The following is a 47,564-nucleotide window of genomic DNA, read 5'->3' as shown; positions in this document are numbered from 1 at the left end:
CCAGACTCGCCGGGGCCTGAAGCGGCTTCTAGCGGAGGAAACGCGCAAGTTTTACAGCGTCAGGGGGCGGGTGGGGGGGCCCCTGTCTCCAGGTCATAGTAGTGATGGACGGCATATTCGTTGATCACTGCCTTGGTACCGTAGTATTGAGCCATGGCTTGGCCGTCAAAGTGCATATCGAAGTGATCCCGCGAACGTAAAGTGGGTAGGAAAAAATACTTCGGCAGCTTGACGTGATGCTGCTGATGCTCTTGGGCATCAGCCAAGAGAGCGCGCCGTACTTTATCTTGTTCCCAAGTGCCGTGATAACTGCGCAACATCAATCCGCTGGACACCAGCCATAGTGTGAAGCAGGATCCTAATGTCACTAAAAAGCTGCGCTGTATGGCTAGGGTGCGTTGCCCTTGGGCCAATAAATCATGTCCATAAATAGCCAGGGCCACCAGCAGATACATCAAGCCGCCATTCAGGGCTCGCTTAGGGATATTGGGCGCCAGAACCAGTATGGCATTGGCCAAGAGAGACGCTCCAATGAGCAGCCACATCGCCCGGCGTGCTGGCAGCGAGGGCACTGGCCCGGCGGTAAAGCGCCAAAACAACATCACCAGAATCACCCCCCAGTATCGCAACATGGCATCGGGGAAACGGCGGCTGAAATGGTCCCAGACTCGCCATAAAAAGGGTTGATCGTACCAATGAGCAAAGCCCTGAGCCCGTACCTGATTACCCGGTGCCAACACCAGTATGGCAATGCCCAGCCCCATACACAGCAACCACACCAGATGCCATTTGTTTAGCGAGCCTGTGCGCTGAAAGTGCCGTAGGCTCAGATAAGCCAACAAACACCAACTAATGATGCCCGTGTTTTCATTGGAACTTCCCGCCAGTACGGCTAGCAGGCAGACCGCGATGGCAGCCCCAATAGATGGTTGGCCCTTTTTCAAATACCAGACAAAGGCCAATACAAAACCGAAGTTGAATAGATTGGGCCATAGATAATTTGCCGCTCCTACCAACCAGAAGGTGGTTTGCCCTAGATCTGGGTTGACTAACCAATACAGGGTGAAAAGCAGTAACAGAAGCGAAGGCCGGAAGCGGCGGTCGGCCAATTGGGCCCCAAGCGCGGTCAGTATCGCGATCAGACTGAACAGGGCGGCTGTATTTAGTATGGCTTGCAACCATCTGGGGGCCAGGTTGAGCATCCCGCTAGAGAGGGTGTCTGAAACAAGTCGACCGCTCCAGTTCAAGTAGTGAAACTTGATGGCCGCCCAAGAGATGCCTTTATTGGCATAGCTGAAGTCGTCCGAAATCATGGGAGTGAGCCCGTAAAGGACCCACGTCACGATTAGCGTCAATGAAAACACAAACGTAAAAGCCCAGGCACCAGAACGATGGCCGAGCAAAGGTGTGCTGGATCGAGATTCAGCAACAGAGAGAGTGGTACTCATTGTAGAGGGGAGGTTTGTGGGCAGGCCCACGACGACGGTATTACACATCGTTCGCTGCCCTGGATGTTGATGCCACGGTGATATCAGTTATTTACCGAGCTTGAAAGGGTAGAGATTATCTCAGAGTCGCGTTGAGGCAGAGCGTTTAACGCGATGTACGCCCTCATCCTTTAAATCTAAACCAAATCGGGGTTTTCCCTGCTTTTGCGGCTTCTTGCGCTTATTGGCTAGGCGCTGCGCAAAGTGGATATACCGACAAAAAGAGCACTTCTACCATTGGCTCCATCGTCATACCTAAAAAACAAAAGGAGAAGGACGTGGGGGACATCAATAAAAAAATAGCAGCCGTTGTACTGGGGGCAGGCGCTTTGGGCGCCGGTCCGGCCTGTGCCATTGAAGGCAACGGCCTGCCTATTTATCCCGATGGTTTGGAAAACTTCATGAGTGGTGCCCTGCCGCCACCCGGAGTGCACTTGCTGATGTACGGCGGTGCCATGCGTTACGACTCGGTGCGTGACAAGAACGGCGACAAGTTGCCTATTCCTGACTTCCAGGTGGATGTGGCAATGGTTGCGCCTCGTCTGGTCTGGGTGACGGATCAGCAGGTGTTTGGCGGTCAATTGGCGTTCCACGCTCTGGCCCCGCTGCTGACCGTCAAGGCACAAGCCGCCGGTCAGTCGCAGCGCCGCAGTGGTCTGGGCGATGTGGTGTTCGGTCCCGCCCTGGGCTTTCACCCCAGCGAAAAAATGCACTACGTGCTGGGTGTGGACTTTGTGGCCCCTACCGGCCGCTACAAGGTGACCGACAGCGCCAATCTGGGCCGTAACTACTGGGCCATCCAGCCTGCCGCAGCATTTAGCTACGTGCAGCCCAGCGGCATCAACCTGGATTTGAAGATGATGGTGGACTTCAACTTCCGCAACAGTGATACCGAAACCCGCACGGGTAAGGCCATTCACGCCGACTACGCCGTGGGTTGGGGTTTCGGTAATGGCCTGGTGCTGGGGGTGGGTGGTTACGCCTATCAACAGATTGAAAGCGATCGTGGCCCGGCAGCCGGTGACAGCAAGGCGCGTTCCTTCGCGATTGGCCCGAGCCTGCGTTACGCCAACGATAAAGGTCTGCTGATTACGGCCAAGTACCAGCAGGATCTGGGCGTGCGTGGCCGTCCTGAAGGAAAACAATTTTTTGTAAAAGTAGCGGTTCCGTTCTAAGGGCCCGCGGCAGGAGAGCGAGATGAAAGGACTGAAAGACAAGGTAGTCATCGTTACCGGCGGCGCAACGCGCGTTGGCGCAGGCGTGGTCGAGGTGCTGATGGGCTATGGCGCACGTGTGGCCGTGTTTGATATTGATGCCGCAGGTGGTCAGAAAGCCGTAGGCAACGATGCCGCCAAAGCCAAATTCTGGGAAGTGGACATCACCAGCGATCAAAGCCTGAATGCGGCCATCGAGCAGGTCAAGGCGCACTTTGGCCGTGTGGATGGCCTGGTCAATCTGGCCTGTTCCTATCTGGATGAGGGTATGGCCTCCAGCCGTGAAGACTGGCTCAAGGCCTTGGACATCAACCTGGTCAGCGCCGTGCAAGCAGCCAAGGCCGTGCGTCCCTTGTTGCTGCGTGGCGGCTCCATCGTCAACTTCACGTCCATTTCATCGTCGATCGCACAAACCGGGCGCTGGTTGTACCCGGTCTCCAAGGCCGCCTTGTTGCAACTGACGCGCAGCATGGCGCTGGACTTTGCTCCAGACGGTATCCGCGTGAACTCGGTCTCGCCCGGCTGGATCTGGTCGCGGGTGATGGACGAGCTGACGGGCGGCGATCGCGCCAAAACCGATCGCGTGGCCTCGGCATTTCACATGCTGGGCCGCGTGGGCGATCCCCAGGAAGTGGGCGAAGTCGTCTCCTTCCTGCTCTCGGATTCCGCCAGTTTCGTGACCGGTGCCGATTACGCCGTGGATGGCGGCTACTCGGCCATGGGTCCCGAGCAAGGTGTACCGGCCATTCCCAAATTGGCTGAATAAGAAAAACCGGGACGCCGCTGGGGTGGCGTCCTTAGCTCCCTCAGAAGGAAAAAAATCATGCGTAAAGTTGCTATTGTGGGCGCTGGCCAAGCTGGCATGCCCGTTGCATTCGGCCTCTTGGCCCAAGGCTACGACGTAGCCGTTTTCACCAACCGCAGCCCTGACGATGTTCGTGGTGGCCGTGTCATGTCCAGCCAGTGCATGTTTGCCGAGGCGCTGGATGTAGAGCGTCGCCTGGGTCTGAACTTCTGGGACGACGAATGCCCACCCGTACAAGGTATCGGTTTTGCCCTGCCCAACCCCGATCAGCCTGACACCAAGGCCGTGGACTGGAGTGGCCGTCTGGACCGCGAAGCCCAAGCCACCGACCAGCGCGTAAAAATGCCTTACTGGCTGGAACTGTTCGAGCAGCGCGGCGGCAAGCTGATCATGGAAGACGTGGGCGTGGCCGAACTGGAGCGCATCACCCAGGAATACGACCTGACCATGCTGGCTGCCGGTAAAGGCGAAGTGGTCAAACTGTTCGAACGTGATGATCAGCGTTCCATGTACGACAAGCCCCAGCGCGCTCTGGCCCTGACCTATGTGCACGGTCTGGAACCTACACCTGAATACTCGCGCGTGTCCTTCAACTTCATCCCCGGTGTGGGCGAATACTTTGTGTTCCCATCGCTGACCCTGTCCGGTCCTTGCGACATCATGGTGTTTGAAGGCGTGCCCGGTGGCCCATTGGATCGCTTCCGCGATGCCAAGACGCCTGAAGCGCACCTGGAACAAAGCGTGTCCTTCCTGCGCGAATTCCTGCCTTGGGAAGCCGACCGTGCCCGCAATGTGGAACTGACTGACGCCCAGGGTTACCTGTCCGGCGCATTCCCTCCCACGGTGCGCAAACCTGTGCTGACCCTGCCTTCGGGCCGCATGGTGCTGGGTCTGGGCGATGCCGTGGTCGTGAACGACCCCATTACCGGCCAAGGTTCCAACAACGCTGCTAAAGCCGCCCAGGTGTATCTGGACAGCATCTTGCAGCGTGGCGAAGGCGCGTTTGACCGTAACTGGATGCAGGAAACGTTCGAGCGTTACTGGGATTACGCCAATCTGGTGGTGCGCTGGACCAACTCCATGTTGAAGCCGCCAACCGACTCCTCTTTCGCCTTGTTGACCTCGGCTCAGCAATCGCCTGCTCTGGCTCATTTCCTGGCCAACAGTTTCAACCACCCACCGGTTCTGTTCCCGGCCTGGGAAGATCTGAGTGCCGCCCAAGCATTGATCGAGAAGACTCGCAGCCAATCTGTGGCTGCCTGATAGATAGTATTCAAGGAGACGTATCATGACCCCCACCGCAACGCTGCAAGACTCCTCGTCCCAAACCGCTGCCCAGCGGCAGGCCGTGTCTGCCCAAGCGTTGGCAGCCGCTGACGCCAAACCCACACCGTCCAATCTGAATGTGGTCGATAGCCGTGCGTTTCGCCAGGCACTGGGCCATTTTCCAACGGGTGTGGCCATTGTCACCACTCGTTGTCCCGATGGCCGGGCGGTGGGTCTGACCATCAACTCCTTTACCTCCCTGTCGCTGGAGCCGCCTCTGGTGATGTGGAGCCTGGTGAATCATTCGCCCAGCCTGGAGATCTTTGAAAAATGCAGCCACTTTGCCATCAATGTGATTAGCCAGGAGCAAGTGCCCGTGGCCCTGGGTTTTGCCAATTCCCAGGTCAAGGACAAGTTCTCGCTGGTCTCGCATGTGGATGGTGAAGAAGGCGTGCCATTGCTGGACGATTGCGTAGCGACCTTTGTGTGCGAGAACTACCGTCAGCACGAAGGCGGCGACCACACCTTGTTTATTGGCCGTGTGGTGCGCCACACCACCCTGACTGAACACGAACCTGCGGTGTTTCACCGTGGCCGTTTCGCCAACCTGACCACGCCTAGCGGAGACCGTTGAAATGAGTGACGCGCACAGCGCTGATGTAGTCATTGTCGGCAGCGGGATGAACTCCCTGACCTGCGCCGCCTTGTTGGCCCAACGGGGCTTGTCGGTGACAGTGCTGGAGCGCAATGCGGTTGCCGGGGGCTGTATCCGTACCCAGGAGCTGTTCCCCGGTTTCACCCATGATGTTCTGTCCAGCTGGTATCCCCTGTTCATGGGCGGCGCGTCGTATGCCGCTCTGGCCGAACCCTTGGCCAAAGCCGGTCTGGAGTTTGCCAAAGGCGAGTACAGCACGGGTCTGGCCATTCCCGGTGGCCCGTCGCTGGCCTTGCGTCAGGATATGGACGACACGGTGCGTCGTTTCAATGACCTGATGCCCGGTGAAGGCGATGCCTTGGGTGCCATGGCGGCACGCATGTTTGGCCCGGATGCCGGTCTGGTATTTGGCCTGCTGGGTGGGGAGCCCTACCGCTGGCCCATGGCCAAACTGGCTTTTGGTGCCTGGCGCGAACGGGGGCTGGACGGCTTGATGTCTTTTGGCTCGCAAGCGCTGGAAAGCTTCCGGCGCTGGGCCATGCGCGATCTGCGCAGCGATCTGGCCCGCGCCATGATTGCTCCCTGGGTGCTGCATAGCGGTTTGGGCCCGGATGAGGCCAGCTCGGCCCTGATCGGCAAGCTGACTTTCAGCGCCGTAGTCAGCGGTGGCATGCCGGTGGTCAAAGGCGGCAGTTACCAGATTGTGAAAGCCTTTACCCGCATTATTGAAGAAGCAGGTGGGGCGGTACTGACCAATTCCCATGTGGATCGCGTGCTGGTGGAAGGCAATAAAGCCACCGGCGTGTGTGTGGGTACGCAGCGCTATCTGGCCCGCCGTGCCGTGGTCTGCAATGTGACGCCCGGTCAGCTGTACGGCGACTTGTTGCCGGAAGTAGAACCCGAGTTGTTGAAGTCCGCCCAGGATTATCACTATGGTCGCGGTGGCATGCAGATTCACTTTGCCTTGAATTCCCCGCCCGACTGGCTTGACCCGGAGCTGCGCCATGTCCCTATGGTGCATGTGACGGAAAGCATGGAGCAGGTGTGCTCTTCGGTGGTGACGGCCAGCAATGGCTATCTGCCTGCCAAACCGACCCTGGCCGTGGGCCAGCCGGTGGCAGTGGATGTGACTCGCGCACCGGAGGGGCACTGGATTTTATGGGTACAAATGCAGGAACTGCCGCGCCACATCAAAGGCGATGAGGCGGGCGAGATTCCTGTGCCGGCCGATGGTCGCTGGAACGAAGCCGTGCGCGAGGCCATGGCCGACCGTGTGCAGGCCCGTCTGGAAACCGTCATGCCTGGCTTGGCCGCCAAGATTATCGGGCGTCGTAGCGTCAGCCCAGCGGATCTGGAAGCCTTGAACATGAATCTGGTGGGGGGCGATCCGTATAGCGGGGTGTGCTCACCGGATCAGTTCTTTTTCATGCGTCCTTTTGCAGGACACAAGAATGCGCGCAGTGGCACGACGCCCTGGCGTAATCTGCATCAAATTGGTGCGTCGGTGCATCCGGGCCCTGGCCTGGGTGGTCAATCCGGCTATCTGGCCGCCCAGCGTATTTTGAAGGGGTGAGAGGACGGGTGAGGCGGTCAGCTTAGTGCTGACCGCCACGCACCCGTTGCAGGGTCTCGCCAGGCGTTTCGCCAAAGCGGCTGCGATATTCGGCGCTGAAACGGCCCTGGTGTGCAAAGCCCCAGCGCATGGCCAGATCGGCCAGCGTCAGATGAGGTTCGTTGGAATGGATCAGTTCGTGGCGCAGACGGTCCAGGCGCACCTGGCGCAGGTACTGCATGGGGCTGACGCCATAGTGCTCCTTGAAGGCTTGCTGCAAGGTGCGCGAGCTGACGCCTGCGATAGCGCTAAGCTCGTCCACCGTGACGGGCAAATGGGCCTGCTCATGCAAATGGCTGGCTACTTTCTTCAAGTGGCGCGGCAAGATGCGGGCGGGGTTCAGGGCCTGAATCTGAGCCGGTGGGTGCAGATCCAGCAAGGTTGTCACCGCCAACTGCTCCAGCTGGTTGATAATCAACGGCGAGCGCCGGATGTCTTCGTAGTTGCGTGCACAGTCCAGCACATAGCGCAGCATGATTTGCCAGGACGGCTGGGTATGCGCCTCCAGGCGTACCGGAAACAGCAAACCTTGCGGGCCTACGTCCAGACCCATGCCACGGGCAGCCTGTTCCACCAGGTTGCGGTCTATCTTGAGCATTAATTGCTCATTATTGGCGTGCCAGACCATATCCACGTCCTCGTTGGGATTGAGGATCGTGGCGGCGTAGGGGCTGGAGTCCACGGTTTGGCCACCGCAGCGAATCTTGGCGGTGCCATATTGAGGCATCTGGACCAGGTAAAAACCGGCCAGGTGATCAGGTTGGATATGTACGTCGGCGCCATAGCCCAGGCGGCTCAAGGCGACCTGACCAAACTGGGCGTGTCGCAGCCGGGTTTGCAGGGTCTGGTCGGCACGTAGCTGCTTGAGCTGGTGCGACTTGAACATGTCGCTGACAGATTTGCGCACGTGTTCCAGGTCAGCAGAAGCTACACGTGCCCAGTGATCGGGCTTATTTTCCATGTTTCATGTGCCTAGATGGTTCTGAAAGGCAGGAAGGATACGTAAAACCTTGAGTTTCAACGGTTTGCAGCGGCTTTATTTTAGTTGTAAAGTATATCAGTGGGCCACCGGGATTTCCCGCAGTCCTGTTTAGTTTGTTGTGTTTATTAACAGAGAGAACCGTGCAGAAAGACTTTCACTTCTACGAACCCACACAAGGCCATGGACTGCGCCACGACCCGATCAGTTCTATTGTGGGCCCTCGTGTAATTGGCTGGATCGGTACCAAAAGCACGGAAGGCGTGCTGAACCTGGCTCCGTACAGTTTCTGCAACGTGTTCAACTACCGCCCGCCTGTCATCGCTTTTTCCAGCGTGGGCTACAAAGACAGCGTGCGTAACGCGATTGAAACCGGCGTCTTTACCTGGAACCTGGCAACGCGTGATCTGGCCGAGCCCATGAACATGACCAGTCTGGAGCAAGATGTGCGCGAGTTTGAAGTCGCGGGCCTGACGCCTGTGGATTCTCGCCTGATTGATGCCCCCCGCGTGGGCGAGAGTCATGCCTCGTTGGAGTGCAAGGTGACAACGCACTTTCAGTTGAAAGACTCGGAAGGCAAGGACCTGAACACCTGGATGGTGCTGGGCGAAGTGGTGGGTGTGCATGTGTCGCCCAATAGCATCGTGGACGGCATTTACCGCACCGCGATCCCACGTCCGATCCTGCGTGGAGGTGGCCCTGGCGATTACTTTGAAATTACGGACCTGGCCTTGTTTGATATGCCACGTCCCAAGTCCTGATAGCAGGGCTACGTAGTCTGGGGGCGGTGATTGGTGGCCCCTGTGAGTTGTTTTGAGGTGACTACGCATTAGCTGGACATGAAAACGGCGCTGAAAGGCGCCGTTTGCTTTATGTCTGCTCAGAGTGTGGCCGAAGTCTTTGGGCTGTTTTGCCTTTTAGCCCTTGGACGAACCGCCCGCTGCCAGAAATTGCGCCAAACGAGGGCTGCGTGGCGACACCAGGACTTCTTCCGGTGGGCCCTCTTCCTCGATCAAGCCTTCGTGCAGGTACACCACTTTGCTGGACACATTGCGCGCAAAGCTCATTTCGTGCGTAACGACCACCATCGTGCGCCCTTCTTCGGCCAAATTTTGCATAACCCGCAAAACTTCACCCACTCGCTCCGGGTCCAGCGCCGAGGTTGGCTCGTCAAACAGCATCACTTCAGGTTCCAGCGCCAGCGCACGGGCAATCGCCACACGTTGCTGCTGGCCGCCCGACAGGAAGGCCGGATATTGCTTGGCCAGATCGCGCGACAGGCCCACCTTGTCCAGATACAGTTCCGCCTTGGCAATCGCCTGAGCCTTGTCCATGCCCTGGACATGAATAGGGGTGGCGGTAATATTTTCCAGCACCGTCATGTGAGACCACAAGTTGAAGTGCTGAAACACCATCGCCAGACTGGTACGCAGGCGCTTGAGCTGTTGTTTATCTACCGCAACCAGTTCGTCCGTTTTGGGATCCAGACGGGTTTTCAGTTCCTCGCCCTTGATGACGATACGGCCGGAATTGGGCGTTTCCAGAAAGTTGATGCAACGCAGAAACGTACTTTTGCCCGAACCACTGGAACCGATCAGGCTGATGACATCGCCCGGCTCTGCGCTGAGAGAGACTCCCTTGAGGACCTCCAGGGAGCCATAGCGTTTGTGAATATTCTCGATGAGCAGGTTGGGCATGGAAAACGGTATCGTATTGAAAATAAAAAAGACCGGCGCGACGCGGCAGAGGGGATTACAGCACAGACTGGCCGTCAGGCAAATCATTGAGCCTGTGGTTTTCCCGTACAAATCTGTGGGTCTAAACGGATTTGCGCGCATTTCTGGGTTTATGATGCAGTCTTTCCCGCAGCCCTGATCGGGCTAAGGGCGCAGCGCAAGCCGCGTTTTAGCCAAGCTTAGGTGTCCGTTTTAGGGGACCTGTTTCTAGAGAGTGTTGTCATGAAAAAAGTGGTCCGTGCCAAGCTGCATGGTATCAAGGTGACCGGTGCCGACTTGAACTATCACGGGTCGATCACCCTGGATCCGGAAATCTGCGAACAAGCGGGCATTTTACCCATGGAGTTTGTGGAAATCTGGAATAAGGACAGTGGTGCCCGTATTTCTACCTACGTAATCTTCGGTGAACCCGGTTCGCGTTGCGTGGTTCTGAACGGTGCGGCCGCTCGTACCTGTCAAAAGGGCGACACCGTCATCATTTGCGCAACCGAATACGTGATGAATTCCGAAGACCTGTATTCCCTGCGCCCTACCGTGCTGACCTTCACGCCTGAAAACGAAGTGGATGAAGTCATGCACTACGAAGTGGCCAAGACCGCCCAGCGCGATTATGACTTCCGCGTGGTGCGCGACGACCGCCCTCGTGGTGCCGAGCGTCCATTGGCCCGTGTTGACGTGGACGCCCTGTCCGCCGACCTGCGCTCCCGTGGTCTGGATGATCGCGCCATTGCCGATATCCTGTCCTGCCACCTGGCCGATTTCGCGCCTGCGAACCAGAACTGATTGTTCTTCACCGGGCCGCAACAGGCCCGATGATGGTTGTATTAAAAAACGCTGTGTTCACTGCCTCAGGCGGCAAACACAGCTTTTTTTTATTCAGTCAGTTTGTGGCCGAATTACATCTGGTACACAGGGCGCCGTCAGACTACAAGGTACTCAGAGCACTGCAATCAGAGCGCTTGAGCACCTTGTTCACGTTCAGCCTCAATACTGGGCGCGCAGCGTCAGCATGACGTTGCGTGGATCGCCGTAGTAGTTGTAGGCACGTTCGTGGGCAATGTAACGGTAGTAGTGCTTGTCGAACACGTTGTTCACGTTCAAGGTGGCTGAAACCTTGGGCGTGAAGTCGTAGCGCACCATCAGATCGGCCACAGCGTAAGGATTCTGCTCGATACGGATCGTGCCGGCCGTGTTCTCGTACAGGAACTTGGTCTGCCATGTGAAGCCGCCACCCACCGTCCACTGGCGCAACGAGCCGGGCAGGCGGTAAGAGGTAAAGAGCTTGAACATATGTTCTGGCGTGCGCGTGTTGAAGGGCTTGCCCTGGTTGGCCGCATCCTTCACGTACTTGGTGGTGTTGTAGGTATAGCCAGCCGTCAGATTCCAGCCTGGGGCCAGTTCACCTGTTAACTCCGCCTCAATCCCTTCGCTGCGCACTTTGCCTGCGGCAATCGAGCAGTAGTCGCTGGTGGTATAGGGGCACGGTTTGGGGCCGTCCAGGTCGGTCTGGGCGCGGTTGGTTTCTTCGATACGGAAGGCCGCCAGCGAAGCCTGCACGCGGCCGTCCTGGAATTCACCCTTGATACCCGCCTCGTAGTTGGCGCCCACGATGGGCTTGAGCAAGGAGCCATTGCGGTCGATGGCGTTTTGCGGACGGAATACGTCGGTATAGCTGGCGTACAGCGAGTAGTTGTCGTTCAGATCGAATATCAGACCGGCGTACGGTGTGAACTCGCCACTGACCTTGTAGCTCGAGGAGGCCGTGTTGGCGCCCGTGAGCAGATTGGTGCTGTCGCTGCTGTAGTCCCACCAGCTCCAACGACCACCCACGATCAACGTGAGTGGATCGGCAAGGCTTAGACGAGCAGCGGTATAGATACCCGACTGCTTGGTGGTGGTGGCAGTGCGCGATTCATAGGGCCCAATATTGGGCGGGGGCAGCGAGGTGGGGTCCCAGTTAAAGACATCGGGCCGGATGCTGGCGTATTCACGCAAAGGCACCTGATCGGTTTCGGTAGGGTTGCGGCGCATGTTTGCACCCACCACCAGCTCATGCTTGCGGCCCAGCAAGGAGAATGGGCCCGAGGCGTATAGATCCACGCTGGTCTGGGTGCGGTTCAGGCTGCTGGCTTTGGCGTAGTTCAGGAGTGGGCCCAGATGGGTGTTGCGGTCTACGCCCGCGCCCGAGGCGGACAGAAACACCGTGTCTACGTCGTAGTGCTGGCGGTTGGCCGACAGCTTGGTCTGCCAGCCGTTGTCCATCTCCCAGGTCAGATCGCCGAACACGGTGGTGCTGCGGGTGGCGCGGTGGTTCCAGTCGGCGCCCAGGTAAGTGCTGCGTGGCAGTTCGAGATCGCCGCCGTCGTCAAAGAAGACGACGCCAGTGCCGTTGGGCGTACCCTTGGTGCTTTGATGATCCACCCCCAAGGTGGCTGTGATCGAGGGAGTAAAGTCGTATTGCAAGACGCCATACAGCACTTCCTTGCGTTCCTTGACGTGATCCACGAAGGAGTCGCGGTCGTCGTGCACGGCCACCACCCGTCCGCGCAGATCACCGCTGTGGTTGAGCGGGCTGGAGACGTCGGCTTCCACACGATAGCTGTTCCACGATCCCACCATTGCGCTGCCGCTGGCGGCAAATTCGCGGGTGGGTTGCTTGCGCACCAGATTGAGCGTGCCGCCCGGGTTGCCGGCCCCCTGCAACAGACCCGCCGCGCCGCGTACCACCTCCACACGGTCGTAGATGGCCATGTCGGCGGCCGCTTCCGAGCCGCCTGCACCTAGTGAAACAGGCACGCCGTCAAGCTGGGCCGTATCCAGCGAGAAGCCGCGGATCTGATAGGTTGTGCCCAGCACTTCGCCTTCCTGCACCTTCACGCCGGTGGCCTGCTTGAGTGCGTCGTTAAGCGTGAGCAAACCCTGGTCGTCAAGCCGTTGGCGCGTGATCACGCTGACCGATTGTGGGGTTTCACGTGCGGACAGGTTCATGCGCGTGGCCGAGCTTGCCGATGCGTTGGTGTAGCTGCCTGTGCCTTCGGTCCTGGGATCGAGTTGTCCACGTACGGTTACGGTGCTCAACTGGGTGCCGTCACCGGCAGGCGCCTCTGGGACCTGGCGCAGATGGTAGCTGCCATCCGAGCTGGCCACAGCAGTCAGGCCAGTACCGGCCAACAGTGCATCCAGCGCGGCCTGGGGCGATAAGGTGCCGGAGACGCCAGGGCTGTTTCGATCCTTGGCCAGCTCACCGGCGCCGGCTACCAGCACGCCGGACGCGCTTGCAAAGCGAGCCAGCGCTGTGCTCAAGGGGCCCGCAGGAATGCGGTAGCTTTGTTGTTGGGCTGACGCACGGTTGATGGTTTGAGCGTGGGCTTGAGGATGCCAGCTTGCCAGGCTTAATGCGCCACTGGCCAGGGCGAGCTGCAGTACGCAAGCCAAGGGGTGTAGTTTGAAGCCAGGTCGGAAAAAGTGCATGGCACCAGAAGAGGCCGCCCGACGGGCGACAGGCTGGGAATAGCCGGACATGATGAATTCTGCTCCTTGGAAGCGGTGTAGTCGGCGAGAGCGAGCCGATTTGCGTGTGTCCTGGCCAGTGTCTGTTCTGAGGCCAGAAGACGGAGTAAAACGATGCCCTCTTTAGGTATATCGAACACGCCAAGGAAAAGCGGAACTCGAAAAAGTGGAAATAGCCGGTTTCAGGTTTTGGGCCGATTGATTAGGCCCGTAAACTGGCTTGTCATGCACGGCTGTCCATGTTGTGAACGTGCGCTTGAATCAAGGCCGGTGCTCGGCAAGTTCAATGCTGACCCACCAGGGCAGGGTCCGTTTGATGCGAATGGGGAGCACTCCTTCCAGCATTTTCAAGGCCCGGTCCGGGTCGGTGGAGGGATAGCTGCCAATCACAGGAAGCTGGGCAGCCTCGGGTGAGACGCCAAGGTGGCCACCGCGATAGCGTTGCAATTCACGCACGACCTCAATCAAGGGTGTGTTGTCGGTGACGAGGATGCCTTTGGTCCAGCTTTGCCGTTCGGGAAGAACCGGAACGGTGTCCGCAATTTGGGCACGCGAGAGCTGCGTCTGCTGACCGGCATAGACAATGCGCTGCTTGCCATTGCTGACCGTGTCCACTTGCACCGCACCTTGATACACCGCCAGAAAAGTCTCCTGGCCGTCCAGTCGTACCGTAAAGCGTGTCCCCAAGGCACGCAGCAGGCCCTGGCGCGTCTTGACCAGAAAGGGCCGCCCAGGATCGGCCGCGGTATCGATCAGAATTTCACCCTGGACCAGTGAGAGCAGGCGTTGATCGCCTCGGTAATCATGGTTCAGTGCGGTGTCGGAACTGAGCCAGACACTGGAGCCGTCGGGCAAGCTGAGCTGGCGAACTTCGCCACGGGCAGTGCGATGCTCGGCTGACCAGGCCATTACTGTGCCGGGCAAGGATGTATGCTGCCAGGCCAGCCAACTGCCCAATCCGCTGCCTGCCAGCGTGCCCAGGCCCAGCAACAATTGGCGGCGTCGCCCCATGCGCCGATTGGCCATGCAATAGCTTTGGACGGCAGCCTGGCGGCTGTCGCTGCTTTGTATCGGCTCAAAGCGGCCACTGATGCGTTCCACGTACTGCCAGGCCTTGCGATGCTCGGCCTGAGCGGCCAGCCAGCCTTGCCAGCGTTGCTGGTCCTGGGCCGAGGCCTCATCCGAGCGCAACAGGGCAAACCATTCGGCGGCCTGTTCCAGCGCGTCAAACGAGGGCTCCAGCATATCGTCGGGATGCAGTTCGGAAGTGCTCATAGGGGGGCGTACAGGCAATCAGCGTGGCTCGGGCAGGCTGGACGCCTGATGCACGGGCATGTCAGCGGCGGTATGGCGGGCTTCCAGTTTCAGGCAGCACAGCATGGCCTGGCTAAGGTATCGGTGCACCATGCGTGTGGACACGCCTAGCGCCTCTGCAATTTCCCGGTTGCTCATGCCGTCGGCCATCGCCATGAAAAAGGCATTACCCACTTTGGCAGGCAGGGTGCGCAACATGCTGTCTATTTCGTGCAGGGCTTCCAGCACCAGGGCCTGGTGTTCGGCAGACGGAACCAGAGCGGCCGGGCGGTTAGCCAGCTCTTCCAGCCAGGCTTGTTCAATTTGGCGGCGTCGCCACAAGTCCACGCACATGCCGTTGGCCATGAGTCGCAAATACACACGTGCTTCGGGCTCGCTGCCGAATTGACGGGGTTTTTGCAGCAATCGGACAAAAACGTCTTGGGCCAGATCGGCTGCGTCAAAGGAATTGCCTAGCCTTCGTCGCAGCCAGCTATGCAACCAGCCATGGTAATTCCGGTACAGCGATTCCGTGTCGGGTGAGAAGGCGGCATTGTGCATGATGCGTTCCAGTGGTGCCTGCTCGACCAGAAAACGGTAGAGATTCGGGCAATGAGAACTGAGAATAATTCTCAATTATCAGAAAAAACCGCCCATTCGGCAAGTTGCCGTGGGCGGTTTTACTGTTGGCATCGCAAGCGATCAGGCCTGATCGCGCCCTTCTTCTACGGCATGGCAAGCCACTTCGTGCTGCCCGGTTTGCAGCAAAGCCGGGGCTTCGCGGCGGCAGCGATCATTGGCCAGCGGGCAGCGTGGATGGAAGGTACAGCCTGATGGCGGGTTCAGCGGGTTGGGCACTTCCCCCGCTACCGGAATGCGACTTTTGCCCGCCCCGCTCATGTCGGGAATGGCTCCCAGCAGCATCCGGGTGTAGGGATGGCGAGGCTGTGCAAATAGATCATCGCGTGGCGCAATTTCCACAATTCGACCCAAATACATGACGCCAACTCGGTCGGCCACGTGATGCACCACGGCCAGATTGTGCGAGATGAACAGATAGGTCAGCCCCAGCTCGCGCTGCAAATCCTTCATCAGGTTCAGGACCTGGGCCTGCACCGACACGTCCAGCGCCGAGGTCGGCTCGTCACAGACGATGAATTCAGGTTGCAGGGCCAGAGCACGGGCAATGGAAATACGCTGGCGCTGGCCGCCGGAGAACTGGTGCGGGTAGCGCTGGGCGTCGCTGGGGTTCAGCCCTACTTGCGTCAGCAGCTCGGCCACTTTGGCCTCTTGCTGGGCGCTGCTCATGTCCGTGTGAGTGACCAGTGGTTCGGCAATGATGCGGCCCACGCGCCAGCGAGGATTCAGGCTGGCATAGGGGTCCTGGAAAATCATCTGACGGCGTTTGCGCATGGCCTTCTGGCTGGCCTTGTCCATGGTTTGCAGGGACTGGCCATCAAACAGAATCTCGCCACGTGTCAGCGAATACAGGCCGGTCAGCAAACGGGCCACGGTGGATTTGCCACAGCCGGACTCACCCACCAGCGCCAGGGTTTCACCCTTGTTCAAGGTGAAGCTGACGCCATCGACCGCACGCAGGTTTACTTTGGGTTTGCGGTAGACCAGACGCTCCAGCAAGGGCGGGGACACATCAAACCAACAGGCAGCGTCCTTGACCTGGACCAGGGCTTGTTTAGGGGCGCTCATGCGGACTCCTGTGCATGCAGCCAACAGGCCGCCTGTGTTTGTGGGGGAACAGGCATCAGCTCGGGGCGTTCGACCAGGCAGCGATCAAAACGACGATCACAACGCGGATTGAAGGCACAGCCGGGCGGGATGGCGTTCAGGCGCGGCATGCTGCCGGGGATTTGTTCCAGACGCTTCAGCCCCGCGTGCAGATTGGGGATGGAACGCATCAAACCACGGGTATAGGGGTGGCTGGGTTTCTGGATCACGTCCTGTACCGGGCCGATTTCGATGATGCGACCGGCGTACATCACCGCCACGCGGTCGGCGGTTTCGGCAATCACCCCCATATCGTGGGTAATCAGCATGACCGAGGTGCCTTGCGAGCGACAGAGTTTTTTCAGCAGGTCGATAATCTGCGCCTGAATGGACACGTCCAGCGCGGTGGTGGGTTCATCCGCCACGATCAGCTTGGGCTCGGCCGCCAGGGCCAGCGCAATCACCACCCGTTGGCGCATGCCGCCCGAGAACTGATGTGGATAGTGGTCGATACGCTCGCGCGCGGCGGGAATGCCGGTGGCTTCCAGCAACTCGATGGCGCGTTCCCGTGCCTGTTTCCAGGACAGGGGCAGGTGCGTCACGATGGTTTCAGCCAACTGATGGCCCACGGTGTAGAGCGGGTTCAGCGAGGTCAGCGGGTCCTGGAAGATCGCGCCAATCTTGCGGCCACGAATCTTGCGCATCTGGTCCTGGTTCAGATTGTCGATGCGCTCGCCTTCCAGCAGGATCTGGCCGCCGCTGATGCGACCGGGGGCATCGAGCAAACCAATAATGGAGGAACCCGTCAGGGACTTGCCGGCGCCTGACTCACCCACCACACCCAGCACTTCACCGGGGGCGATGGAAAAGGACACATGATCCAGGGCTTGGAGCACACCACGCCGGGTCGGGAATTCGACACACAGGTCTTGGACAGTTAAGAGTGCAGTCATGGCTTAGCTCAATTTGGGGTTCAGGGCGTCACGCAACCAGTCGCCCAGGAGATTGACCGACAGCACCAGCAGCACCAGCATCAGGCCAGGGAAAATCGTGATCCACCATTCGCCCGAGAACAGGAAGTCGTTACCGATCCGGATCAGGGTGCCCAGAGACGGCGAGGTGGCCGGAACGCCGACGCCCAAAAAGGACAGCGTGGCTTCGGTAATGATGGCGGTGGCCAGATGCACGGTGGCCAGCACCAGCACGGGGCCCATCACATTGGGCAGAACATGGCTGAACATGATGCGTGGCGAGGACACGCCAATGACGCGGGCAGCCTGTACGTATTCACGGTTTTTCTCTACCAGCGTGGAGCCGCGCACGGTACGGGCATATTGTGGCCAACCGGCCAGCGCAATCGCCCCGATCAGCACCGGGAAGGCGACCACATCGTGCATGTTCAAGGGGAAGACGGCACGGGCTACCCCGTCGATCAGCAAGGCAATCAGAATGGCCGGGAAGGACAGCTGCACATCGGCCACACGCATGATGAAGGCATCCACACGGCCACCGGAGTAGCCGGCCAGCAGGCCCAGCACAATGCCGACCACCATGGACAAGGCCACCGAGGCCAGACCAATCAGCAGGGAGGTGCGTGTCCCGTACAACAGGGCCGAATACAGATCACGTCCTTGGCTGTCTGTTCCCAACCAGTACTGGGGCGAACCGTTCTCCGACCAGGCCGGGGCCAGCAAGGCATCCATCAGGTCGATGGAGGTCAGATCGAAGGGGTCATAAGGCGCCACCCAGCGGGCACCCAGCGCGCCGATAAATAGCAGCAAGGCCATGATGGTGGCCGCAATGGCCACGGGGGAATGACGCCAGGACCAGACCAGATCGCTATCCCAGGCGGTTTTCAATTTAGCGAACATATTAGTGCCCCTTGGCGCCCGACAATTGGGTGCGCAGACGTGGATCGACCAGGAAGTACAGCAGGTCTACCAGCAGGTTGATCACAACAAATACCAGGGCAATCAGACAGAGGTAGGCCGCCATCACGGGGATGTCGGCAAATTGCACGGCCTGGATAAACAGCAGACCCATGCCCGGCCATTGGAAAACGGTTTCCGTCACGATGGCAAAGGCGATGATGCCGCCCAGTTGCAGACCCGTGATGGTGATAACCGGCACCATGGTGTTTTTCAGGGCGTGGCCAAAGTGGATGGCGCGTTGCGACAAGCCACGGGCACGAGCAAATTTGATGTAGTCGGCGCGCAGCACTTCCAGCATCTCCGAGCGCACCAGACGCAGAATCAAGGTGAGCTGGAACAAACAGAGCGTGATGGCAGGCAGGATCAGGTGCTTGAGCCCGTCCCAGCTAAGCAGGCCGGTGCTCCACCAGCCAAACTTCAGGACTTCTCCCCGGCCATAGCTGGGCAGCCAGCCCAATTGCACGGAGAAGATCAGGATCAGCAAGATACCGATCAGGAAGGTGGGCAGCGAGATCCCCAGCAGGGAAAAGGCCAGAATGCTTTGCGCCATAAAGCCATTGCGCTTCAAGGCGGTGTACACCCCTAGCGGCAGGCCTATCAGCAAGGCCAATATGGCGGCCACCACGGATAGCTCGACGGTGGCAGGCAGGCGATCTTTGAGCAGGGTGGAAACAGGTTGGGCTTGCCGCAGGGACAGGCCAAATTCGCCTTGTACGGCCTGGGATACAAAGCGCCCGAATTGCACGGGGGCGGGTTGATCCAGCCCCAGGCTGGCACGCAGTTCCACGCGATCTTGTTCGGTGGCGTCCTGTCCCAGCATGATGGTGACCGGGTCACCAATGTAGCGGAACAGCACAAAGGCCAGAAGGCTGACCGTCAGCATCACCAGAACAGCCTGGATCAGACGGCGAATAATAAATACCAGCATAGGCGGTCTCCTGGTAGAGCGCGAGGATCACTCGCGACCAGTGTCGTCCTTAATGTGTAGAAAGGGCCCGGCAAGGGGGCTGGTGTAGAAACGGATGACTACAGCGTAAGGGGAACCAGCCCCGCACGACGGCGGGGCTGGGGTGGGAAAACAACTTAGTCGATGGTGGTCCATTGGGCCAGCATGCGGTTGTCCGCACGATGTATCACGTTGACCTTCTTGGCCATGGCCCAAGGAATGATCTGGTCATGCAGAGGGATATGACCCACTTCCTTGGCATGAATTTCCAGAACCTTGTGGATTGCGGCATCGCGCTTTGCGGTGTCGGTTTCGGTCTTGATCTGGTCGATCAAGGCGTCCACTTCGGGGTTCTCGTAGCCACCAAAGTTAAAGGAGCCGTCAGCGCCCTCGCCCTTGCTGTGCATCAGGCTTTGCAGGGTGTACAGCGCATCAAAGGTGGGCACGCCCCAGCCAAACATGTAGGCGCTGGAGTCAAAGCTTTGTACTTTGGGGAAGTAGGTGGCGCGTGGCATGGCGTTCAGGTTGGCTTTCACGCCGACCTTGGCCCACATGCCCACGATGGCCTGGCAGATGGCTTCATCGTTGATGTAGCGATCGTTCGGGCAATCCAGGGTGAAGGTCAGGGAATTGTCGTAACCGGCTTCTTTCAGCAGTTCCTTGGCGCGATCCTGGCTGTAAGGCAGGCGCTGGGCCAGTTCCTTGGTGTAGCCGTGAACCTGAGGGGCCACCATGGTGCCGGTGGGGGCGGAGGAACCGCGCATCACGGCTTTCTTGATGGCTTCAATGTCGATGGCCACATACAGGGCTTCACGCACACGTTGGTCAGCAAAGGGGTTCTTGCCCTTGATGCTGCTGTATTTCAGCTCTGGATTCTTCTGGTCCAGACCCAGGTAGATGGTGCGGTACTCGTTGCCTTCCACAATCTTGGTTTGCTGGCGCAGACGCTGCAAATCCTGAGCAGGCGGGTCCAGAACCAGGTCCACTTCGCCAGACAGCAAGGCAGCGGTACGGGTGGCGTTCTGCTTGATAGGTACGTAGATCACTTCGGTGACGTTACCCACCTTGTTGCCCTTGTTCCACCATTCTTCGTTTTCCACAAAGACGGTGCGCACGTCCACTTCACGCGACTTCAGCTTGTAAGGGCCGGTGCCGTTGGTGTTGCGAGCCGAGAAGGTTTCTTCGTTCTTGTTGAAGTCCTGGGGCTGGGTGACATTGTTCTTTTCCGACCAGGCCTTGTTCATCATGAACACGCTGGTCAGCTGGCGCAGCAGGACCGGGTTGGGGGCGGACGTAATGATGTCCACCGTCTTGTCGTCAATTTTTTCTGCCTTGACGATGCCGTTCACGTAGGCCTTGAAGTTGGACGTCGGGGCCATGGCGCGCTCGATGGAGAACACCACGTCATCAGCGGTAAAGGGAGCGCCATCGTGGAATTTCACCCCTTCGCGCAGCGTAAAGCGCCAGACAGTAGGTTCACGCTGTTCCCAGGCTGTGGCCAGGCTGGGCACAATCTGGAAATCCTTGTCGTAGTCCACCAGCGCCTCATAGACATACATGCTGCCTGTGATCGTGAGGTTTTCGTTCTGTGCGTGTGGATCCAGGGTCATGAAGTCGCCCTGGCTGGACCAAGTAAGCGTTTTGCTGTGGCCCACCAAGGGCAGGGCGACCAGAGCTGCCAGCGCAGCAGCCAATACTGTTTTTTTCATGAAAACCTCCTGTTGGGGTGCTTGGTGTCGCTGATAGAGAGGCTGCATAGTAACCGGGCGCTTGCTGCCGATTCAATACGTAGTTTCAGCCTGCTGTCAGCTTAATGATGTTTAGTGATTTATATCATCCCGGCGCTTATTCAGTGGCTCCCGGTTCAAAGCCGACTTGTCGCTATAATGATGTACATATATACAGTTAACAGGCTGATCACGGTGGCGGCACACGAAGAAAACCCCCTGGAGCGGCGTATCGCTCATGTGGATATGGATGCGTTTTATGCCTCGGTAGAGCTGCTGCGCTACCCGCATTTGCGCGGCCGCCCCGTGGTGATTGGCGGGCGAAGTGCCGATACCCCGCGTCAATTGCCCGATGGCAGTTGGCAACATGCCCGTCTGGCCGATTACGTGGGGCGCGGGGTGGCCACGACTTCTACCTACGAAGCCCGTCAGTTGGGCGTGTTCTCGGCCATGGGTTTAATGAAGGCGGCTCAACTGGCTCCCGATGCCATCTTGCTGCCTGCCGATTTTCAAGCCTACCGCCATTATTCGCGCTTGTTCAAACAGGCCGTAGCCACGGTCTCGGACCATATCGAGGATCGGGGTATCGACGAGATCTATGTAGACCTTAGCCATAAAACCGAAGACAGCCACGAACTGGCCGAGCAGATTCGACAAGCCGTGAACCAGGCCACGGGCCTGACCTGTTCGGTAGGCATCACACCCAACAAACTGCTCTCCAAAATTGCCTCGGAACTGAACAAGCCCAATGGGGCCTGTGTGCTGACCATGGACGATGTGCCTACCCGCATCTGGCCGCTGGCCGTGGGCAAGATCAATGGCATTGGCCCCAAGTCGGTCGTGAAGCTGACGGAAATGGGCATAGAGAAGATCGGGGAACTGGCCGCCACGCCTGCAGAGAAATTGCAGGAACACTTCGGCCTGCGCTACGCGCAATGGCTGATGGCCGTGGCCCAAGGCCAGGACGAGCGCCCTTTGTCCACCGACCGCACGCCTAAATCCATCAGCCGTGAAACCACCTTCGAGCGTGATCTGCACGTGCGCATGGATCGCTCCCGCCTGTCTGCCGTGCTGGAGTCCTTGTGTGAAAAGCTGGAACAGGATTTACGCAAATCCGCCATGTGCGCCCAAACCATAGGCATCAAGCTGAAGTTCGAGGACTTCAAAACCGTGACGCGCGACCTGTCCCTGCCCGCGCCGGTGCTGGCGGCAGATGCCATTCTGGCCGCCGCCCGCCAGAATCTGAAACGCGCCGTGCTGGACAGACGCTTGCGCTTGCTGGGCGTGAAAGCCAGCGCCTTGCTACCCATCAGTGAAATGCCGCAGGAGCAGCCCCGGCAGCTGGATCTAGACGGCTTGTTTTAGGCGGGCAGATCATCAGAAGCTTGCGTTTTCCATGACAGGTTTTATATAGATGCGGCCCCCCAATACCCTGAAAGATTTTAGGCTTAAAACGCTTTGGCGCCTGCCAGGGTGCGGATGTGTACCAGAAAAGGGACAATCCACGGCCAGATGGCCATTGTCCCAGGCATAAGCGTCCTGCCGGGGGTGTGCTGCGTTAGAATTAATTGTCCAGCCGCCGGGCTGGTTTATTTTTTCTTCTTTCATTTTCATCAAGGTTTGCCGTTATGGAATTCGATCGGGCCGGTGTACGTGCATTAATGGAAATTACCCAGCGTCCGGAGTTGGTCTTTGTGCGAGGAGAAGGTTCCTGGCTGCAAGATCACAACGGCAAGCGATACCTGGACACTGTCCAGGGCTGGGCCGTGAACGCGCTGGGCCACAGCCCTGCCAACGTGATCAAGGCGATCACCGAACAAGCGTCCAAATTGATCAACCCCTCGCCTGCGTTCTACAACGAGCCCTCTATCGAGCTGGCCAAGCGCATCGTGGAACACTCCTGCTTTGATCGCGTGTTCTTTGCCAACAGTGGTGGCGAAGCCAACGAAGGCGCCATCAAGCTGGCGCGCAAATGGGGTCAGATCAACAAGAACAACGCTTACAAGATCATTTCTTTTGAGCACTCTTTCCATGGCCGTACTCTGGCCACTATGTCCCTGTCCGGCAAACCCGGCTGGGATCGCATGTTTGCTCCACAGGTCGACGGCTTTCCGAAAGCCAAGCTGAACGATCTGGAGTCCGTGCGTGCGCTGATCGACGATCAAACCGTGGGCATCATGCTCGAACCCGTACAGGGCGAAGCCGGTGTTATTCCCGCTACCGTGGAATTCATGAAGGGCCTGCGCGCTCTGGCTGACGAGCACAAGCTGTTGCTGATCGTGGACGAAGTGCAAACCGGCATGGGCCGTACCGGCACCATGTTTGCCTACGAGCACTCGGGCATCCGTCCTGACATCATGACCCTGGGTAAAGGCATTGGTGGTGGCGTGCCTCTGTCGGCACTGTGCGCCCGCGAAGAAGTGTCCTGCTTCCAGCCTGGTGACCAGGGCGGTACCTACAACGGTAACCCTCTGATGACCGCTGCTGGCGTAGCCGTGTTCGACGAACTGGCTGCTCCTGGCTTCCTGGAGTCGGTCAATGCCCGTGCCAAGCAACTGTCCGAAGGCCTGCTGGCCATCAGCGCCAAGTGGGGCATGAACGGTGAGCGTGGCGAAGGTCTGTTGCGTGCCCTGATCCTGGATCAGGACGACGGCCCGGAAATCGTGGCTGCTGCCCGCGACCGCGCTCCAGAAGGCATGCTGCTGAACTCGCCACGTCCTAACCTGCTGCGTTTCATGCCAGCCCTGAACATCACGGCCGACGAAATCGACCTGATGCTGGCCTGGCTGGACGAAATCCTGGTCAAGGTTCGCGGCTAAGTGGCCAGCTTGCTGTAAAGAAATCCGCCTTCGGGCGGATTTTTTTTGGTCTGTGGGTTTTTGTAGCTGCGCGGGTATGGCAGCTTGGCGAAAGCCCTCCAGGCTACTTTTTCGTAGCTACTTCGTGTATCTACGAGGCGATTCAGCCAACGCGCGGAGGCATGTTCTGGCGAGCCAGGTTCGGCCCCGAAGAATTTGTGCAGAAAGGCAGGTCGGCAGCGCAGATCCATTATTTTTTGGCCCATGATGCAGAAGAAAGTTGCTGGTTTTGAACACCGCGCGCGTCAAAGGCGCCGCCGGTCTGGGCGCGATCACTGACGGTGACGGCACGTTTGCCTAGAAGGGGAAATACCAGCTCGGCAAAGCGTATGGATTCTTCCAGATGCGGATAGCCCGAGAGCACAAAGGAGTCCGCGCCCAGGTCTATGTATTCCTGCAAGCGCTGGGCCACCGTGTGGGCATCGCCCACCAGGGCGGTGCCTGCTCCGCCTCGTACCAGCCCCACGCCTGCCCACAGATTAGGCGAGACTTCCAGCTGATCGCGACGGCCACCATGCAAGGCGGCCATGCGTTTCTGGCCTACCGAGTCCATGCTGGCGTAATTGGCCTGCGCCTTGGCAATGTCCTCGTCCGTCAATTTGCTGTTCAAGCGATCCGCCTCGGCCCAGGCTTCCTCATTGGTTTCGCGCACGATCACGTGCAGGCGTACACCCAGCCTTAATTTGCGGCCACGGGCGGCGGCACGGCGGCGGATGTCCTCAAACTTCTTGCCTACCGCAGCTGGTGGTTCGCCCCAGGTCAGGTAGGCATCGACATGCTCGGCAGCCAGCTCGTGTGCGGCGTCCGAGGAGCCACCAAAGTACAAGGGCGGATAGGGTTTTTGCACAGGCGGGAAGAAGTTGCGGCCATTCTCCACCTTGAAATGCTTGCCTTGAAAATTCACGGTGTCGCCAGAGAGCAATTGACGCCAGATCGTCAGATACTCATTGGCGTATTCGTAGCGGGAGTCATGGTCTAGAAATACGCCTTCGGCAGCCAGTTCGGTGGCATCGCCGCCAGGCACTACATTCAGCAGCAAACGGCCATGCAGGGCCTGGTCCAAGGACGCTGCCTGACGTGCGCTTGCGACTGGCGCGCCCAAAGAGGTACGTAGTGCCACCAGCAGCTTGATGCGCTGGGTAACAGGAACCAGGCTGGCCGCCACTACCCAGGGGTCCAGGCAGGAGGCGCCGGTGGGAATCAGCAAGCCGTCATAACCCAGGTTCTCGCTGGTGACGGCAATGCTGCGCAGATACTCGTTGGTGGGCGCGCGGCCAAAGTCGGATTTGCCCAGATAACGGGTGTCGCCCGAAGTGGGCAGGAACCAGAAAATATCGGGTGTGGTAGAGGTGATTTGGCTCATGCTGCCTGGGCCTCCAGAGCGGTGTTTTGCAGCGGCAAACGCGCTTGAATGCTGTGTAGCACAGGCACGGCCAGATCGAACAGGTGCTTGAGCAGGCCCGGAATGCCTGCGCGAAAGATGGGCGAGCCCACGATCAGAAAGTCGGCCTGTTCAATGGCCTGGATGGCCTGATGCGCATGGGTGGGCAAGGTGTCGGTGGACAGGGCCGCGCCCAGTTCGGGCAGCAGGCTGACCAGCTCGATGTTTTGCACGTCCAGTGCCAGTTGATCGTTCAGTGTGTCGCGCAGCGCGTCCAGCCGTACTTGGGTGCCGGAGGGACGGTGCAAGCTTCCATTCACAATAACGGTTTTCAGAGGGCGGCTCATGGCAATTCCTTGCAGTGAAATCAGGACAAGATACCGCCAGAAAACGGGGGCACCTGTGCGAGTCAATGCCTTGTATTACATGCCTGATCGCCGCCCTCACGAAAGATAATTCGCTCATGTGTTTATGGCCGATAAGTGTCCTTACTCTTTTGATTTGCTTATGAAAATCAGGATTGTTGAATGTGAAAAAATGAGCTGCCAAATGGCATGAATATGAAGAGTGTCAGGAGTAATACCAAGAATCTGCCGCCCATGTTTTTCGGGGGCAAAAAAGCTGATCGGAACAGGAGTGCCAGAACTGGATAATGCGCCGCTGTGTTGTGCCAGAGCTGGATAGTTTGATGACAAACGCGTTCATAGAATGAAAACAAACCAATCCGGGGGGATTGGCATCCGACTGTGTCACATACGCAGCGGTTTTTATTTCTATGAGAGAGACAAGTCATGACCCAAAACAGCACCCCACCCTACATCGAGATCGAAAAGCGCATCGACAAGGTACGCGACGAGTACGCTCTGGTTGAAGGCCACTTCGATACGTCTGAAGAAACCTCCCCCTGGATTCCTTTCGGCCCCAATATCTGGCTGCGTCACCTGAGCTTTGATATTCGCAACAACACCTCGGTGCACATCATGCGTGCCGACAAGGGTGGCTCCCTGGGTCGTCACCGTCACCGCGCTGTGGTGACCGGCTACATCCTGTCCGGCAGCCTGCGTTACGAGGAATACGATTGGGTGGCTCGCGCTGGCCATTACATCCACGAAAGCCCCGGCCGCACGCACACGCTAGTGTCCGATGAAGGCATGGAAACCCTGTTCCACCTGGGTACACCCATCGAGTTCCTGGATGAGAACGACAACATCCTGGAAATCATTGATGTGTTCTGGATGATCGACCACTACACCAGCTACTGTAAGAAGCACAATCTGCCCATCAACCAGTCCATGTTCATCTAAGACTGTTTGAGGCTTGTGTGCCGTGTCTGCCCCGTTTGATGGGGCAGTTCCTTGAAGCGTTGCTGATAGTAGGCAGAAAACCGCCCCAAATGCCCAAAGCCATGCGCCAGTGCCACATCGGTGACGTTGGGGCGGGGTCGGCTTTGCAATACCTGATGGGCGGCGTCCAGACGCAGATTGCGTACCCAGCTCATGGGGGACTGCTTGTAGTGACGACGGCACAGCAGATGCAGGAAGCGGGGACTCACACCCGCTGCCTGAGCCAGATCATCCAGTGAGATGTTGCTGTGCAAATGCGCCAGCACATAGTTCCTGGCCTGAAGCAGACGCATTTCCCCGTCCGGGCTGCGGCTCCCATGGATTCATCCACCAGAGCCTGTGCAGCTTGTTCGTCGGCGGGATGACACAGCAGGAATAAAGCCAGGCTGCTTTCAATATGCTGCGTCCAGTTGGCCGAACGGTCGCCGTGTTTCGCCGGGAGCAGAAGCAGGTGCTGGATGAGGTTGGCCCATTGCGGGCCCATACAGGGGTCCAGCTTGTAGACGCAGCCTCGGGTCAAGCCCTCTTGTGCCAGCGTCTGATGGCCCACGTCATCAAACAAGCTGTAGGGGATCTTCACGATCAGCTGTTCGCAACCGGCCTGCCACAAGGTGCGCACATGATGGCGAGGGGATACCACCGCAATATCGCCGGGATAGGCTGTTAATTTGTGATGACCGTCGCTGATGAACTCGGCCGTGCCTTGCATGGGCATTTGCACCAGACAGAAGTCGCCGAAGGCATCGGCCTGGATTTCCACTTCGGCACCGTAGCCCAGCCGCATCAGGCTGATCTGGCCAATATCGCGGCGGTACAGGCTGGTGTTGATGCGCCCGCGTCCCCAATGCAGGGCATGCCGGGAAATGGCCCGACTAAGTGGCTGATGAGACAGCTCGGCGCTGTGGGAATGAAAGATTGGATGACGGTACAACACCGACAGATCCAAGCCATTTTCTGCCGACATTGGGAACCCCTTGTTCCAGAGCATAAGGATGCGCGTGACCAGTGCCTAGTGTAAAAGTTGCGTGGCTGGGCGGGCATGGGGGCTATCCCTGATCGGGGTTTTGGGGTTCTGAAAATATCCTTTATTTACATATGGATGGCTGGTTTTGTGTTTTATTTAAGTTTAAAAGAAATCGACTGGTTTCAGGCGATATGGTTCAGGTGTGAAGAAGTGGGCAGCCGGCCTTTAATGCCTTGAGCTGATTTTAGATAAAGGGACGAATAATCAGTTGCACACCCAAGACCGCCAGAAACAGCAGCAAGCATTGTTTGAAGCGGCGTTGGCTGATGCGCACGCGGATCTTTTGCCCCAGCCACATACCCAGCAAAGCCGGAACAATCACCAAGGTGGACATGCCCAGCTGGTTCAGCTTGAACACACCGTGCATGAACAGACCGCCAGCCAGCGCGATGGTGGAGATGGTGAAGGACAGCCCCAAAGCCTGCACCAGCTCGTCTTTATCCAGATTCAGGGCTTGCAGATACGGCACGGCAGGCATCACAAAAACGCCGGTAATGCCGGTTACCACGCCGGTCACCAGGCCAATCAAGGGTGAAAGCCAGGGTTCGAAGCGGGGTGACACCGTCAGAGCGGGGGCGATAAGCGCATAGCCTGCGTAAACCAGCAGTGCAACGCCTAAGGCCATGCCCGATAGCTGTGGCGAGGTATTGGCCAGCAGCGATGAGCCCCAGAGCGTGCCCAGCACAATGGTCAGCATCATGGACCAGAGTCTGCGCAGCAAAGCCAGCATGGACGGCCCGGCAAAGCATTGCCAGACATTGGTGATGAAAGAAGGCAGTACCAGTAAGGCGGCGGCCGAGGCGGGTGACATCACCAGACCCAGCAAGCTCATGGCGACCGTAGGCAGTCCCATGCCGGTAATGCCTTTGACCATGCCCGCTACCAGGAAGGTGACGCCGATCAGAAGAAGGAAAGAGAGTGATTCGTGCATACCTACATTGAAGCGTGGCAGGCAGGCGTACACAATGTGGATTTAAGGCGGTATCCTTCGGTTTATCCGAAGGGTATTCAGGAGTGGTCATGCGACTGGGTCTGGCAGATCTTCACTTGTTCTTGAGCATTGTGGATGCAGGCAGCATCACACAGGGGGCGGCACGCGCGAATCTGGCCCTGGCCTCGGCCAGCGAGCGTTTGCGTCGTATCGAGGACGATGCGGGTGTTGTCCTTCTGGAGCGTCTACCGCGCGGAGTCGTCACCACAGAAGCGGGTGAGGCGCTGGCCCACCATGCCCGTTTGATGCTGCGTCAGCATGATCAGCTGAAAGGTGAGTTGCAGGATTTTGCTGTCGGGGCGCGGGGGACTTTGCACCTGTATGCGAATACGGCGGCCTTAACCGAATTTCTGCCGTCCCGTTTGGCACCCTGGTTGGCGCAGCGGCCCAATCTGCATATCGAATTGAAAGAGCGTACCAGTGCCGATATTGTGCGTACAGTTGCTGCGGGCTTGGCCGAGGCCGGTGTGGTGTCGGATGCGGTGCAGGCACCGGGGCTGGTGCTGGAGCCGGTCGCCAAGGATCATCTGGTGCTGATTATGGCTGCGGCTCATCCCTTGGCGGCGCACGGCAAATTGAGCTTGCAGGATATTCTGTATGAGGCCTTCGTGGGCCTGATGCCGGGTAATGCCTTGCAAGATCATCTGGACGAACATGCTCGCGCTGCGGGCCATGCTTTGGCGCAGCGCATCCGCATGAAAACCTTCGAGGGGCTATGCCAGATGGTGGCCCACGGTGTGGGCCTGGGGATTGTGCCGCAAGGCGTAGCCAGCCGCTACAAGCGCCGTCACGGCTTTGTAGCGCGGCCTTTGAGTGATAGCTGGGCCAAGCGCTCCTTGTGCCTCTGTTATCAGGACTGGGACGCCCTATCCAAACCCATGCAGCGCTTGTTGCAGCATTTGGGGTCGATGAAGGTCTGCTGAGTCCAAGCTTTTTGCGGGAGCTTATTCACTGGCTTCATTTGCTTTTCAGGTAAGCAGTGAGCGGATATGGCATGCAAGCCTCGTACTGCTGGCGTCCTTATTCCAGCCCTTCCATCTTGGTGGCAACAAGCGGCTCTTGCGATTCCGTTGATTTCGTCAGGCTGACTTTCACTCCAATATCAGCCGGTTTTGCGTAGTGCAGGCTGCTGGTTACCAAGGCATTCACACCCGTTGCGGCATAGGCCGCTGCATTGCCTGCATGAATCCCTCCCGCCGCCAGAATGGTGATGTTGGGATGCGCTTTGCGTAGCGCAGGTACGATTTGCGCCAAGGTTTCAGGCGGGACTTTGTCGAACTGCACCACATCTGCGCCAGCCTGGGCCGCGCTATAGGCTTCATCCAAATCTGCTGCTTCGATTACGATTTTCTTCTCGCACAAAGCGTATTTGTGGCGGGCAATTGCACGGCTTACTTCTTCCCAGCCACCCATCAGTGCGCGATGCTGGGGGAAGATCAAGATGGTTTCACCCAAGCCCAGCCGATGCGGCATGGCACCACCGGATAGCGTGGCTTTCAAGGCCAGTTTGCGCACGCCAGGGGCATGTTTGCGGGTGGTCAGCACCGCCACCGAGGCATTCACCGTTTGCACGGCCTGCACGACTTGATGCGTCAGGGTAGCGATGCCGCAGGCAAATTCCAGCAGGTTCTGGCCCACCTTCCAGGCGCGCAGCAAGGCTTTGGCGGGGCCTTGTGCCAGCAAGATGGTCTGACCGGGCATGGCTGCTACCCCGCTGGGGGTGTAGTGCTGAGTTTGACCGCCGCAAGCGCGCACAATCTCGGCCACTTCTTCGGTGCCTGCTACGCGGATATGATCACGCACGACGTAACGCAGCGTGGTGTGCTGGGTGTGCAGGCCCAGCATGTGGCTGGTCAGGTCCAGGTAGGAAGCATCCTCGCCAATCCATTGGTCGATTTGGCTTTGTTCAAAAAAAACCGTCATTTTTGATTCCCGTAGCGCCGCAGCGCCCAAAAGCAGGCTAATGCCGTCAGCCCCAGCAACCAGGACAGCGCATTGGCACAGTCTGTGTCGCCATCCAGGACGGCGTTGTAGATAGATAAAGACAAGGTTTCGGTACGGCCCGCGATATTGCCACCCAGCATCAGCGAGATCCCGACTTCGCCCAGCGCCCTGCCGCCCGACAGAATCAGGCCCGTGGCCAGGGCGGGCCGTAGCAAGGGCAGTTCTACCCGGAAGAAGTAAGACCAGGTGCCGTGGCCCAGCGTGGCCGCTGCTTCACGCAGCCGTGGCGACAGGCCGTTCATGCTGTTTTGCACGGGTTTGACCATTAAAGGCAGCCCGGCGATAAACGCGGCGATCAACAAGGCCGCAGGCTGAAAGACGATATTGGGTGACCAGCCGGTGGCACTGGCCAGCCAGCCCTGTCTGCCCAAGGCAAGCAGCAGCAAATAACCGATGACAATCGGTGGAAAAACCAGCGGCAGACTCACCAGCGAATCGAGTAATCCGTGGCCCGGAAAGCGTTTTCTGGCCAGTACCCACGCCAGTGCGACCCCCAGAACTAATTGGGCCACCAGGGTGGCGGCCAGCACATAGACACTCAGGCCCAGCGAGCTGCTGGAGCAGCTCATCCAGGCAGACATTACAAGCCGTGGTGCTCAAGAATGGACTTGGCCTTGTCCGAGCCCAGGAACTGGGTCCAGGATTGCAAGGCAGGGCTTGCTGGGCGGTCCTTGAGCACGGCAAGGCTCAGATCAATCGGGTCGTGACATTGGGCCGGCATGGGCAGGACGGTGCCCAGCTTGTCCTTGTGGGCCAGCGCTTCGCTGCGGTTGATGAAGCCGGCGTCCACTTCGCCGTTCAGCAAGTAAGTCGATACTTGCGGCAGCATGGCGACTTCAATGGTGCGACCATCGGCCTGGATTTTTTCACGTTCCATGCAGGTGGTGGCGGCACGGCCGTAAACCGTTTTCTTGGCATCGCCAATCGCAATGCGGGCGTAGCTGGGCTGCTGCAAATCCTGGATGGAATCAATGGTCTTGCCCTTGGGCACGGCCAGCATCAGGGCACCCTGGCTGATGTTCACGAACTGCTGGGCAATGCCCATGGGCTCCAGAAAAAAGCGGTCGCCAATAATGGCGGCAATGTCTGGATTTTGCTCGCTCTGGGCGCGGACCTGCTGCATATTGCCAAAGCTGCTCTCTACCGTCAGGCCTGTTTCTTTATTGAAGGCTTCCATCAGTTCCGTGACGGGCTTGCGATAGCCTGCGCCGGTGGCAATCAGCAGGTCGGAAGCGTGGGCCGTGGTGGTGATCGCCAGCAGGCAAGCGGCGGAAAACAGCAAAGATTTCATGAGGTTTCCTATCGGACAAATTCGTTATGAGTTCGAGTTTATAACGAGATGAGGCAGACAGGGATGTTCGCCACGCTCCGAAGCCGGAGCCCCGAGACTCAAACCTGCTTGAAGACTTGGAAAGGCTGCTTGTGCCGAGCGACGATTCAACTTCCTCTTTGCCGCAAATCAGGAACTAGGAGACGAAAAAAATCCCCATCCTGAACCAGCAAGATGGGGATTTTGGGGGCACTCGCCACCCGGAGTCAGGCTCCGGGCGACATCGTGTGCTTTAGGCTTGAGCGGCTTTGAAAGCCAGACGCCATTGGTGCAGCAAAGGCTCGGTGTAGCCGTTAGGCTGTTCCAGGCCCTTCAGAACCAGATCCTGAGCGGCGCGGAAGGCAAAGGAGCCTTCAAAGTTGCCAGCCATGTTCTGGTAGGCTGGGTCGCCCGCGTTTTGCTGGTCCACCACAGCAGCCATGCGCTGCAGGGTTTCAACCACTTGTTCGTGGGTGACGATGCCATGCAGCAGCCAGTTGGCGATGTGCTGGCTGGAAATACGCAGGGTAGCGCGGTCTTCCATCAGACCTACGTCGTGGATGTCAGGCACTTTGGAGCAGCCCACGCCCTGGTCAATCCAGCGAACCACGTAACCCAGGATGCCCTGAGCGTTGTTGTCCAGTTCTTCCTGGATTTCCTTGGCGGACCAGCTGGTGTCAGTGGCCACAGGAATGGTCAGGATGCTGTCCAGGTAGTCGTTGGTGTCGCCTTCCAGACCCTTCTGAACGTCGACCACGTTGACTTGGTGGTAGTGCAAGGCGTGCAGCGTGGCAGCGGTAGGCGATGGCACCCAGGCGGTGTTGCCACCGGCCTTCACGTGACCAATCTTTTGCTCCAGCATTTCAGCCATCAGGTCAGGCATGGCCCACATGCCTTTACCGATCTGGGCACGACCACGCAGACCGCATTGCAGGCCGATCTGAACGTTGTTGCGCTCGTAGGCAGGCTGCCAGTCAGCTTGTTTCATGTCGGCCTTGCGCACTACGGCGCCAGCTTGCATGCAAGTGTGGATTTCGTCGCCAGTACGGTCCAGAAAGCCCGTGTTGATGAACACAACGCGCTCGGTGGCCTGGGCAATGGCTGCCTTCAGGTTCACGCTGGTGCGGCGCTCTTCGTCCATGATGCCCAGCTTGACGGTGTTGGGAGCCAGACCCAGCAGGCTTTCCACGCGGTCAAAAATTTCGCTGGCAAAAGCCACTTCGTCAGGACCGTGCATTTTGGGTTTGACGATGTACAGCGAGCCGCTGCGCGAGTTTTTCTTCAGTTCCAGATCGCGCATGCCGATCAGGGTGGTGATCACGGCGTCCAGAATGCCTTCAGGGATCTCGCGACCTTCGCCGTCAATGATGGCGGGGTTGCTCATCAGGTGACCGACGTTACGCACGAACATCAGGGAGCGGCCAGCCAGAGTCTGGGTAGCGCCCTTCAGGTCGGTGTACTGGCGATCGTCAGCCAGGCGGCGGGTGAACACCTTGCCGTCTTTCTTGATTTCTTCGGTCAGCGAACCGGTCACCAGACCCAGCCAGTTGCGGTATGCCAGGACCTTGTCGTCGGCGTCCACGGCAGCCACGGAGTCTTCGCAGTCCATGATGGTGGTCAGTGCGGCTTCCAGAACGATGTCTTTCACGCCAGCCGGGTCGGTCTTGCCGATGGGGCTGTTGGGGTCGATCTGCAGTTCAAAGTGCAGGCCGTTGTGCAGGAACACGATGGCTTCAGGCGCATCGGGCTGACCGCGGTAACCCAGCAGGGTCGAGGCGTCTTTCAGACCGGTGGTGCCGCCGTTTTCCAGGGTGACGCGCAAAGCGCCGTCAGCGATGGTGTAGGAGGTAGCCTGATCGTGGCTGCCTTGAGCCAGAGGAATGGTGTCGTTCAGGAACTGACGGCCAAAGGCGATAACCTTGGCACCGCGCACGGCGTTGTAGCCACCGCCACGCTGAGCACCGTCAGTGTCAGGGATGGCGTTGGTGCCGTACAGCGCGTCGTACAGGCTGCCCCAGCGTGCGTTTACGGCGTTCAGCGCGTAACGTGCGTTCATGATGGGCACAACCAGCTGAGGACCACCTTGTTCGGTGATTTCGGTGTCGACGTTGGCCGTGTTGACCTTGACGTTGGCAGGCGCTTCTTTCAGATAGCCGATGGAGCTCAGGAAGCTCTTGTAGGCAGGCATATCGGTGATGGGGCCTGGGTTGGCCGTGTGCCACTTGTCCAGTTCGACTTGCAAGCGGTCGCGTTCGGCCAGCAAGGCGCGGTTTTTAGGAGCCAGATCATGGACCAGCTTGTCGAAACCAGCCCAGAAGGCTTCGGAGGAGATACCTGTGCCGGGCAGGGCTTCTTGTTCGATGAACTGATGAAGCACCTCGGCGACTTGCAATCGCTGGCAGGAGATTCGAGTGGTCATGTGTACCCTTGCTGATAGTTAAAAGTGATTCGGTACAGCGGCAGGCCAAACGGCCGTGCTAACTGCAATTACCTGGTCAAGAGCACATTCAGAACTTGCTGAAATCGCGGGCGGATAGACCCACGCGGCGCCAGGACACAAATGACATCAGAGGGCGAGCAGATTGCTTGAAGCGAAAATCATTAAAATACGCTAACCCATTGTAAATTAGCCTAAATACAAGCTAATTTGCGCGATGACGAGCTATGTCTCACACGCATGCCGAGCACACTGCCAGGTTGGATAACTTAAATTATGAAGGACTGACGCAAGCTGGATTTAATACTAAAAGTATTAAGACTACATACTTAATGTATTTACTGGTTTTGGGCAAGTCTTATATATGAGGTAGAAGACGTGCCTGACTTCCACTTGCCATCATAAGCTGCCTCACCAGGCCCTGCTTGAAATACTTGATATGCCCGCCAAGCCGCTTGTTCAGCGCCATTAGCATAAAAACAGGGCTTTGGGATGCAGGGTCGCGCAAGGGGGCTGTTGGCCGTATTGGAGAAAAGTGGAATTTGCCCAAAACCGGGGTAAAGGCACTGATTCAAATAAGGTCCGTGAGTAAATTTCGTCTCAAAACCACAGATAGTCATGTCCACTGTGTGGACAGTGGGGCTTGTGGTTCAGTCAAAAACCAGTAACGACATTTGCGGTGGACGGAAATGCTCACCTGCTTGTCCAGGCAGTCCTGACCTGGTCTTGAACATGGCCTGCATGACTGTCATGGCAAGGGGGGCGCACCTGCTTATTAGTTGCTGGGGGACCAAAGTCAGATTATGGCGGCACTGAATCGGGTCGAGTGGGCAAGCCGGCTGAGTTCCGTCAACGGTATAGCGGTGATGTCATAAGGTGCAGGCAAGTTGGAAGCTGTGCGAGACAGCGCTGAATTTGTCATGGAGCCGTGTAGGAGGCCAGACAATAAACAGCTTATGATGCTTGCAGATCTGCTTGTCTTTGTTTCCCCTTGGAATACTTGTTATGTCTGATCCCAGCGGTTTTTCTCGTATCACGTCCACACCTGAATTGGTTCCGTTCAAGGGCTATCAGGACGCAGGCCAGGCTTTGGAGCAGTTGCGCCATATCTACGATCGCAATACCGCTTTTTTGCGTGATTCCTTTGCCCAGTGTCTGGAAACTGGTTTTCCACGCGGGCAGCGTTTCAGAGCCTGCTATCCTGCGGTGCGCTTGCGTGTCGATACCTATCAGGAAGTGGATAGCCGTCTTTCTTACGGGCACGTGGTTGAACCTGGTGTGTACATGACCACCATTACCGCCCCTGGCCTGTATCACGATTACTTGCTGGAGCAGTTGGAACTGCTGCTGCGCAATCATGGTGTGCAGGTGGAAGTGGGTGAGTCTTCCGTGCCCATCCCGCTGCATTTCGCCTTGAACAACGGCGTGCAGTCTACCGTGACGACCGTACCCGAGTCGCCGGGTGACACCTTGCGCGATCACTTCGATGTGCCCGATCTGGCCTATATGGACGATGCCATCGTCAACGGCACGTGGGAGCGTGTGCATAACGAACCGTTGCCGCTGGCTCCTTTTACCGCGCCGCGTATCGACTATTCCTTGCATCGTTTGCAGCACTACAGCGCCACCCGGCCCGAGTACTTCCAGAACTTTGTGCTGTTCACCAATTACCAGTTTTATGTGGACGAGTTCTGCCAGTGGGCGCGTGAAGTACTGCAGGCTGACGACCAGGGCTATATCGATCTGGTGGAGCCGGGCAATATCATCACCCCCGCAGGTGCGAATGCTTCAACAACAGGCTCACCCCTGGCTCGTGCGCCACAGATGCCCTCTTACCATTTGCGCCGTGCCGATCATTCTGGCATCACGCTGATCAATATCGGTGTGGGACCATCCAATGCCAAGACCATTACCGATCACGTGGCCGTCTTGCGCCCTGCCGCCTGGCTGATGCTGGGCCACTGCGCCGGTTTGCGCACCACCCAGCGTTTGGGCGATTACGTGCTGGCCCATGGCTATGTACGTCAGGACCACGTGCTGGACGAGGATTTGCCCACCTGGGTGCCCATCCCTCCTCTGGCAGAAATTCAGGTCGCTTTGGAGCAGGCCGTGGCCGAGGTGGCCGGGCTGTCCGGCTGGGAGCTGAAACGCATCATGCGTACCGGCACGGTGGCATCCATTGATAACCGTAACTGGGAGCTGCGTGACCACCACGAACCGGTGCGACGCTTGTCCCAGTCGCGGGCGATTGCGCTGGATATGGAGTCCGCCACGATTGCCGCCAATGGCTTCCGCTTCCGTGTGCCGTATGGGACCTTGCTGTGTGTGTCGGACAAGCCCTTGCATGGCGAGCTGAAACTGCCGGGCATGGCCAGTGAGTTCTATGCACGACAGGTTGGCCAGCATCTGCACATTGGTATCCGGGCGCTGGAGTTGCTGCGCGAGATGCCCAAAGAAAGGCTGCACTCGCGCAAGCTGCGCAGCTTTCTGGAAACGGCGTTTCAATAAGATATTGCAGGCCTTGTTAGTGCCTACGCGCCTGGGTGAGTGATTGGCTCGTAGCACTGGCAAACCACCTTTAGCGGCTTAAGAAATAGGCCGTGCTACCAAGTGGAGCACGGCCTCTTGGTTTCTTTGAGGACAGCAGGCACCCCTATGGATAAAGCGTTTCAAGATTTTTATGCAGACAACTTCAGCCATTGCTACGGCTGCGGCAAACATAATCCCGACGGGCATCAGCTAAAGAGCTACTGGGACGGCGACGATACCGTGGCCCGCTACACACCCAAGCCAATTTACAGCGGTGGTGTGCCTAATCATGTGTACGGTGGTTTGATTGCTTCTTTACTGGATTGCCATGGCACCGCTTCTGCGGCAGCCTTCATCTATCGGGATTTGAGTATCGAGATGGGCACCAGCGAGGAGCCGATCCGTTGCGTGACTGCCTCCCTGAAAGTGGAGTTTCGGCGTCCTACCCCGATGGGGACGGAACTGACGGTGCAGGGCAAGTTGCGTGAGCTGGATGGGCGCAAGGTCTGGGTAGACCTGTCGCTAAGCGCGAATGGCGAGGTCTGTGCGACGGGGGAAATGCTGGCGATCCGCTTCAAGGAATAAGCAGGTTTGTGAGGCCAATAGACTGTAAAGAATGTCCTTAGCTTGTGTCGCCGATGTATAGCGCTTTTTTCTTCGAGGGTAACCCAGTGCTCGAAAGTACCCCCACGCGGTGCTCGTAGGCTGGTGCTTTCGTGGGGCTAGTGGGGTGGGAGCGATAGCCAGACAAGAAAAAGCCGGGCCCATTCAGGCCCGGCTTTTCGTCTTTCAATCCCAGCTAATTAGCGGCTCGCAGCAATCGCATCGCGTGCTTTCTTCACCAGGTCTTCGCCGATGGTCTTGGTCCACTTCTCGACCACGCCTTCTGTCGCCTTTGCAAAGGCAGCATGCTGCTCAGGAGTCAGCGTAGTGACCTTCACGCCGTGTCCTTCGATCTCTTTGAGCAAGGCAGGATCTTCAGCCGTGATGCCGGTGCGGGCAATCACGATTTCACGCTTGCCGGCTTCAATAGCGGCTTCACGCACGATCTTCTGGTCTTCCTCGCTCCAGGATTTCCACACGTCACGGTTCACCACAAACACCAGTGGATCAGACACGTAGTTCCACAGGGTCAGGTATTGCTGCTGCACGTCGTACAGCTTGGCACCGGCGTAAATGGACAGGGGGTTTTCCTGGCCGTCTACGGCCTTATTAGCCAGTGCGGGTTGTGCATCTGCCCAGCTCATTTGCGTAGGGTTGGCACCCAGGGCGCTGAAGGTGTCCATGTACAGCGGCGAACCTACCACGCGCAGTTTCAGGCCCTTCATGTCTTCAGGCTTGGTCACTTCGTGCTTGGAGTTGCTGAGCTGACGGAAACCGTTTTCACCCCAGGCCAGAGGCACTACACCGGCTTTCTCGATGTAGCCAAACAGGTCCTTGCCGACTTCGCCATTGATCAGGGCGTCAGTGGCTTTGGCGTCAGGTTGCAGGAATGGCAGGGAGAACAGGTTCAGCTGCTTGATCTGGGGGGACCAGTTGATGGTCGAGCCCACGGCCATATCAATCATGCCCTGGCGAATGGCGGTGAACTCGCGCGTCTGGTCGCCTTGCACCAGCGAGGTGCCAGGGTAGATCTTGATATTGATGCGGCCATCGGTGCGCTCGCGCACCAGGTCGGACCAGATCACGGCGCCTTGGCCCCAGGGGAAGGTGGTGCCCACCACGATGGACAGCTTGTATTCGGATTTGTAGGCGGCTTGCGCTGCCGGAACCACGGCCAAGGTGGCGGCTGTACATGCCAGAGCGGCCAGAATGTGACGTAATTTCATGGGTCAGGTCTCCCTTTCTATGAGTTGTGTTGCAGTCTTGTGGTTTTAGTTAAAGCCCAGGTAGCGTGGCAGCCACAGGGCAATTTCGGGTTCTGCGATCACCAGCAGCATGGTCGAGCCCATACCCAGCAGTAGCCAGCCTACCCAGCGCAGGGTGCTTTCCATAGGAACGCCCGCGATACGGCAGGCCACCATCAGGTTTACGGCGACTGGCGGGGTGAACTGGCCCAGGGCCACGTTCAAGGTCAGCAAGACCCCGAACCAGACGGGATGCCAGCCAAAGTTGTAGGCAATAGGCATGAACAGCGGCACAAAGATCAGGAAGATCGAAATGCCATCCAGGAACATGCCCAGCACAATCAGCATGACAATCATCAGCGCCAAAATGCCGTACTCGCCCAGACCGGAATTGATGATGGCATTGGTGACGGGGTCAATAATGCTCAGGGTGGACAGAGCCCAGGCAAAAATACCGGCCAGCGCCACGACCATCATGATGACGGCTGATAATTCGGCGGCTTCCCGCAGGATCAAAAACAGATCGCGGAACTTGATGGTGCGGTGGATGACCATGCCTACGAACAGGCCGTAGAACACGGCCACAACAGCCGCTTCGGTGGGGGTGAACAGGCCCAGGCGCATACCGCCCAGAATGATCACCGGCGCAATCAGGCCCCAGGCCGCTTCTCGCAGGCTGCGCCAGAAGGGTGGACGTGGCAGTTCGGCTTCGGCCAATCCCAGCTTGTGACGACGCGACAGCCAGATGGCCGGAATAATCAGGCCAATACCCGCCAGAATGCCGGGGAACATACCGGCCGCAAACAGCGCAGGTACGGAGGCCTCGGGCACCAGCACCGAGTAAATAATGAAGGCGATGGAGGGGGGAATCAGAATGTCGGTGGCAGCACCCGCGCCCACAATACTGGCCGCAAAAGGACCGGGATAGCCCGCGCGTTTCATGGCGCCGATCATGACCGCGCCCACGGCGGCGGCGCAGGCCGGGCCGGAGCCGGAAATACCGCCCAGGAACATGGCCACGCCAATGGCAACGACGGGCAACATGCCAGGACCACGGCCAACCAGCGCTACGGCAAAGTTCACCAGACGGCTGGCCACGCCCGAGCGGTCAAAAATGGAGCCTACCAGCACAAACATGGGAATGGCCAGCAATGGGTATTTGGCCAGACCGGCGTAAAAGCTTTGCGGCACGGCCATCAAGCCAAACCAGTGCGTATCCAGGTTGGACATCAAAATGGCAAAGGCACCGCCTATACCCAGGGATACGCCAACGGGCACGCCCACCAGCATCAAACCAATGAAGATGACGAACAGCAACGTTGCAATCATGATTTGGCCTGCCAACGACGCACCCACATGCCCAGCAAACGCAGGCTCAGGGTAGTAGACAGGATGGGCAGCCACATGCTGTACCACCAGGTCGGGACACCAATGGACGGCGAGGTATCACCCCACTCGAACTCGTCCAGGGCCATGCGGCCGGACAGAATGGCCATGCCGACAAAGAACAGCAGGCTCATGCCAATGCCAAACAGGGCCAGGCGGCGTTGACGACGCTGTGTGCCCGCATCGGCAAAGACTTCAATACGAATGTGCAAGTGGCGCACACAGGCGCTGGCACCGGCATTCATGGTCAGGACCACCAGCAGGAAGATGGAGATTTCCTCGGTCCAGGCAAAGGAGCTATCGGTCAGATAGCGCACAAACACGTTGGCAAAAGTAATTAATGCCAGGGCCGCCATGATCAGGACCGAAGCCCAGTCTTCTATTTGCAAGGGAATACGCAGGCCGGATTCGGCGGGCGAGGCGGCGTGATTATCAGGTGTATCTGTAGAACTTGAATCCATGAGATCTGTCAGATTTGGCAATAAAGCTACATGCTAGCGGTCAAAGACGGGGCTGGCAGTGAGTAATTTCCCCCGGGGCAAACGCACCCTTGGGCCTTGTTTGGCCTGGGGAGAGACGATAGGGATTTGGGGGCGAGGGCACACGCAATAGGGGGGTGGTGCTTCGCCTAGCTGATGAGGTGTAAAACCTGGCCCGGCACGACAGATGGGCCTGTGTGTGGCGCTCTGAGAGGCCCGACTGGGGTGTTGCCGGGCTTGCTGTGCGGGTGATTAGCAAGGGTGCAGGCTGCCGGTGGGGCAGCCTGGGCTAATGCAAGCTGGGGGACAGCTTACTCTTTTTTACGGTCCTTTTTCCCTTTTTTGCCTTCTTTGTCCTTTTTGGGCGCTTTTTTGTCTTTATTTTTATCTTTGTTTTTGGCTTTGTCTTTTTTCTTCTTTTTGCCTTTCTTGTCTTTTTTGTCTTTGGAGCGTGAAGACTCGTTATCGTCGTCCGTGTCCGCGTCTTTATCCTGATCGGACTCGCCCTTTTCTGCCTGCTTATTGGCAGCGGCTTTCAGATCAGCGGTTGTTTGTTTGGATGAAACCGGCGTTTTACGGGCTTGCTCCATTTCTGCATCCAGCTCGGCAGCCACTTCACGCAGCTCGTCTGCCACAGCCTGGGAGCGATCCGATTGCAGGGCAATCATGGTGCCACGGCATTGGGCAGCGCCACACAGACAGCGATAGTTCTGCTTGAGCTCCTCGGTAATTTCATCGTCGATGACCAGCGAGTAGTCATACAAGAGCTCTTCCCCGGCGGGAATATCGCGCATGGCCACAATAAACACGCGTGATCCGTCCACGTTCTCGTGACCCTCACAGTTGGGGGCGCAAGAGTGGTTGATCCAGCGCGAGTCATTGCCGCCCTGACCCCCGTCCACAATTTTGCCGTTGCTCAAGGCAAAGAAAAACGTGTGAAAAGGCTCGTCCGGATTGACCGGGAACAGGGCATCGGCTTGTTCGGGTGTCAGCCGCTTGCCTGCGTATTGCAGGATGCGAGTTCCGGCAGGAATATCGCGTAGCGCAAAGACGCCATTGCCGTGCAGTTTGGACGGTTTGACGACGTGCCAGGGTTGGCGTTGAGTGACCATGGGGAATCAGCCTGTAAAAGGGGATAAACTGGACGGCGATCTCTATCTTACAAAACATGCAGGGCTACGCAACCATGTCACTTGAAACGACCGCCCACAACGGCGCGCAAATCTTGCTCGAAACCTTGATCGCTCAGGGTGTAGATACCATTTTTGGTTATCCTGGCGGAGCGGTGTTACCGCTCTATGATGCTCTTCATGCACAACCGCGAATTCGTCATATTCTGGTCCGCCACGAGCAAGCTGCCGTACACGCGGCCGAGGGCTATGCCCGCAGCACCGGCAAACCTGGCGTGGTGCTGGTGACATCGGGCCCTGGTATGGCCAATACCACCTCCGGTTTGCTCGATGCCTTGTGTGATTCTATTCCTGTCCTGTGTATTAGTGGTCAAGTAGCGACCACCGCAATTGGTACCGCTGCGTTCCAGGAGTGTGATGCGATTGGCATTTCCCGCCCTGTGACCAAGTGGAATGCCCAGGTTCGTCGCATTGAAGACGTGGCCTCCCTGACGGCCAAGGCCTTGCGCCTGTGTACCCAGGGCCGCCCTGGCCCGGTGCTGCTGGACTTCCCCAAAGATATTCAGATCGCCACCCTGCCCGCTGCCAGCAGCGAGGCTCCAGTCCAGGAAGAGGCCGACAGCCTCTTGGCTCCTGCCGCTCCGGCCCCTGCTCAGGAAGCGGCGATCAAACGCGCGGCTGCCATGATTGCGCACGCCCGTCGCCCCGTTTTTTACGGTGGTGGTGGCCTGATCAACTCCGGTGCCGATGCCAGCCATGCCTTCACCAGCCTGGTTCAGGAAACCGGCGCACCTTGTACGCTGACCTTGATGGGCTTGGGTGCTTACCCCGCACGGGATGAGCAGTTCGTGGGCATGTTGGGCATGCACGGCACGCTGGAAGCCAATCTGGCCATGCACCATGCGGATCTGATTATCTGTGTAGGCGCTCGTTTCGACGACCGCATTACTGGCCGTCTGTCCGATTTCTGCCCGCATGCCAGCAAGATTCATATTGATATTGACCCCGGCTCCATCGACAAGGTGGTGCGTGCCGATGTGGCTCTGGTGGGCGATTGCTATCCCCTGCTGCGCGCCCTGCGCAAAGAGCTGTCGCACCACGAATTGCCCGAAGGTCGCTTGAATGATTGGTGGCAGCGCATTGGCGTGTGGCGCGCTCAAGAGTGCTTGAAAGTGACGCCACATAAGGACGCGATCTTGCCACAGCACTTGCTGCAACGTCTGGACGCGCATCTGGAAGGCCGTGATGCCATCGTGTCTACCGATGTAGGCCAGCACCAGATGTGGGCGGCGCAATACATCAAGTTTGATCGCCCTCGCCGTTGGCTGACTTCGGGTGGTGCGGGCACCATGGGTTACGGCGTGCCAGCCGCTTTTGGAGCGCAGATTGCGCATCCGGACAAGCTGGTGGTGTGCGTCAGTGGTGACGCTTCGGTGCTGATGAATATTCAGGAACTGGCCAGCGCCGTGCAGCATCGCACGCCGATCAAGGTGATTCTGTGCAATAACCGTCACATGGGGATGGTGCGTCAGTGGCAAGAGCTGATTCACGATGGCCGCTACAGCCATAGCTATAACGAAGCCATGCCGGATTTTGTGGCCTTGTCGCGCGCCTTTGGCTGGGAAGCCGAACGCGTGGAGCACCCCGATCAGCTGGATGCGGCTCTGGAGCGCTGCTTGGCTCATGACGGCCCCTTCTTCCTGAACGTGGAAGTGCTGGCGCTGGAAAACTGTTTCCCCATGATGCCAGCGGGCTATGGCCATCAACAGGTCATGCTGTCCGAAGATAACTGGTACGTAGAAGAATAAGGTGCCCGGCTGGGACACAGGCGTAAAAACCCCTATGTCCCAGCCCGAGCACTGCGCATTAAATACACTGATCCATTCAGACAGGAGGGGCATGCATGATGTACCGTCACATGAAGAACCGTCTTTTGGCCGCGGGTTTGATGCTGGGTTTAGGCCTGGCTGCGGGAGCGGCTACGGCTCAAACGTCCTTGAAGTTGGCCTACGCCTTGTCCACCAGTTCACACTATGGTGCTGGCGCGAAAGCCTTTGCCAGTGCCCTGGAAAAGGATGGCAATTACACCATCGAGGCCTTTCCCAACAGCGCCCTGGGTGGCGAGCGTGAAGTCATTGAAGGCCTGCAACTGGGCACAATTGATCTGGCCATTGTTTCTACCGGCGCAACCCTGAACTTTGTGCCCAAGACCGGCGTATTCGATATCCCTTTCCTGTTCCGTGATCTGCAACATGCCCGTCATGTGCTGGATGGCAAGATCGGTCAGGACATGCTGGCTGAGTTTCCCAAGCGCGGGATTGTGGCGCTGGCCTGGGGTGAGCAAGGTTTCCGTCACCTGACCAATAATGTGCGTCCTGTCACTACCCCAGCTGATGCCAAGGGTTTGAAGATACGCACTACAGAAAACCCCATCCATATTGCGGCCTTCCGTGAAATCGGCATTCTGGCGACGCCTATGGCCTGGCCGGAAGTGGCGACGGCCTTGCAACAAGGCACTATCGACGGCCAGGAAAACCCCTTGTCCGTGATTGTGTCGGCCAAGCTGCCGCAGCTGCAAAAGTATCTGTCGCTGACTGCACACGTGTACGGCCCGGCCTTGGTGCTGATGTCTCCGGCGGTATATGACGGCCTGTCCGATCAGGACAAGCAGTTGATGAAAGATGCCGGCGTAACGGCTGCCCAGGCCATGCGTGATTACGTGGACGACATCGAGAAAACTGGCGTAGATGCCGTCAAGGCGGAAGGCATGCAGGTCAATACCGTTGACCATGCGGCATTTGCCAAAGCGGTAGAGCCCGTCTATCCCCAGTACTACAAACAGTTCGGCCAGGAGCTGGTCGAGGCCATTCGTCAGACTCAGTAAACGGCGTTCATCATGAAAGCGCTGCTGTCTGTGCTGGACAAGGGCCTGTTTCGTCTGGTGTCCTGGGTAACGCAGTTGCTGCTGCTCTCGGCAGTGGCAGCTGCGTTCTATCAGGTTATCGCCCGTTTTGTACTTCAGTCGCCCGCCGACTGGAGCGAGGCCTGGTCGCGTGCTGCCTTGATCTGGACGGTCATGCTGGGTCTGTGTCTGGCCCTGCGTCAGGGCGCCATGCTGAGCGTGGATGTGCTGCGACTTTGGGTCGGGCAGCGGGCACAGCATTGGCTGGATGTGGCCGTGCTGCTTGCTTGTCTGACCTTTTTCGGCTTGTTGACCTGGGTCGGTATTCAAATGACCTGGCGGGTACGGTTTCAGACCATGCCCAGCCTGGAGTGGTCCATTTCCTGGGTGTATATTGCGATCCCGATTGGCGCTGTGCTGGCCATTCTAGGATTGCTGGCCCGTTGGCTGGAAAAACCGGCACCCGCTGTGGTGGATAACACGCAGCTCTAATTCAAGACCTGATTCCGTGCCTGTAAAGCACCGCCGCACTCTGGATGCCTGGCTGGCATCTGTTTAGACCGGAGACCGTATCGTGCCCCAGATCATGCTTGTGTCCATGCTGCTGTTCTTTGTATTGACGGTGCCCGTGGCCATTGCCGTGGGGCTGGCCAATATGGCGGGGGTAGCGTGGGAGGGGCGCATGACGTTTCTGGTCATCGCCCAGCAACTGTACGCAGCCCTGGACAAATACCCTCTGGTGGCGGTGCCTTTCTTCATCCTGGCGGGTAACTTGATGGAATCGGGCGGCATGTCCAACCGTATGGTGGAGTTTGCCAAAAGCCTGGTCGGTGGTGTGCAGGGTGGTCTGGCGTGCAGCTGTGTGCTGACCTGCATGATTTTTGCGGCTGTGGCTGGCTCCAGTGTGGCCACCACTTTTGCGGTGGGGGCGATTCTGATTCCTGCCATGGTTCGTCATGGTTATCCAGCGCCGTTTGCCGCATCTTTGCAGGCTTCAGCGGCGGAGCTGGGGGTGATTATCCCGCCGTCCATTCCCATGATTCTGTTCGCTGTATCCACAGACACGTCGGTGGGCGAGCTGTTTGTTGCGGGTATTGGTCCTGGCTTGTTGATCGGCGGCGCTTTGATGATTTATGTGTGGTTGTACGCACGTCGTCATGGTTTGGGTTTGCAGGATGGTGTGGGCCGTCTAAGTGTTTGGACGGCCTTTCGTCAGGCGTGGCTGGCCTTGCTGATGCCGGTGATTATTCTTGGCGGAATTTACGGGGGTATTTTCACGCCTACCGAGGCTTCAGCCGTGGCGGTAGTCTATGCCTTGATCGTCAGCATGTTTATTTACCGCAGTGTTAAATGGGGCGATTTGTCCAAGGTGCTGCATCGTTCCGTGGTGTCCACGGCGGTGATCATGTTCATCATTGCCAATGCGGGTGTGTTTGGCTTCTTGCTTAATCGCACCGGCATTCCGGCTGCCATGGGGATATGGTTGGGGGAACTGTTCAGCAGCCCCATGATGTTCTTGCTGGGCATGAACGTGGCCTTGTTTGTGGTGGGCATGTTCGTCGAGACTTCCGCCTCGATTGTGGTGCTGGCTCCGCTCTTGTTGCCGGTGGCGGTGCAGTTTGGGATTGATCCGGCGCATTTTGGCATCATTATGGTGGTTAATCTGGCACTGGGAATGGTGACTCCGCCCTTTGGCGTGAACCTGTTTGCGGCGTGTTCAGTAGCCGGAATTTCTTTGGAAAAACTGATACGTCCCCTGCTGCCTTTTGTCGTTGTCATCCTGGCCTGCTTGATGCTGATCAGCTATGTGCCAGAAGTCAGTTTGTGGGCGCGAGACCTGGTGTACCGTTGATGAATTGTCTGCTTTCCTGAGCGCTGTTCATGAGCTACTTTCTCCTGTTGTTGGTTCACCTTCTGGCTGCAATTTTCTTCATCGGCACCGTGTTTTTCGAGGTGCTGATGTTGTCGCCTTTGGCGCGTCAGGTTTCCCGCCCATCGATGCGGGAGTTCGAATATGCCCTGGGGCGCCGCGCGCGTCGCATCATGCCTTGGGTTTTGTTATTGCTCTACGGTGCGGGCTTGAGTCTGGCCTGGCAGCATCGGGCCTTGTTTGAGGTCGGCGGGGCCAGGGCCTGGATTCTGGGCTTGAAAATCACCTTGGCCTTGAGTGTGTTTGGACACTTCCTGTCCGTCATGGTGATGAGCCGACGCAAGACCATGACAGCGCGTCGGTCACGGATTATTCACCTGAGTGTTTTTGCACACGTACTGCTGATTGTGGTGCTGGCTAAGGCTTTGTTTTATTTGCCGCTTTAGTCGTGGGTTTTCATGCTGTGGCATTGATGTTTAGAAAGGGTTTGGCTGTGGAATAGTGCTCGGATGCAGCTTGGCGTAGGGGAGCTTATTAAAAGCCAGGCGCGAGTCCGTGGGGCTCGGGGGGTGGGCTGAGCACTTGCCGGTGCTGCGCACCGGTGCCCTTGTCAGGAGATAGCGCAGGGCGCATCCTGAACTCGCACGATGGTTTGTCCACCGGACAAACCATAAGCGTCGTGCTCAAACAGCAGGATGCTTGGACCCCTGCGCTATCTCCTGACCGCGGCAAGTACTCTGATCCGCCCACCCCCCGAGCCCCACGGACTCGCGCCTTCACACCGTTTTAATACCTCGGCCTTGCAACTCTGTTTCGGTTGAGTTTGCATTGGTTGTGGTTGTGGTTGTGGTTGTGGTGGCTGTGTGCAGTGTGTCGTGTGCTATGCACTATGTGTTGTTGTTGTTGTTGTTGTTGTTGTTGTTGTTGTTGTTGTTGTTGTTTGCTGTTCGATGTTTATGCTTGCTTAGCAGTTTATGTTTCGGTCGTTTCCTTATGCCGCTGCTCAGCGGTGTCATAAATACCGTGGTGGAACTGAGGTCATACGGGTAAGAAGTCTTGCAGCCTATGGGCAAAGAACTATTGTGAGCCGTTCAGGGACCGGGTTTGGGTCTCGGGGCGGTTCAGAGTACTTGCCGCAGGCGAGTGCGGGATCCGGGATGCAAGCGCCCTGTTGTTTGAGCACGGCGT

General features: G+C 58.0%; 42 protein-coding genes. 18 read left to right on the top strand and 24 right to left on the bottom strand.

The features are described from left to right. Positions 1-59 precede the first annotated feature (59 nt). The gene (locus tag Q9R35_RS18215) at positions 60-1,478 is read right to left on the bottom strand and encodes a DUF6056 family protein (RefSeq protein WP_311220228.1); all 1,419 of its coding nucleotides are present in this window, start codon (positions 1,476-1,478) and stop codon (positions 60-62) included. Between the two features lie 296 nt (positions 1,479-1,774). On the opposite strand from Q9R35_RS18215, the gene Q9R35_RS18210 reads away from it, so the two are divergent. The 5 genes from Q9R35_RS18210 to Q9R35_RS18190 are packed head-to-tail and all read left to right on the top strand — an operon-like array spanning position 1,775 to position 7,000. Further along, positions 1,775-2,662, top strand: coding sequence for a transporter (locus Q9R35_RS18210; protein WP_081045540.1), 888 nt, complete (start codon positions 1,775-1,777; stop codon positions 2,660-2,662). A gap of 22 nt (positions 2,663-2,684) precedes the next feature. Then, a complete protein-coding gene (locus Q9R35_RS18205) occupies positions 2,685-3,467 on the top strand; it encodes an SDR family oxidoreductase (protein ID WP_311220227.1) in 783 nt (260 codons plus the stop codon). A gap of 57 nt (positions 3,468-3,524) precedes the next feature. Beyond that, complete coding sequence (locus Q9R35_RS18200) at positions 3,525-4,769, top strand: styrene monooxygenase/indole monooxygenase family protein (protein ID WP_042484914.1); 1,245 nt, start codon at positions 3,525-3,527, stop codon at positions 4,767-4,769. 25 nt (positions 4,770-4,794) lie between these two features. After that, positions 4,795-5,406: a flavin reductase family protein gene (locus tag Q9R35_RS18195; protein ID WP_042484910.1), complete on the top strand. Its 612-nt coding sequence runs from the start codon at positions 4,795-4,797 to the stop codon at positions 5,404-5,406. Position 5,407: 1 nt separating this feature from the next. Beyond that, positions 5,408-7,000: an NAD(P)/FAD-dependent oxidoreductase gene (locus tag Q9R35_RS18190; RefSeq protein ID WP_045930509.1), complete on the top strand. Its 1,593-nt coding sequence runs from the start codon at positions 5,408-5,410 to the stop codon at positions 6,998-7,000. Between the two features lie 22 nt (positions 7,001-7,022). Here Q9R35_RS18190 and Q9R35_RS18185 read toward each other — a convergent pair whose 3' ends face one another. Continuing rightward, on the bottom strand, positions 7,023-8,000 hold the full coding sequence (locus tag Q9R35_RS18185) for an AraC family transcriptional regulator (protein WP_086069877.1): 978 nt from the start codon (positions 7,998-8,000) through the stop codon (positions 7,023-7,025). A 161-nt stretch (positions 8,001-8,161) separates the two neighbouring features. Here Q9R35_RS18185 and Q9R35_RS18180 point away from each other — a divergent pair, with 161 nt between their 5' ends. Beyond that, positions 8,162-8,779, top strand: coding sequence for a flavin reductase family protein (locus tag Q9R35_RS18180; protein WP_026483916.1), 618 nt, complete (start codon positions 8,162-8,164; stop codon positions 8,777-8,779). A 156-nt stretch (positions 8,780-8,935) separates the two neighbouring features. Here Q9R35_RS18180 and Q9R35_RS18175 read toward each other — a convergent pair whose 3' ends face one another. Further along, positions 8,936-9,715 carry an ABC transporter ATP-binding protein gene (locus tag Q9R35_RS18175; protein ID WP_063690952.1) on the bottom strand — a complete coding sequence of 260 codons (780 nt, stop codon included), beginning with the start codon at positions 9,713-9,715 and terminating at the stop codon, positions 8,936-8,938. Positions 9,716-9,976: 261 nt separating this feature from the next. Between Q9R35_RS18175 and panD the strand changes: the two genes are divergently transcribed. Next, positions 9,977-10,537 carry an aspartate 1-decarboxylase gene (gene panD, locus Q9R35_RS18170; protein WP_009461218.1) on the top strand — a complete coding sequence of 187 codons (561 nt, stop codon included), beginning with the start codon at positions 9,977-9,979 and terminating at the stop codon, positions 10,535-10,537. A gap of 201 nt (positions 10,538-10,738) precedes the next feature. On the opposite strand, the gene Q9R35_RS18165 is transcribed toward panD, so the two are convergent. The 8 genes from Q9R35_RS18165 to Q9R35_RS18130 all read right to left on the bottom strand — a co-directional run bounded on the left by Q9R35_RS18165 (position 10,739) and on the right by Q9R35_RS18130 (position 20,868). Then, positions 10,739-13,276, bottom strand: a complete 2,538-nt coding sequence (locus Q9R35_RS18165; RefSeq protein WP_311220226.1) for a TonB-dependent siderophore receptor — start codon at positions 13,274-13,276, stop codon at positions 10,739-10,741. Positions 13,277-13,525: 249 nt separating this feature from the next. Beyond that, the gene (locus tag Q9R35_RS18160; protein WP_063690954.1) at positions 13,526-14,539 is read right to left on the bottom strand and encodes a FecR domain-containing protein; all 1,014 of its coding nucleotides are present in this window, start codon (positions 14,537-14,539) and stop codon (positions 13,526-13,528) included. 18 nt (positions 14,540-14,557) lie between these two features. Continuing rightward, complete coding sequence (locus Q9R35_RS18155; protein WP_042484893.1) at positions 14,558-15,118, bottom strand: sigma-70 family RNA polymerase sigma factor; 561 nt, start codon at positions 15,116-15,118, stop codon at positions 14,558-14,560. A 141-nt stretch (positions 15,119-15,259) separates the two neighbouring features. After that, complete coding sequence (locus Q9R35_RS18150) at positions 15,260-16,264, bottom strand: ABC transporter ATP-binding protein (RefSeq protein WP_042484890.1); 1,005 nt, start codon at positions 16,262-16,264, stop codon at positions 15,260-15,262. Then, complete coding sequence (locus tag Q9R35_RS18145) at positions 16,261-17,235, bottom strand: ABC transporter ATP-binding protein (protein WP_042484888.1); 975 nt, start codon at positions 17,233-17,235, stop codon at positions 16,261-16,263. Before Q9R35_RS18145 ends, Q9R35_RS18150 begins: the two co-directional genes overlap by 4 nt. 3 nt (positions 17,236-17,238) lie before the next feature. Next, complete coding sequence (locus Q9R35_RS18140) at positions 17,239-18,153, bottom strand: ABC transporter permease (protein WP_009461211.1); 915 nt, start codon at positions 18,151-18,153, stop codon at positions 17,239-17,241. A 1-nt stretch (position 18,154) separates the two neighbouring features. Continuing rightward, positions 18,155-19,141 carry an ABC transporter permease gene (locus Q9R35_RS18135; protein ID WP_063690956.1) on the bottom strand — a complete coding sequence of 329 codons (987 nt, stop codon included), beginning with the start codon at positions 19,139-19,141 and terminating at the stop codon, positions 18,155-18,157. A gap of 155 nt (positions 19,142-19,296) precedes the next feature. Continuing rightward, positions 19,297-20,868: an ABC transporter substrate-binding protein gene (locus Q9R35_RS18130; protein ID WP_045930517.1), complete on the bottom strand. Its 1,572-nt coding sequence runs from the start codon at positions 20,866-20,868 to the stop codon at positions 19,297-19,299. Positions 20,869-21,081: 213 nt separating this feature from the next. Here Q9R35_RS18130 and dinB point away from each other — a divergent pair, with 213 nt between their 5' ends. Then, positions 21,082-22,251 (top strand): DNA polymerase IV, encoded by a 1,170-nt coding sequence (dinB, locus tag Q9R35_RS18125; RefSeq protein ID WP_262479188.1) that lies wholly within the window; start codon positions 21,082-21,084, stop codon positions 22,249-22,251. A 263-nt stretch (positions 22,252-22,514) separates the two neighbouring features. Next, positions 22,515-23,705, top strand: a complete 1,191-nt coding sequence (locus Q9R35_RS18120; protein WP_009461207.1) for an acetylornithine transaminase — start codon at positions 22,515-22,517, stop codon at positions 23,703-23,705. A 229-nt stretch (positions 23,706-23,934) separates the two neighbouring features. Here Q9R35_RS18120 and ssuD read toward each other — a convergent pair whose 3' ends face one another. Both ssuD and Q9R35_RS18110 read right to left on the bottom strand, forming a co-directional pair. After that, complete coding sequence (gene ssuD / locus Q9R35_RS18115; protein ID WP_311220225.1) at positions 23,935-25,107, bottom strand: FMNH2-dependent alkanesulfonate monooxygenase; 1,173 nt, start codon at positions 25,105-25,107, stop codon at positions 23,935-23,937. Then, positions 25,104-25,472 carry an NADPH-dependent FMN reductase gene (locus Q9R35_RS18110; RefSeq protein ID WP_063690964.1) on the bottom strand — a complete coding sequence of 123 codons (369 nt, stop codon included), beginning with the start codon at positions 25,470-25,472 and terminating at the stop codon, positions 25,104-25,106. Before Q9R35_RS18110 ends, ssuD begins: the two co-directional genes overlap by 4 nt. Before the next feature lie 444 nt (positions 25,473-25,916). On the opposite strand from Q9R35_RS18110, the gene Q9R35_RS18105 reads away from it, so the two are divergent. Then, the gene (locus Q9R35_RS18105) at positions 25,917-26,429 is read left to right on the top strand and encodes a 2,4'-dihydroxyacetophenone dioxygenase family protein (RefSeq protein ID WP_026483888.1); all 513 of its coding nucleotides are present in this window, start codon (positions 25,917-25,919) and stop codon (positions 26,427-26,429) included. Here Q9R35_RS18105 and Q9R35_RS18100 read toward each other — a convergent pair. From Q9R35_RS18100 to Q9R35_RS18090, 3 genes are all read right to left on the bottom strand, one after another. After that, the gene (locus Q9R35_RS18100) at positions 26,426-26,677 is read right to left on the bottom strand and encodes a helix-turn-helix transcriptional regulator (protein WP_311220224.1); all 252 of its coding nucleotides are present in this window, start codon (positions 26,675-26,677) and stop codon (positions 26,426-26,428) included. The genes Q9R35_RS18105 and Q9R35_RS18100 overlap by 4 nt on opposite strands. Beyond that, on the bottom strand, positions 26,674-27,432 hold the full coding sequence (locus Q9R35_RS18095) for a hypothetical protein (RefSeq protein ID WP_311220223.1): 759 nt from the start codon (positions 27,430-27,432) through the stop codon (positions 26,674-26,676). The genes Q9R35_RS18100 and Q9R35_RS18095 overlap by 4 nt, the downstream gene beginning before the upstream one ends. Positions 27,433-27,676: 244 nt before the next feature. Further along, positions 27,677-28,423 (bottom strand): sulfite exporter TauE/SafE family protein, encoded by a 747-nt coding sequence (locus Q9R35_RS18090; protein ID WP_311220222.1) that lies wholly within the window; start codon positions 28,421-28,423, stop codon positions 27,677-27,679. An 89-nt stretch (positions 28,424-28,512) separates the two neighbouring features. Here Q9R35_RS18090 and Q9R35_RS18085 point away from each other — a divergent pair, with 89 nt between their 5' ends. Further along, positions 28,513-29,406 (top strand): LysR family transcriptional regulator, encoded by an 894-nt coding sequence (locus Q9R35_RS18085; protein ID WP_311220221.1) that lies wholly within the window; start codon positions 28,513-28,515, stop codon positions 29,404-29,406. Positions 29,407-29,503: 97 nt separating this feature from the next. Here the strand turns inward: Q9R35_RS18085 and modD are convergent, their stop codons facing one another. The 4 genes from modD to Q9R35_RS18065 all read right to left on the bottom strand — a co-directional run bounded on the left by modD (position 29,504) and on the right by Q9R35_RS18065 (position 34,215). Next, positions 29,504-30,406, bottom strand: a complete 903-nt coding sequence (modD, locus tag Q9R35_RS18080) for a ModD protein (RefSeq protein WP_311220220.1) — start codon at positions 30,404-30,406, stop codon at positions 29,504-29,506. After that, on the bottom strand, positions 30,403-31,068 hold the full coding sequence (gene modB, locus Q9R35_RS18075) for a molybdate ABC transporter permease subunit (protein ID WP_172805339.1): 666 nt from the start codon (positions 31,066-31,068) through the stop codon (positions 30,403-30,405). Before modB ends, modD begins: the two co-directional genes overlap by 4 nt. Further along, on the bottom strand, positions 31,068-31,778 hold the full coding sequence (gene modA / locus Q9R35_RS18070) for a molybdate ABC transporter substrate-binding protein (RefSeq protein WP_063690972.1): 711 nt from the start codon (positions 31,776-31,778) through the stop codon (positions 31,068-31,070). The genes modB and modA overlap by 1 nt, the downstream gene beginning before the upstream one ends. A 271-nt stretch (positions 31,779-32,049) precedes the next feature. Beyond that, complete coding sequence (locus Q9R35_RS18065) at positions 32,050-34,215, bottom strand: malate synthase G (RefSeq protein ID WP_042484830.1); 2,166 nt, start codon at positions 34,213-34,215, stop codon at positions 32,050-32,052. A gap of 1,023 nt (positions 34,216-35,238) precedes the next feature. Here Q9R35_RS18065 and Q9R35_RS18060 point away from each other — a divergent pair. Together Q9R35_RS18060 and Q9R35_RS18055 are read left to right on the top strand one after the other, a co-directional pair. After that, entirely contained in the window at positions 35,239-36,741 is a 1,503-nt protein-coding gene (locus Q9R35_RS18060) for an AMP nucleosidase (protein ID WP_042484828.1), read from the top strand. Positions 36,742-36,888: 147 nt separating this feature from the next. Beyond that, complete coding sequence (locus tag Q9R35_RS18055; protein WP_042484825.1) at positions 36,889-37,347, top strand: PaaI family thioesterase; 459 nt, start codon at positions 36,889-36,891, stop codon at positions 37,345-37,347. Positions 37,348-37,565: 218 nt separating this feature from the next. Here Q9R35_RS18055 and Q9R35_RS18050 read toward each other — a convergent pair whose 3' ends face one another. The 4 genes from Q9R35_RS18050 to Q9R35_RS18035 form a co-directional block, all read right to left on the bottom strand. Next, the gene (locus Q9R35_RS18050) at positions 37,566-38,591 is read right to left on the bottom strand and encodes a DctP family TRAP transporter solute-binding subunit (protein WP_042484822.1); all 1,026 of its coding nucleotides are present in this window, start codon (positions 38,589-38,591) and stop codon (positions 37,566-37,568) included. Positions 38,592-38,636: 45 nt separating this feature from the next. Continuing rightward, positions 38,637-39,938 (bottom strand): TRAP transporter large permease, encoded by a 1,302-nt coding sequence (locus Q9R35_RS18045; protein ID WP_035269297.1) that lies wholly within the window; start codon positions 39,936-39,938, stop codon positions 38,637-38,639. Then, positions 39,935-40,456 (bottom strand): TRAP transporter small permease, encoded by a 522-nt coding sequence (locus Q9R35_RS18040; protein ID WP_042484816.1) that lies wholly within the window; start codon positions 40,454-40,456, stop codon positions 39,935-39,937. Before Q9R35_RS18040 ends, Q9R35_RS18045 begins: the two co-directional genes overlap by 4 nt. A 329-nt stretch (positions 40,457-40,785) precedes the next feature. Next, entirely contained in the window at positions 40,786-41,586 is an 801-nt protein-coding gene (locus Q9R35_RS18035; RefSeq protein WP_311220219.1) for an SET domain-containing protein-lysine N-methyltransferase, read from the bottom strand. Between the two features lie 56 nt (positions 41,587-41,642). Here Q9R35_RS18035 and ilvB point away from each other — a divergent pair, with 56 nt between their 5' ends. From ilvB to Q9R35_RS18010, 5 genes are all read left to right on the top strand, one after another. Beyond that, positions 41,643-43,412, top strand: a complete 1,770-nt coding sequence (gene ilvB / locus Q9R35_RS18030) for a biosynthetic-type acetolactate synthase large subunit (RefSeq protein WP_086069864.1) — start codon at positions 41,643-41,645, stop codon at positions 43,410-43,412. Between the two features lie 110 nt (positions 43,413-43,522). After that, the gene (locus Q9R35_RS18025; protein WP_026483872.1) at positions 43,523-44,488 is read left to right on the top strand and encodes a TRAP transporter substrate-binding protein; all 966 of its coding nucleotides are present in this window, start codon (positions 43,523-43,525) and stop codon (positions 44,486-44,488) included. Positions 44,489-44,500: 12 nt separating this feature from the next. Continuing rightward, positions 44,501-44,998, top strand: a complete 498-nt coding sequence (locus tag Q9R35_RS18020) for a TRAP transporter small permease (protein WP_042484807.1) — start codon at positions 44,501-44,503, stop codon at positions 44,996-44,998. Positions 44,999-45,104: 106 nt separating this feature from the next. Then, entirely contained in the window at positions 45,105-46,358 is a 1,254-nt protein-coding gene (locus Q9R35_RS18015; protein WP_404977962.1) for a TRAP transporter large permease, read from the top strand. A gap of 29 nt (positions 46,359-46,387) precedes the next feature. Beyond that, complete coding sequence (locus Q9R35_RS18010; protein WP_311220218.1) at positions 46,388-46,822, top strand: hypothetical protein; 435 nt, start codon at positions 46,388-46,390, stop codon at positions 46,820-46,822. Positions 46,823-47,564 lie beyond the last annotated feature (742 nt).

The sequence above is a fragment of the Alcaligenes sp. AB3 genome, assembly GCF_031844565.1.
GTDB lineage: Bacteria > Pseudomonadota > Gammaproteobacteria > Burkholderiales > Burkholderiaceae_B > Alcaligenes > Alcaligenes faecalis.
This window is presented reverse-complemented; position numbering and strand designations above follow the sequence as displayed.

Excerpts from the sequence above, each read along its gene's own strand:
- Q9R35_RS18205 (WP_311220227.1), top strand. The coding sequence starts at position 2,685 with ATGAAAGGACTGAAAGACAAGGTAGTCATCGTTACCGGCGGCGCAACG.
- Q9R35_RS18200 (WP_042484914.1), top strand. The coding sequence starts at position 3,525 with ATGCGTAAAGTTGCTATTGTGGGCGCTGGCCAAGCTGGCATGCCCGTT.
- Q9R35_RS18195 (WP_042484910.1), top strand. The coding sequence starts at position 4,795 with ATGACCCCCACCGCAACGCTGCAAGACTCCTCGTCCCAAACCGCTGCC.
- Q9R35_RS18190 (WP_045930509.1), top strand. The coding sequence starts at position 5,408 with ATGAGTGACGCGCACAGCGCTGATGTAGTCATTGTCGGCAGCGGGATG.
- Q9R35_RS18185 (WP_086069877.1), bottom strand. The coding sequence starts at position 8,000 with ATGGAAAATAAGCCCGATCACTGGGCACGTGTAGCTTCTGCTGACCTG.
- Q9R35_RS18175 (WP_063690952.1), bottom strand. The coding sequence starts at position 9,715 with ATGCCCAACCTGCTCATCGAGAATATTCACAAACGCTATGGCTCCCTG.
- panD (WP_009461218.1), top strand. The coding sequence starts at position 9,977 with ATGAAAAAAGTGGTCCGTGCCAAGCTGCATGGTATCAAGGTGACCGGT.
- Q9R35_RS18165 (WP_311220226.1), bottom strand. The coding sequence starts at position 13,276 with ATGTCCGGCTATTCCCAGCCTGTCGCCCGTCGGGCGGCCTCTTCTGGT.
- Q9R35_RS18160 (WP_063690954.1), bottom strand. The coding sequence starts at position 14,539 with ATGAGCACTTCCGAACTGCATCCCGACGATATGCTGGAGCCCTCGTTT.
- Q9R35_RS18155 (WP_042484893.1), bottom strand. The coding sequence starts at position 15,118 with ATGCACAATGCCGCCTTCTCACCCGACACGGAATCGCTGTACCGGAAT.
- Q9R35_RS18150 (WP_042484890.1), bottom strand. The coding sequence starts at position 16,264 with ATGAGCGCCCCTAAACAAGCCCTGGTCCAGGTCAAGGACGCTGCCTGT.
- Q9R35_RS18145 (WP_042484888.1), bottom strand. The coding sequence starts at position 17,235 with ATGACTGCACTCTTAACTGTCCAAGACCTGTGTGTCGAATTCCCGACC.
- Q9R35_RS18140 (WP_009461211.1), bottom strand. The coding sequence starts at position 18,153 with ATGTTCGCTAAATTGAAAACCGCCTGGGATAGCGATCTGGTCTGGTCC.
- Q9R35_RS18135 (WP_063690956.1), bottom strand. The coding sequence starts at position 19,141 with ATGCTGGTATTTATTATTCGCCGTCTGATCCAGGCTGTTCTGGTGATG.
- Q9R35_RS18130 (WP_045930517.1), bottom strand. The coding sequence starts at position 20,868 with ATGAAAAAAACAGTATTGGCTGCTGCGCTGGCAGCTCTGGTCGCCCTG.
- Q9R35_RS18120 (WP_009461207.1), top strand. The coding sequence starts at position 22,515 with ATGGAATTCGATCGGGCCGGTGTACGTGCATTAATGGAAATTACCCAG.
- ssuD (WP_311220225.1), bottom strand. The coding sequence starts at position 25,107 with ATGAGCCAAATCACCTCTACCACACCCGATATTTTCTGGTTCCTGCCC.
- Q9R35_RS18110 (WP_063690964.1), bottom strand. The coding sequence starts at position 25,472 with ATGAGCCGCCCTCTGAAAACCGTTATTGTGAATGGAAGCTTGCACCGT.
- Q9R35_RS18105 (WP_026483888.1), top strand. The coding sequence starts at position 25,917 with ATGACCCAAAACAGCACCCCACCCTACATCGAGATCGAAAAGCGCATC.
- Q9R35_RS18095 (WP_311220223.1), bottom strand. The coding sequence starts at position 27,432 with ATGTCGGCAGAAAATGGCTTGGATCTGTCGGTGTTGTACCGTCATCCA.
- Q9R35_RS18090 (WP_311220222.1), bottom strand. The coding sequence starts at position 28,423 with ATGCACGAATCACTCTCTTTCCTTCTTCTGATCGGCGTCACCTTCCTG.
- Q9R35_RS18085 (WP_311220221.1), top strand. The coding sequence starts at position 28,513 with ATGCGACTGGGTCTGGCAGATCTTCACTTGTTCTTGAGCATTGTGGAT.
- modD (WP_311220220.1), bottom strand. The coding sequence starts at position 30,406 with ATGACGGTTTTTTTTGAACAAAGCCAAATCGACCAATGGATTGGCGAG.
- modB (WP_172805339.1), bottom strand. The coding sequence starts at position 31,068 with ATGTCTGCCTGGATGAGCTGCTCCAGCAGCTCGCTGGGCCTGAGTGTC.
- modA (WP_063690972.1), bottom strand. The coding sequence starts at position 31,778 with ATGAAATCTTTGCTGTTTTCCGCCGCTTGCCTGCTGGCGATCACCACC.
- Q9R35_RS18065 (WP_042484830.1), bottom strand. The coding sequence starts at position 34,215 with ATGACCACTCGAATCTCCTGCCAGCGATTGCAAGTCGCCGAGGTGCTT.
- Q9R35_RS18060 (WP_042484828.1), top strand. The coding sequence starts at position 35,239 with ATGTCTGATCCCAGCGGTTTTTCTCGTATCACGTCCACACCTGAATTG.
- Q9R35_RS18055 (WP_042484825.1), top strand. The coding sequence starts at position 36,889 with ATGGATAAAGCGTTTCAAGATTTTTATGCAGACAACTTCAGCCATTGC.
- Q9R35_RS18050 (WP_042484822.1), bottom strand. The coding sequence starts at position 38,591 with ATGAAATTACGTCACATTCTGGCCGCTCTGGCATGTACAGCCGCCACC.
- Q9R35_RS18045 (WP_035269297.1), bottom strand. The coding sequence starts at position 39,938 with ATGATTGCAACGTTGCTGTTCGTCATCTTCATTGGTTTGATGCTGGTG.
- Q9R35_RS18040 (WP_042484816.1), bottom strand. The coding sequence starts at position 40,456 with ATGGATTCAAGTTCTACAGATACACCTGATAATCACGCCGCCTCGCCC.
- Q9R35_RS18035 (WP_311220219.1), bottom strand. The coding sequence starts at position 41,586 with ATGGTCACTCAACGCCAACCCTGGCACGTCGTCAAACCGTCCAAACTG.
- ilvB (WP_086069864.1), top strand. The coding sequence starts at position 41,643 with ATGCAGGGCTACGCAACCATGTCACTTGAAACGACCGCCCACAACGGC.
- Q9R35_RS18025 (WP_026483872.1), top strand. The coding sequence starts at position 43,523 with ATGAAGAACCGTCTTTTGGCCGCGGGTTTGATGCTGGGTTTAGGCCTG.
- Q9R35_RS18020 (WP_042484807.1), top strand. The coding sequence starts at position 44,501 with ATGAAAGCGCTGCTGTCTGTGCTGGACAAGGGCCTGTTTCGTCTGGTG.
- Q9R35_RS18015 (WP_404977962.1), top strand. The coding sequence starts at position 45,105 with ATGCTGCTGTTCTTTGTATTGACGGTGCCCGTGGCCATTGCCGTGGGG.
- Q9R35_RS18010 (WP_311220218.1), top strand. The coding sequence starts at position 46,388 with ATGAGCTACTTTCTCCTGTTGTTGGTTCACCTTCTGGCTGCAATTTTC.